Origin of the sequence: Bythopirellula goksoeyrii (assembly GCF_008065115.1) — a bacterium.
Lineage (GTDB): Bacteria > Planctomycetota > Planctomycetia > Pirellulales > Lacipirellulaceae > Bythopirellula > Bythopirellula goksoeyrii.
The window spans coordinates 1,342,964-1,400,634 of record NZ_CP042913.1 but is presented as its reverse complement, the minus strand read 5'-3'; the positions used below and the strand labels follow the sequence as shown (position 1 = coordinate 1,400,634).

Below are 57,671 nucleotides of genomic sequence, written 5' to 3'. Positions count from 1 at the left end.
TTTTTTGCTTCTCTTCATCGTTCGCCAGCTCAATTACTTTCTTCAGCGGCAAACTTTCGGGAGTGTCTTCATTCAAACACCCCTCTCTGCTCGGCTGGTCATCTTTCTTTTTAAGAGAAGCTATAAAGTCATTGAGCGCAGACCAATCCTCGTTGGACTTCACATCGCCATTGGTCTCGGTGGAAACGGGATCCGCAAGCTGAGTAGAAGATTCAAGTGTCTCCGCTGGAGGGGACTCGCTAGATTCCGCATTCTTCTCAGAATGTTCAGTGAAAACTCGCTGAACCACAATCTGAACTTGATCAACAAGTTTTATAACAGACTGCTTCGAAAGCTCAGCACTTGCCTGCTTCATCTTTTCCACAAGAAGCTCTAACTTGTCGATGTCATCTAAAGCTTGATAGCAAAGTGCCATTCGCAACATGAAACGATTGTCATTCGGAGATTCCGAGTGCAAAACTTCTAGTATCTCGATTGCGTCTTGGTGTAGATCTGCGTCCATGTAGGACTGAGCTAGATTATATTTCAGTTCGCGAAGAACTTGTTGGATTGCGTCCTGCACGTCTTCGGCAGGTTTTTCGATGTAGCCTAACTCGACTAATTGTTCGATGGCCTGCTGAGATTCTTGTGGGTTCAGTGTTGCTTCGCTAGGGTGCTGGCCAGTATCCCCTGGGATATCCTCCCAGCTAGGAATTCGCTCGATATCTATTTGCGATTTGAAGGCCTGGAACAATGGAATTCCATCCATATCGTCCGCGATTGGTAGTCCAGCAACAGCAAGCAAAGTGGGACAAATGTCGAGTAAAGTAGCTCCGTAGATGCGTTCATCCCTTTTGATGTCGGGACCAGCCATGACCAGGATTCCTAGATCACGGTGTTCCGCCGCCGGAGCTGCCGGTTCGGAGGGTATCTGCTGCAAACGCAAGTGGTCAGGATGAAATCCGTGGTCCGAAAGCAATACAATCGTGGTTTCTGGACCTACGAGACTCAGCCAGGTTGCAAGCATCATGTCGTGGTATCGATAGGCCGCCTCTACAACATTCGAATAAAGCCGAAAGTCGGTATCACTCACATGTTCCTGCTGGGGTGGATGATACTTCATGAACCCATGGCAGAAGTGATCAATGGCATCGTAATAGACAGCCATGTAATCCCACAGCTCGGTCTGTGCCAAATGAGTAGCTACTGCGTGCACTGTCGTGCATTCGCTTAGCATCTTCGCACAAACTCCCATGCGACTATCCACCTCTTGGTCAACTTCATCCGCATGTGGAATAAACGGTCGGATCTGATTCTCGTGAAGTTCAGTAGGATGAAAACGCAGTTCGGCAAGCGTATTCATCAGGTGACGCGGGTGAACCGAACCAGGGCGTAATGGCCAAGGCTCACTCGGATCATGAGAAGCAACCATTTGAAAAAGATTAGACACCATGGTGCCCCGGATTGGCTCGGCAGGGTTACTCGGCCACCAGCCTACTACGTTGCCTGTCATGCCGCTCTGATTGAAAATATTCCAAAAAGCTTTCGCCTTACGTGAAAGATTGGAAATGGGTTGAATTCCCCCTCCGTCGGCCGTCGGCTCGGCAAAGCCGTGAATGCCATGTTTAAAAGCCCGCTTGCCGGTCGCAATAGAAGTCCACAGCATTGGTGAAAGCATTGGACGAATTGTCGCTAAGTTGCCCATCACGCCGCGATTAATCAACGACTCGAGTGCCGGCATTTTCCCAGCTTCGAGCAGTGGATTAATCACTCGCCAGTCGGCAGCATCCCAACCGATGAGGAGGATACGCCTATGCTTTTGTCCATTGGACATATATCACCTATCACCAATAGGAATAGGATTGTTCAAAAAAGAGAAAATAATGCGAATAGTACTAAAGACTAGGATTGAAAACCGTAACGTCTATGAAATCCCTGCTGTTTGGAATTTATCTGGCCAAACAGCCTTTCACTGGCAGCCAATTCCCTTGCTCTGAAAAGTATGCAAACGATCGGAAACCAATAGACGGACTTTTTGCCCCTTCTTTTCAAGGACAGTGGGAGTTTCCCACTGTGCGAAAATCGAGGCTTACTCAACTCTCTAGGTCTCAATATAGCCAAAAGTTACGCGATTGCAAATACTTGCACAAAGTTTTTTGGTTTTTCTTGACGTCTCTGGCATTTATGTATTTTTCCCGTGCAAAGCCCGTTCTCCTCTTTATCAGGGTTGTAGATTCTGACTCCCGGAGGGCACTGACATGGTGTGTTTAGGCCCTTTTTTTGATTTCGAGATGAAATCCGCGCCCATTCTGATAGTTAGTTTGGCCTTGTTGTTGATTTCGTTGACAAGGAATATCGTTCTCGCGTCTGCTTAGGAAAACTAGCGAGTCACAGCGCGCCCCCCAAAAGTAGAAAAGAACTTCAGTAGTTCCCAATACTACATGCTTCAGTAGTTTTCTGTAAGTCTTTGATAGGCTTCATATTCGATGCCTTGCTTGCGGTCGGCTCCGAGGTGCTTTCCAACGACTTGGCTGATCCAGAGTAGCATTTCTCGGAAGCGGAGTAACTTTAGGAATAGTTGCGGTTGGTCGCTCCATTTTCCTTTGGCCATCTTGAAATGCAGCCAGACCCAAACGTTTCGCAGCACCAAGGCGATGCCAACAAAAAGCAGCCGCAAGGCGGGGTCCCGGGTACAGGTCTTGATCCGCGCTTCGTTCATCTGGCGATAGCTGGTCTCGATGCCAAAGCGAGTGCGGTAGGTTTCGCGAATCTCTTTGGGGGTCAGGCGAACTTTCCAAACCGCGTACATCAGCTTCTTGGTGCGACGCTTGCCGGACTTCTTGTGCGTATACCTCTTGCTGGCAACGCAGGGAAATTCAAAAGAAATTCAAAAGGGTCGGGAGTGGCTCTGTAGAAAACCTCAACAAGCACAAGAATCATGATGTTGTGGGTGAGTGCGATCAATCTTAGGTCTCGACATTGGCTCCAATATTTGTGCCCACGTACGTGGGATCCCTGCCTTCTCTTGATCATCGACATCACGGTCTCGACTTGCACCCGATTTCGATAGATTTCTCGATCAAAGCGGGTTTGCATTAAGCGACGGTAGTGACCTCTGGCTGGCTTTTTAGTCGGCCTGCCATGCTTGGGAGGGATGACCGTACGGATGCCGTGTCCATCGCGGGCGAATTGGTGATTGGGCTCCGAATCGTAACCGGCGTCGGCAGTCATCAGAGAGAGCCGCACTCGTTTCAAGGCATCAGCAACTAGCGGACGGAACTCGTCTATGTCAGGTCGTGGTCCGCGACCAGCTTGGAATGCCAGGATGAAGTGATTGCTGGTGTCACAAACAATGCCCAACTTGGGATAGTTGTGATAAACCACGGTTTTCCAGGGACTTTCGACTTTTTTGCGACGGCGAACGAAGTAGGCGCTTGCTGTTCCGCATTGCAATCCAGTGGAATCAATCGCCGCCGAACTTACCCGCTTCCGTCGCCCCATTTGTTGTCGGACGGTGGCGTCCATCAGACGTTTGGCTTTGTCAGCCGCCAAGAGTCGACGCGACGCCTTTTGAAGTGTCGTAAAGTGAGGAATCCTGGTTAATTCTAGTAACTCCACCAGATTCGAATGATCGACTAAATGGTCAACCACGCCTCGATAGTCGGTCTTAAGGAAGTTCTTCAGAACAAGGCAGGCAAACAGCTGATGCTGGGTGAATGTCTTGGGGCTACAAATGTGAGAATAGGCAGGCAGCCCACGACGCGCAGTAGCAAGCGCGGCCAACACGACTTGAATCGGAGACTTACTGGTAACTGACATGCACTCTATACGAGTGCCGCCTGCGTCAATGTTTAGCTAGCACGGGATGTTTTCTACAGAGCCGTCGGGAGTCTTTTTGCGAAAGGACGGTCGACCTTTACAGATCCATGCCACGAAGGGCTTGTTTGGCGAGTTGTTTTTCCTCGGCTTGTTCCATTTCAAGGAGGCTCTCGAACACATCCTGTAGCCAAGCTGGTTCAGCTCGTTGGGCCAGATCTTGGTAGACTGCGATGACCTGATCATCAAGCTTCAGAGCGAGTTCTACGAGATCGTCAAACGATGCCTTCGACTGAGACGTTGCCTGCAGTTCCTGACATTGAATCAAATGCGTACTACTTTCGCTCGACTGCACCCAAGTGTTGAGCACCTTCGCCGACACATCCGCCTCGGTTTGCGTGATCGCATCCTCAAGACGTGCTTCGTGCTCGCTCAGATAATCAAGCAGCATGGAAGCTCGTTGTTCTTCGCAATCCTTGGCAAGCCGGGAATACATTTCTTTCGCACAACGGTGGAAGCTCCGCGTATTGTCCAGCACTGATTTCACTTGTTCGGATGCCATGAGAATTCTCCTGTACAGAATGAGCAGCGAGCCTGGTGGCACTCGATAAGCCGTTGCCCGATGCCTCCATCTGCAACCAGCCTGTAGGCACCAACCGCTACCTTTCAGTCAATTCGTGACATGCGGCGGTAGAATTCGTCTTCGAGGGCGTCGAAGTCTCTGCCGAAATGCTTGGTAAAGTCCGCTAGCCGAGTCCGTTTGTCGTCAACGGAAAGCACCGGTTTTGCGGCGAGATGTTTCATGTAGGCCACATATTCGTCGGTGTGCCAGGTGATCAAGAAGTAGGTCCAGGCCCAAGCCTCGGCGTAGGCGTCGACTGCCATGCGAGGATTGCGGAATCGCTCGTCACTCACAATCAAGGCCCGCAGGGGGGCTACCCGATCATTGTTGGCATTGTTGCGGTAGCGGTCCCAGCGATCGTAGTTTACTTTGCCGATGCCGCTCCAACTACGATTGCTGCCGAGGTCGGGAGTCTCATGAAACATGGCCAATCCCTCGCCGAGCCAGACGGGATTGGCTCCAAACCTGGTTTGCATTCCACAATTGAAGGCGATTTGGTGCGTTGCTTCATGGACAATGGTGGCGACCAAGGGGGCGGCCTCAGGCTCGGAGAGCATCGCCGTGATGTCGTGCGACGATCCACGCCTCGTGTCCTCACGTCGCAGGGCCTGCATGCCGGTCAGATCGTACATGGCGATGCGATTCGTCTTGAGACTATAATATCCAATCGCCGAACCTGCGGCGGGCCCGAGTTCTTTCTTGGCATACTGAATGTAGGATGCCTTATTGCCGAAGATGACGACGGCCAATGGATGCTCCGGCTGCTCAACCTCGCAGCCTTGTTTTTTCCAGTAGGCCAGGAACCCTCGCTGAAGCCGTTCCAATAGCGAACTACACCAAGTGGCATACTTGATTGTCGTGTTGTAAACCACGACGTAGTGTTTCGACTGGTACACTTGGAAGCCGGGACCCATTTCAGCAAGCAGCCGTTCGGCCATGCCATCCTTGTCGAGCCGCTCAAGAGGTCTCGCGTCACTTTCACGGCTGCGAATCATGTTCGCCATGATCGTATGGAAGGCACCTTCATCGGTTTCGAGCAAGAGGCTCCCCGCAGAATCTTCCAGCACCACTTCGCCGATAAGCTGCTGGGGCTCACCCTTTTGATCGAGGAGGACCGTTTCGACGGCCGTCGCGGGAAGCTGCGGCAGAGCGAGGCAAACTGCCAACAAAGTGTAAATTGCCGAGAGGCCTTTGTCCTGCATAACTAACATACCTGTTGAACGATCAGAAACAGTTTGCCGAGCGATCTCAATCCTGTCGGACCGCAACGCGGTCCGGGAATCCCGGAGGGCGTGGCCCTCCGGCTGGGCTATCTCTATTGTAACCCCGAAATGCGCTGAAGGTTGCGTTTTCTCGGATTCCGTGTGAGGTGTTGCCTCACGGTTATTACCAGCGGAGACCGAATTTCTCACCGCCACTAGGTCCGCCGATGCCTCCCTTGAGATTTTTGTCCGACTCTTTTTCTCGGCGTTTTACCGATTCTGGGGCAGGGTGTTCGCTTTCGCGGGATTCCTGCGGTGCCTTTTCAGGGGGCGGGAGCAACGCCTTGAGCGACAGTCCGATTCGCTGGGCATCACGGTCAAATGAAACCACTTTCACTTCGACCTCCTGGCCTTCGCTCACCACGTCGCTAGAGCGATTAACCCGGCCGTGACCCATCTCAGAAATGTGAATCAGGCCTTCCACGCCGGGATCAAGTCGCACAAACGCACCAAACTGCATGAGCTTGGTCACAGATCCTTTGACACGCGCGCCAACGGGAAATTTCTGTTCAGCGCTGTCCCAGGGATTGTCACCCAGTTCACGGTAGCCAAGCGAAATCTTGCCACTTTCGGCGTTGATTTTCTCAACGCGGACTTTGACATTTTGCCCCACGGCAAGCACATCCTTGGGATGACTCACGCGGTCCCAACTGAGCTGGCTCACGTGAATGAGACCATCGACACCACCTAAGTCAACAAAAGCGCCAAAATCTTGCAGACTGCGGACGACTCCCTCACGGAGATCGCCGGCAGAGATCTCGGCAAGCAATTTTTCTTTTTGTTCCTTGCGTTCGCGTTCCATCAGCGCCCGATGGCTGAGCACTAGATTGCCGCGACCGCGGTTCGCTTCAGTGATAACACAAGTAAGCTTCTGGCCGACGTACTCCTCGGCATTCTCAATGCGATAGATCGAGATTTGGCCCATGGGTATGAATCCGCGAATGCCGGCAAGCATGCACTCAAGCCCTCCCTTGTTCGCACCGGTAATCGTGACGTCGACGACCTGGCCTTCGGCCACATCTTCCCAATTGCCGACTTGGACCGCGGCGGTGGGAAGTGAAACGTCATACAAACCCTGCTCGGCATCGAATCGGGTGACCACAACTTCTACCTGCGTTCCAATTTCGGGAGGCGCCGTCTTCTCGAACTGCTTCAAAGGAAGCAGACCTTGATTGCGACCTCCCAGATCGACGAAGATATCGTCGCGATGGATGCTGGTTACTTTGCCAGTGATTTTTGTGTCGACAGGCAACTCGGCACCAGTCACCGCGGTGGCACTTCCCTCGATCAAATTGTCGAGTGATTCCCCCCCTAACGCAGCAGCTAATTCAGCTTCCAATTCTGGAGTTAAGGCATCGCGGATATTCGGAGGCGGGTAGTTGCTTTTCTTCGGTGCTGCTTCGGTTGCCGTACCGGGATTCATCGGCTTCGCCTTGGGAGCTTCCTCGCCAGAGGTCGCGCGCTGAGTACCAATTTGAATTCGTTCGCTGGGTCGGGCCTGCTCAGGGTCGCTCGATTGCGCCTGCTCCGCTGGAGGTTCGACTGCGGGGCCAGTATCGATATCGGTTGGCTGCGGGGACTGCGAGACAGATGCAGTTGGCTCTTGAGTTGGCAATGGCTGAGCAACAGATTCACTCGCTGATTGTTCCTGAACGCTCTCGGCAGCTTCAATCGAGGATTCATTCCCCTGGGTTGCATCGACACCGTTGTCAGATGCGTGGTTCGACTCCGGCAACGCGCGCGTGGAATCAGTAGAATCGGTAGGCGTGGTCATGTTCTCAAAATCCTGGAATACAGAAGAGCCAAAATCAGTTGCTTGGCGCAAGGTGCAAGTTTAACAGCCAACTCCACGCCTATGCAACTATTTTTGGCGGATTGGTGAGTATCCTGTGGCATTCAGGTTCACATTGGGGAAAGAAATTGACAGCACAACTCATGGACTCGTTGCCTGGGCTTCAGTCACTTCTGCAGTATATTTCGCCAAACGCTCTCGAACCCCTGAAATCAGGCGTGCCGCATTCTCAGCATAAACCTTTCTCAGCACCTCGTCAGGTAGATCGAGGCCGTAAATATTCCACATTCCCTGGGGCGGATATTGGTCCTCAGCGTAGGGAAAATATTCGTCGTGGGTCTCCAGAAGTCGCCAATGGGGGTTGAGCCTCCTCGCGGATCGAGGTCCATCTGTGCCGAACAGAATTCGGTCGGCATATTTGATGAAAAATGCCCTCGCCGTAACGGGCTGACGTCCAATCTCTGCTAATCGAGCGGAGAGATCCGCATATAAGTTGGGGTACTTATCAAGCCAATTACCTAACTCCCCGAGGTTCTCAGGAATATTGACCATGTGGGCCCCGATGAAATCAGTCTGCGGATGCCGCTTGACGACGTTCAAGAATTGCTTGAGCAGTTCCGCATGGGTAGGAAACTCTTCGCCAGCAAAGCTCCAATTTGGATGTCGTTGGAGTTCTTCCCAGCGTTCATTGAATCGATCGGTCGGCTCAAAAAATGCCACAGGGTCGGCAGTGTGGATCAACACAGGAAAACCTAACTCACCACAAGCTTGCCAAATTGGATCCCAGCGCGGGTCGTCCACCGCAATCAGTGATCCATCGGGATTCTGGTATTTGAGACCTAGCATCTTAAAAACTTTCAGGCCTGAGGCACCCTGCTCTTTCGCTTCGGCGAGTGCGAGGGCCATCCGATGCCCAAAATCAGGTCGGTGGCAATCCCAGGTCGCAGGTTCTTCTTTTTTTCCTTTCCCTTGCCAATCAATGTTGGCAAAGATGACAAACCGGTCGCGATACTTGGTCCACAAGAATTTTTTGTGCTCGGCCAGTCGCTCTCCCAAACCCCCATCAAGACTCACACCGACGGCGATGTTTTGGTGATTCATCAGCCGCACGAATTCCGCAAGTGCCTCGGGGGTCTGATGCAGCTTGTAGCGGCAATGCACATGAATATCTACCGCAGGAAACTTGGCGCGTTGCGGATGATGCTCTGGAACGACCAGTTGGGATCTTGGCATGAACTGATCGAGTGCGAGCGGACGGCCGTCCTTGCCGTCGAGTGGTTCTTCAGCAATGACAACACTTGCTATTAGAGCTGAAAGAAATAATGGAAGAAGGGTTTCTCGCAGAGACGAGGAGGCGCAGAGGAAAGCGTTACATCCTCTTCTCTGCGTCTCAGCGCCTCTGCGAGAGATATCTTCCTTGGAACCCATACTATTGTGCCTTAAGAAGTTCGTGCAGATGAAAATGGAACTTACCGAGTTTGCCGCCGTAGTTTCCTGCCGAGATGGCTAGCACCCCTTCTCCGGCAGCGGCATGGAGTGCGGCGGTCATCGCCTTGGCAACTGCTGTCTCGTCGACGCCGTCGATAACGATCTCGTAAGCGCAAGATGCATCCTCGAACAGGTCGGTTTCCACCCGACCTCGGAGCGTGGGACAAAAGGCATCGTTGGTCGAAGCGACCATCCCTTTGTATTTCGAACCGACTTTGCTGCCACTGCGGACCACACCACCGGGGAATGGAGTTATCACTCCTGGAAGTGGAGCAAGGGCCTTGACCACTCGCCTGGCAGCGGCAAGTGCCACCTCGCTTGTGGTAGCTTGGAGGATGATATTCCCACCGGCAACACCCTTGGCAACACCAACCTGCTCTTCGACAAGAAACTCACCGTCCATCACGGGGATTCGCCAATACCGCCGCTCGCCAAGCACCTTGCTCTTCTGGAATCCATCGCCAAAAAATCGCAAATATTTACCGAGCGCAATCTGCTCTTCGGCCGTAGGCAGTCCGTTATACACAGCGGTCGTGGGACAAGTCATCAAGCATTGTCCCACGCGATTGGGAATTGATTTGGCCAATGCGTCCACAGAGAATCCGAATGCCAAGATGGCCGCACCGAGACGGCCGTCTGGTGTCTCGCTCGAGTCTACGAAATGCTCGACAGCAATCTCCGCATCGCAACCGATCACCGATGAGCCATAGCCAGTAACCTCTCGCAGCGCTGCATCGAGCCAGTAGTCATCGGCGGCCGTTACTACAAGCCGCACATAGCGCATGCGAAACGCCTCGGCAAAAGTGTCGACGATCTCAGTGGTGCCCAAGTGCAACATGCGCACCATCATCGCACGTTTTTCCGCGTGAACAAGGGTGTCCTCCGTTTAGCCACAAGTCGGCAGTCGAGTCCCGCTAGACTAAGAGGAGCGCGATGGAACGCTACTCCTCCTCGATCTCAGCCCGAGTCTCTCGCAACTTCTCCAAGAGTTCTCCCACTTGCTCCTGAACATGCCTCGTCTGGGAAACAACCAACATCCCGGGTTGCATAAGCTTGATCTCACCCTCACCACGGCCGTTGGTCATCCAGGAATCATACTCCACGCAGCTACTGATCACTTGGCTGAGTGAACTGTAGGGGTTCTTCTGATTCCCCCCGGGCACTTGTGAATAGTTGTTCACCAAGTCTTCTACGCGATAAACTTGCACAACGAGCGTGGCGTTGGCTCTCTCATGGGTAGTAATGAGCAGCACTTCCTCTGAGACAACATAGGTGAGATCTTCAAGGCCCGGTTGTTTAAGAATCAGATTCAGCGCCGACCGCAACGAGATATTTCGGAGATTGATAGTGACTTCTGTGTCTGGGCTGATAGCAACTTCATCGAGTGCTACATTGTCAAAAATAATTGGAATATCGTATTCGTCTTGCAGAGTATTGATCACCTCATTGAGTGGTTGATCCTCATATTGCAATGGCGATTTAAGCAACTCGTTGAGCACCGCTTCGATTTTCTCTTCCGCTTTTGAATCGGAAATAGTTGTAGATACACTTCGCTCACGATCCCGTTGCTGACGTCCCCCATATTCACCACCAAATCCACCTCTCCCGTATCCTCCTTCTCCGCCATATCCCCCACCACCAAACTGTGCCACAGCACGCTCTGAAGGCAAGAGGGATAGAAAAGCCACCAGCACCAGACTTGTCACAAAAAAGACCCGCGACATAACCTGCTCCTCTCTGCGCATGAAAGCGCAAACACGAGAATAGAAGTTGGCGAGCGTGGTTCCGGGCACGCTGCCTGATGGCCCTGAATATACCGCCGTGGCACGGAGAATGTCAAACTATTGTTAGCCGCGATGCGCAGCGCCAGCGCAGCAGAGCGCGTTTTCGTGGAGAATTTGAAGACGCGCTCTACTCCGCCTCGTGAAACTCGGCAGGCGCATCGCGGCTAACAATCCAAACCCCACAAAACAAGATAGGGCGGCCGCCACCACAGCGACCACCCTATCCAAGGGAGGGAGAAACCCGTCCCCGCAAGTGCCACGCGCACCACGGGTCCGTCTGCCTACTATGCGGTTCTACCCAACGGCATGACAAAGCGGCCGCCGCTGGTGTAGCGTTGTCGCTGGTCAAAGCGACACCAAGTGAGTTCCAGTTCCACCGAGTAGGTGCTCATGCCCTGTTTCTCAAACGTCACGATTGCCAGTCGGGCGGGCAGCGGCACGAAGTGATTGAAGACCAATGTATGTTCGTCGATCGCGGTAACGACCACGGTGATGGGAGCCATAGGCCGATTCTGCGAATCGAGTGGCGTGAGCTTTGCGCGAAGCAAGATTCCAGGCAGGTTATCGAATTTCGATTCTCTGTCGTCCTGAAAATCCGATTGCAAACAATCCGACAGATAGGGAGCCATGTCTGTCCATTCTGACGAAGCGACTTCTGGGTCAGTCATCAATTAAATCCTGTATTGATTGAATAGGCTGAATGATAGAGAAGCTAGTAACGAAAAGTTGAGAAAACTGCCTGCCGACAAGACCCCCGTCCTGTCGGCAGGCTCGAATTCTTACACACTGTCTCTGAAAAACTGCCAAGGCAAGTTTCTCAAAAGCCTGGAATCACAGAGGAGCATTGACAGTGCGCCGAGCTAGCCGTGTTGCCAAACAAACGTTTAGAGGAGCCATTCTGAAGTTCGTTTGAAACAAGCTACTGTGTTCTGAGTAAATGTACCCGACCCCTGAGAACGGGGCGGGAGATTTCCAGAAAAGCAGCGCGGTTTTCTCTCAAGTTTTATGAGACAATCGACACGCCCCGCAGGCTTTAACAAGCGGCGGGGGGATCAGGGGTTGGTGCGCGGAGATGACGATTGTGCCACGGCGTCGCATCGCTCAGTAGTAACGCAAAGCCGCAAGCGGCTCAATCGATCTGCTTGATAGCTTCTAAGACCTTCTCATCGTGACCGTCGACTTGGACGCGTTTCCACACGCGGGCAATCTTGCCAGCAGGGTCGATTAGGAATGTGCTGCGTTGGATGCCCATGGATTTCTTGCCATACATGTTTTTTTCGCGCCAGGCACCATACTTCTCCGCAACCTTGTGATCGGGGTCGGCCAGCAAAGGAAAATTCAGTTTGTACTTGTCGCGAAACTTGGTGTGACTCGCCACATCATCTGGACTCACTCCGAGCACCACAGCACCCGCTTTCTTGAGCGCCGCCTTGGCGTCGCGAAATGCACAAGCCTCGCGAGTGCAGCCCGGAGTGTCGTCCTTAGGATAGAAATACAGCACAACGGGCTTTCCTGTGAAATCGGACAATTTGACTTTGCTGCCATCATCCGCAGAAAGGTTAAACGCGGGAGCCTTTTGACCAGGTTCTACGAAATCGCTCATGGAAATACCTTCGTTCTCTGATTTCATTCCGAGGGAGCCTAAGCGACCGAGGAATCTAAGTAGCCTAATTGGTGTTTTCTGAACTGTTTACTCGGTTCTACCCAGATCCCTCAGGTCGTACAACTCCCTTCGGGATGACATTCGTGGCCAAGGCTACATTGCCTCGGTGGGGCTAGCCCCACAGGACAAAATCGGTGTAGAATTCGTGGTTCCACCAACCCGCCAAATCCCCCAAATAGAGAGTCACACTATTACCGAATCTGCCCCCACTGCCGAACGCGCTGCTGAGCGCAGTCTGCAATTGGCCCTGGCCGCTGCGCGCACCGCCGACGACAACCGTGGGCAAGACATCGTAGTGCTCGACATGCGGCCCATCACGCCGGAGTTTGACTACTTTGTCATTGTCACAGGCAACAGTCGGCGGCAATTGCATGCAATCAGCGAAGAAATCGACCGCACGCTTGAGCAGGAAATGGGCGACAAGCGAATGGGATTGGAAGGCTACAGCGAGAGTCGCTGGATCTTGCTGGACTATGGCACGGTTGTGATGCACCTCTTCGACGAAGAAACTCGTGAGTTTTATGCCCTGGAACAATTCTGGGGGTCTGCCGAACACGTGCCGCTTCCCTTCATCAGTAATCAAAACCCGTCCGACGACTGATGAATATTCTGGCAGAACTTCGCTCTCGTTTTCGCACTGCCCTTGCAGATTTAGATCCGGCAGCGATTGAATACGCAGAAATGGTCCTGCCGAGCCAGGACGCCAAATTTGGCGACTATCAGGCGAACTGTGCCATGCCGTTAGGAAAGCGGTTGGGGAAGCCACCCCGCGAGATTGCAGGTCAGTTGGTGGAGTTGCTCGAAGTAAGCGACCTCTGCGATCCCCCAGAGATTGCCGGGCCAGGATTCATCAATCTGCGAATAAGCAAAGAGTTTCTGGTTACGCAACTGCAAGCAATGGTTCAGGACAAATCGCTGGGGGTGACCCCGGCCGACAAGCCGAAGACCATCGTGCTCGATTATTCGGCCCCTAACGTGGCCAAGCCAATGCACGTGGGGCACATCCGTTCGACCGTGATTGGTGCCGCCTTGTATCGGGTACTCCAGGCTCTGGGGCACCGCGTGATCAGCGACAATCACATTGGCGATTGGGGCACCCAGTTTGGGATGATCATCTATGGTTTCAAGAACCTTGTCGATGAACAAGCCTTTGCCAAGGAGCCAGTGGCTGAGCTGAGCCGACTATATCGATTGGTCAACCAATTGGTCGACTATCACGACACCAAAGACAACAAATTGCCTGCCGTCGAAAAGCAGATCATTGCCGCGGCCCATCAATTGGAACAGTTGCACGATTCGACCGAGCTTGAGGACCCCAAAGCACGCAAGGCGCACAATCGGCAACTGCAACAAGCAGAGAATCAGTTGGCTCAGTTGCGTGAGACGCTCGATGGACTCCGCAAGAAGCTGGCTGCTGTAGACGACGATTCAGCCCTGTCCGCATTGGCTGCCGAACATACGGGGATCGGCCAAGCCGTGCTGGCTGAGACAGCCAAGCTACACGCCGGTGATACTGAGAACCGGGGGTTGTGGGAGCAGTTTCTACCGGCATGCCTGGAAAGCATGGACGCCATTTACATGCGCTTGGGGGTCACCTTTGATCACACCCTCGGCGAGAGTTTTTATGAAGATCGCTTAGCCGGGGTTGTGGAGGAGCTGAACAATAAAAACCTTATAACTGAAAGTGAAGGGGCGAAGTGCATTTTCATTGACGGAATCGACGCTCCCTTCATCGTGCAAAAACAGGACGGGGCATTTCTCTATGCCACAACCGACCTGGCTACAATTGCATATCGAGTTCAAGAATGGTCGCCCGACGCTCTTGTCTACGTGGTCGATCATCGCCAGTCGCTGCATTTCAATCAATTGTTTGCCACTGCACGATTGTGGGGTCATGATCAAATTGAGCTGGAGCATGTGAGCTTTGGCACGGTGCTGGGCGAAGATGGCAAACCGTATAAGACTCGCTCAGGCACGGCGGTGGGCCTCGGTGGTCTGTTGGACGAAGCTGTCGAACGGGCGCTGGCGATCGTGAGCGCCAATGACGATGCCCGCGATGAACCGTTGCTCTCTGCTGAGGAACGCCAGCAAGTGGCTCAGCGGGTGGGGATTGGTGCGATCAAATATGCCGACCTCTCACACAATCGCACCAGCGACTACGTCTTTAGCTACGACAAGATGCTCGCCATGCAAGGCAACACGGCTGCCTACATGCAATACAGCTATGCGAGGGTTCGCAGCATCTTTGCCAAGGGGAACATCGACCTTGAGCAATTGAGAGCCAGCGGCGCTCAGATTCAAATCAACGAACCCGCTGAGCGGGCATTAGGCTTGGCCCTTCTGCAACTGACCGAAGCCTTAGAGCGCGTCGCCACCGATTATCGCCCCAACCACCTGACGGCGTATCTCTTCGATGTGGCGAGCAAGTACTCGGCTTTCTTTGAGAATTGCCCTGTGCTCAAAGCGGAGAATGATCATGTCCGCACAAGCCGTTTGCTGTTGTGCGATCTTACGGCACGGACAATTGCCTATGGATTGGAGCTACTGGGGATTGAAGTCGTCGAGCGGATGTAGCCAAAGCTAGATTTGGCGGCACGGGTCTATTGCTCCGTCATTCCAAGTGCAACTTGATTACGCTGTGGCCTTCGAGTTCTAATTCAAAATAAATGTTTCCGGAATCTTCCACGAGAAGTTCCGGGAGAGTCTCGAGCAGGCTGAGTTTGCTCATGCTCAAGTATTTTTCTCGATTGGATATCATGACTCCAGCCGCGACCGCAAAGATGTCTGAATCTTCAGGCTCCTTCTCGAATGCTTTTTTGATGTCGCTTTGTTGTTGACGAATGAAACCGGAATGTTGGCTGTTGATGATACTGCCCTGTGTTATGCGCCAGTTTCTACCCGCGATCAGTTCTCCCTGGAGAGTAAGTTGCACTTTCTGTGGCTTGCCATCATCTCGCGTGGCCAAGTGACGGTAGATGATAAGGTCGATAGACTCGCCGTTTTTAGTGGCGATGCACCCTATGTCGTCAATTTCACTCTCTTGAGACGACTGCACTGACAGCCTCGTGTCACCGACCCTATTGTCGAGCATCTCCGTTACGTTGGTTAGTGGTATGGGGATGCCACCTCCTTTGGTGGTATTCCATTCCCACTGGAAGGCCCTGGGGACGCGATTCTTGTATATCTTGTTGGCAATGTGTGCCATCCACGAGCCTCCCCACTCTGTTCCTTCGCCCACGATCCACTTTCCATTCTCACTCAGAATGGCGAACTCCTGGATCTCGACAGGAAGTTTCTCGAATTGGGGGTACTGAGAGAGCTTCTCACGAACCATGCTGACCAACCTATCGAACCGTTCGTCGGAAGTGCCCACATCTGTGTAGTAGGAAGTAGCGAAGAACTTCATCGGAGTGCCTATTTCGCCTGTTGCATAATTGCGCCCGGTGGCACAATGGTCAATAATCTCCATACCCCAGGCATGCCATTTCCTCTTCTTCGCTGGATCGACGATGTTGCCCGGGCCAATGTCGGCCTCAGGGATCACCTCGAGGACGGCCGCTACGGTGTGATCGTAATGTGCAAGGTACTGTTCCTTTGTGCCGGACCAATGCCCCGGCTTGAGGTCGGGCTCCGTTCCCACGCGGAACCGCCATTGACTCACTTCGTCGAGTCCAAACTCTTCGACAAGAGCCCGAACAAGCTGTCGCACGTAGCTCGACCATACCCTGAAGTCTGCCGGAGGTTCCGTGTTGCCGTACATGTTCATGGTAGGATTTTCGCACATCGCGGCAGGGACGTTGTCGAGCACGATCCAGGGTGTGAAGCCGCATCTTCTGATGCCCGAGAGGAGCTCGATGGCTTCGCTAAAGTCGCAGATCGCGTTGCCGTCTGCGTCAACACCCCTGAAGTAGTCATCCTTTTCTTGCTTGATACCTCCCAGGAAACGCACACAGTTGATGTACTTGGCGAACCGACAAGTCTGCCGAAGCTGACTATGCTTCTCGTCATCCTTGAATGGGGCCTGCACGGTCACCGGGTAGACATTCCAGAAATTGTAAAGTGGTCCTGCCTCCGCATCGGTATCGATGACGATCGTGACTTCCGAGTTGGTGGCCTGCGAAGCTTCGCCAGCGACCACCGTAGAATGATGAAGACAAACGGCGGCAACCAAACAATGCACAGATTTAAGTATTCGATTCATACTTACACACTTTTGCGATTTGCACCCTACAACTTTGTTATACGATAGCCCACTACTTTCAGACACCGGTGGGGGACAGATGATTCGTCAATACTCAGGATTCTCATCTGAGCGGGACTGACGGTATTAACTTACCCAGAGTGATTCTCATACTTACCAAAAATCATCCGGCCGGCGCTTGTTTGCAGAACGCTGGTGACATTCACGCCTACATTCTGGCCGACGTATTCGCGGCCACCTTCGATAACAACCATCGTGCCGTCTTCCAGATAGCCAACCCCTTGGCCGGCCTCTTCTCCCACTTTGATGACACGCACTTCGAGTTGTTCTCCTGGTAGGAATATCGGCTTGAGGGCGTTGGAGAGGTCGTTGAGATTAATCACGCCGACGGAGTGGAGCTTGGCTACCTTGTTGAGATTGTAATCGTTGGTGACCACCTTTCCTTCAAGATGCTTCGCCAGAAGCACTAATTTCTGGTCAACCGTTTGGCCGGCAAACTGGGGGAGTTCACGGTCGAAAATTTGCAGGTCGACTTTGGGATCGGAGCGCAGGCGATTGAGGATATCCAATCCGCGGCGGCCACGTGCGCGTCGGAGCCGGTCGCTCGAATCGGCGATCGCTTGCAATTCCGCCACCACGAACTGGGGCATGATCAACTGATTGTCGATCACGTGGGTCTCGACCACATCGGCGATGCGGCCATCAATCACGACACTAGTATCGAGCACATAGGGTTTGAGACCCTTGATCTCCTTGGCAAACTCGACATAGGGAATAATAAAGCGAAAGTCATCCTTGGTTTGCAGCAGCACACTAATGCATGAATAGCAGACGATAGTGGCAAGCGCCAACCTGATCCAGTCGGGCAACCATTCTGGTTCTGTAGGCAGGAGGGGTTGCAGTGCGATTTGCAAGACGTAGGTCAGGAACAAGCCAATAATCATCCCGAAATAAACCGCCGTGATCGTGTCAAGCTGCTTGCGCCGAATACGTGCGTCAGCAACGAGAACTCCAATCGCGACAAAGAGGACTCCCAGGAATGCCAACCAGGGAAGCCAAGCATTCTCACTTCTGAGCGAATCGGTCTGCAGCAGTTGAAACCCCAATGTGATAGCCAACATCAGGAACAAACAGCGCAAGATCAGTAGAGCCATAGAATTCATACAATGGGAGATGAATGGTTGGGTCGGCACCGTATCAGTTAACGACTAGGCACCAGATAGGATCTCTCCATTCTATCAAGCAGAAGTTGGCGAGTCAGCCCTCTCAGGAACAAGGTAAATAGGTACCGAGCGACATCCCACCTAATCCCCTAATCCTTAAATCCACCCATTCAAGCCTATTGCATCTCTCGAAAACTGCTTAGTGCAAACCGGTCGGTCATGCTGGCCAGATAGTCGCAAGTGGAGCGACTGGCTCCATCTGAGGAGACCCTTGCCTTGAATCGGTCTGGGAGTGAATCTGGGTCGTGACTATAGCGGTTGAACAAAGCGCGGACCGACTCGGCGGCGACTGCCCGTTCGGCCAGGACATTGGGATGACGATATACGTGCTCAAACAGAAAGGACTCGAGTTCGCTTTTCTTGGCGGCAACTTCTGCCGAAGGAGCAACCAGACACGGTCCATAGTTCACGGCATCTTTCAGGGACGTGACCTGGGAAAGTCGCACACGAGTTGTTTCGACCAGATCGCTCACCAGCGTCTCGATCAGATGGTGAATGACCGTGCGGCGGAAGGCCTCAGGCTCTAGGTTTGAATAGCGAACGCGAACTCCCTCAGCAGCCTCTTGCCACAAAGGAACTGAGAGCAGATCCTCGAAATCCAAGAGCCCCAACTCTAGGGCGTCATCTGCATCGTGCGTGTCGTAAGCAATACTATCGGCGGCATCGACGACCTGCACTTCCAACAACGGTCCAGGCGAGCGGGGGGCGTCAGCCCCCTGTACGGCATGCTTCTCAGCGCGAACTTGCTGACCAGAAAGTACTTCCTCGGTGAGATTCAGTCCTGCAAACTCGGGATAGCGATTCTCCAGCAGCGTGACGATCCGCACCGCATGTTGATTGTGGTTAAAACCACCACAGTCGTGACAACACTCGTCAAGGATCTTTTCACCTGCATGGCCGAAAGGGGGATGACCGATGTCGTGCATCAAAGCAAGTGCCTCGATCAAGTCTTCGTTGAGCCGCAACACGCGACCGATGGTGCGTGCAATCGACGCGACTTCCAGCGTGTGGGTAAGTCGCGAGCGGTGGTAGTCGCCCAATTCGCCGGTGAAGACTTGTGTCTTATGGGCTAACCGACGGAATGCGCTCGAATGCACGATGCGATCTCGGTCCCGCTGGAAGGGACTGCGATACGGGTGCGCCTGCTCCGGGTGCGCCCGCCCTGCGGAGTTTTCGCTGTGCATTGCGTAGGGTGCCAACAGAGCAGCTTCACGATTCATCGTTGGCCTCACTTGCCCCGCTCAAGACTTCCCATACCGCTTCGAGGGACTGCGGTATCACACGCGTGCCTGCTACTGTGGACATGAAATTGTTGTCGCCCGACCAGCGAGGTACGAGATGCCAATGCAAATGGCCAGGAACCCCCGCCCCCGCCACCCGGCCCAGATTGAGCCCCACATTGAATCCTTCAGCAGAGAGTTGTGTGCTAAGTATCTTGGTGAACGTAGAGAGGGCATCCATTGCAGCCAGATGTTCTTCGGACGTGAGGGAGTGCAACTGACCTACATGCCGCAAGGGAGCAACCAGCAAGTGGCCATTGGTGTACGGGTAGCGATTCAGCATCGTCAGAATACCCGTACCTCGCGTAACGACCAGATTCTTCCGATCAGCCGCTACTTGGTCGGCGTACGTTGCCGCCGCCCGACAGAGAAAGCAAGTCTCCTCCGAACTTGGCTGCCACTGTTGAGGAGCCAGCTGCGGCTCTTGGGTAGCATCGCTGCCGGCCACATAGCCTATTCTCCAAGGTGCCCAGATTCGCTGCTCGTCCATTTTGTTGTCGCTTAGTACTTCATTCAGCCGCATCGCGCTAGCGACCGGTTTGTTTAAAACACGTTTCTTTCGAGGAATTTAGGCCCTCACACTGCTGGCAGCAAGACCGGCTCAACAAACCTAGCCAACGTGGACTGGTGCCCCATGGCAGGAATCGCCATAATCCCGGCCCTCTCCACCTCTGACCATTATAGGCATTTCATGCGATTTCGCGTTCAGCTCGACTTGTTTGCTGGTCCGATGGACCTCTTGTGGTATCTCGTGCGCAAGCAAGAACTGGACATCATGGACATTCCAATTGCCCGGGTCACCGAGCAGTATCTGGAAATGATAACCGTGCTGGAGCAGATCGACGTCAATGCGGTTGGCGATTTCCTGGAGTTGGCGACCCGGCTCATGGAAATCAAATCGCGGATGATCTTGCCCCGGCACGAGGAGGAAGAAAAGGAGGAAAGCGAAGTCGAAGATCCCCGGCAAGACATCGTGCAACGTCTGCTGGAGTACAAGAAGTACAAGGATGCCGCCAGTATGCTGGCCGAGCGCGGCCAACTCTGGCAGCGGCGGTTTGCCCGACGCGCGAACGACTTGTCCACAGGTGGAGTCGATCCAGCAGAGCAGCCAATTCACGAAGTCGAGATGTGGGACCTCGTCAGTGCTTTCGCCCGAGTGGTACGAGACAACGCGGTCACAAAGCCTTCAGCGATTCGGTATGACGACACCCCGATCGAAGTCTACATGGACCGCATTCGAGAACGATTGACGATCGAGCCGAACATCGCCTTCACAAGTCTCTTCCACGCCGACATGATCCGCTCGCAATTGATCGGCATCTTTCTGGCTGTGTTGGAGCTTATTCGTCATCACAACATCCAGGTCGCACAACAAGATCTGTTCAGCGAAATCTGGATATCTGCTAAAGCGGGCGATACGGAAGTGACTCAGGCGGCAGCGTAGGGCACTGCCATGCCCGATTTGCTGCCACCTTTCCCGAATCAACTTGCCCGTTTAACATGGGGGATTCTGAACCGTATCCTGCAACGAATCCCTCCATGATCGAAAACGCCCCCGTACAAACACTTGTCCACGACGGACTCACGATCGAGGGCTATTCTCGTGCCGCCGTGCAGACCTATTGGCGAGTTCCGGAACTGAAGATCGGCTTCGACCTGGGTGCCCAGCCGTGGTCGTTTATGGGGACTGAGACTTGGTTTGTATCGCATGGGCATCTGGACCACATCGCGGCGTTGCCAGTGTATGTGGCTCGGCGACGCATGATGAAGATGGAGCCGCCACGCATTTACATGCCGCCCGAAACCATTGATCCGATGCAACGGATCATGCGGCAGTACACTCGGCTTGATCGGGGGCGGATGCCTTGCGAATTGCTTCCTGCTCAGCCCGGAGATGAAATCGAGCTCAGTCGCGAGTTGGTTGTGACCGTCTCGGCCACAAAGCACACGGTCCCTTCGCTAGGCTATCTCGTGTGGGACCGGCGGCACAAACTCAAAGCTGAATACCAGGGAATGGCCGGTGAACAAATCCGCGATATTCGACTTAGCGGTCAAGAAGTCACCGAAGAACAGCGTCGGCCGCTGGTTGGATATCTGGGTGACACGACCCCACAAGGCCTCGACAATTGCCCGGCGATGTACGACGCCAAAATCCTGATCTGCGAGATGACCTTCGTTTCGCCTGAGCATCGCAAAGAACGGATTCACAAGTTCGGCCACATGCATTTGGACGATTTTGTCGAGCGGCGAGAGCGTTTCCAGAACGAACTGATTATTGCTTCCCACTTGAGTACACGATATCACAGCAACGCAGTTCATCGTCACGTGGAACGTGCCCTGCCCGACATGCTCGATGGTCGGTTGAAGCTGTGGCTGTGAGCCTTTGTTGCTGATTGAGCAGCTATCTTGGATCATCTACAATAGTTGTAGGCTCGCGAGGACCTTGTGAGATACCTTTTTCAGTGTTTGTCAGTCTAGCTATCAAATGTTTGCTCCTCAGTTTCTGGGGGATTTCTTGCGCCATGAATCGAGCTCATGGCGCAGGCGAAGTCCGGTCAATGGAGATCATCGTTCTCGATAAAGTTGGCAAGTCATTGCCAGATGCCAAGGTTCTGGTAGCCATGACGGGCGCAGAAGTTCCCTTGAAACTCGACTCTCAGGGGAAAGGCATATTGGAGCTTCCGGAAGGAGCAGATATATCCCTGCACCTAACAGTCCATGCTGCACATTCTGTCCCGGTAGAAGTTCATTGGTATGGCGAGCAGCTGCCTACTGATCTTACCATTCGCATGCAAAAGGGCTTGCCTATTGGGGGGTTGGTACATACCGAGCGAGGTGAGCCCATTGCAGGAGTTGGAGTGGCTGCACTGCAAGTATCGAGTCGAGTTGGCAAAGCGGGTGAAGTCGTCCCGGCAATCAGTGGTCAGATCGCGACAACGGATGAAGACGGGAAATGGCAGGCAGATATTGCTACGCAAGAGCCATTCGATCTACGCCTTCAACTCACGCATCCCGATTTCTTTAGCGACCCTGGCTTTGGAAAACGGCGGGTTGCCAGCACGGAGTTGAGCAGCCTGGACCATGTGGAAGTCCTTGAAGACCTGCTGCCACCCCAGGGGATCGTCACCGATGCCCACGGCAAAGCGGTTAGTCAGGCACAGTTATATCTCGTGTTTGGTGACGAGAAGTTCGTGATAGAGAATGGTCGAGCCGTACAAGATTCCGACCATGTTTCGGTAACAACCGACGAGAAAGGTCGCTACGAATTTCCCATTCAGAAGCAAGAGTTTTCCGTGGTTTGCCTGGCTGATGAAGGCTGGGCGACGGCAACACCGATACGCTTTGCTAAGAATGAGCCCGTCGACATTCGACTGAAGGAATGGGCGAAACTCGAAGGCAGCATTTCCCAAGGCAACCAGCCCCTTTCTGACGAAAAGGTATTGCTGCAAATGTTCCCCGACAGCAACAGCAGTTACCAATTTGTCGACTGGAACTACTCGACCAGGACCGACCACGAGGGGCGCTATGCTTGGGACCGGGTGATTGCCGCTCCGGCAATACTCGGTCGTACCATTGCGTGGTGCTCTGGCCAAGAAACTCCCATGAGTGAACTATCAGTCGAAGAGCAGGTAACTCTCGCTGCTGGCCAAACTACGCGTTTACAGATTGATCGCCGGGGATCGAAGATCTCAGGCCAGCTTTCCGCAGTAGGAAGCGACGGTGACAAATTTACGATTTCATGCGGCATGGTAACGCTAGAGAAGGAATCTTCGCTTGGCAACCTTCTCAAGAATGTCTTAGGAGGTTGGGGGCAGTCGTTGGATTTAGGAACTTCTGCCCAATTGACAGGAACCCAGCTCCCCCCGCTGAGCTACGTGGAGGCTCTCGACGAGAAGGGGCACTTTCAGCTGAGCAACATTCCGCCGGGAAGCTACCGATTGCTGGCCACAATCAAGTCGGTACCGATCGATGGCAATGAGACCCAATGGCTTTACGGAGCGAAAGTGGAAGCCATCACCGTGCCTGCGGACAAACCGGTAGACTTAGGAGCGATCGAGATTGTCGTTTCGGAAGTCGAAGAGGAATAAACTCGCCCTAATGCACCCGCTGCCCCGGCACTGCGCCCTCGTCTGGCGAAAGTACAAACACGTCTGACCCGCCTGGACCGCTGGCGATAACCATGCCTTCGCTCAACCCAAAGGACATTTGGCGCGGTGCCAGATTGGCGACCATCACGACCAGGCGCCCAACCAATTTTTCTGGTTCGTAGGCAGATTTAATGCCAGCAAAGACCTGGCGATACTCGCCGCCGCCGAGGCTAAGCTTGAGCTTTAAGAGCTTACGAGCCTCGGGAACGGCCTCGGCTTCGACGACGCGAGCCACGCGGAGGTCGACTTTGGTGAATTCATCAAAAGAGCATTCTGGTGCGAGGGGTTCAGCAGTGAGGGGTTCGGCGGAGTCGTTCCAGCGATCCCCATTTTCCGTACTCGTGTCGCCGGCCGCAGCAGCGACCTCGTCGGCGGCAATTTTGGATTCTTCGATCATGGCTTGTACATCCTTTTCTTCAATTCGTTTGAGCATGTGTTGGAACTTGGCAACTGGAGTACCTACCAATGGGGTTTGCGCCTGGTCCCACGAAGTAATTTCATTGTTAAGCAGTTCGCCCGTTTGCTCGGCTAAGCGTGGCAACACGGGGGCGAGGTAGATTGCGATTTGACGAAACAGATTCAGGGCGATCGTGCAGACATCTTGAAGGCGTGCAGCTGACTCGGGGTCTTTGCGAAGCTCCCACGGCTTGTTTTCTTCGACGAATGGGTTGGCTCGGTCGGCTAAACTCATCACCAACCGCATTGCACGGCTGTAATCGCAATTCTCGTAGGCCTCGGCAATTTCTTCGCCAAGATTTGCTGCAAAGGCAAAGAGTCCACCGTCACCTGGATACTCCTTCGAAAGACCCGTCTTTTCGACAAATTTGGCGGTGCGGCTGGCAAGGTTCACCACTTTTCCTACTAGGTCGGTATTTACTTTGGCAATGAACTCGTCAAGTGCCAGATCGAGATCATCAACGTGGTCGTTGAGTTTCGCCGCATAGAAGTACCGCAGATAACTCGGGTCCAGGTGATTGAGGTAAGTCCGGGCGTTGACGAACGTCCCCTTACTCTTGGACATCTTCTCGCCATCGACAGTGAGAAATCCATGGATATGCACCTTGGTCGGCAGGTTGTAGCCTGCCGTCTTAAGCATCCCGGGCCAGAACAAGGTGTGAAAGTAAGTGATGTCCTTGCCGATGAAGTGGTGGATCTCGGTGTCAGGTGACTTCCACCAGTCGTCGAAGTTACCGCCGTTCTGGTCGCACCATTGCTGCGTGGAAGCCATGTAGCCAATGGGGGCGTCGAACCACACATACCAATAGTTGCCTGGATAGTCGGGGATCTCAAAACCGAAGTAGGGAGCAGGGCGTGAAATATCCCAATCTCGCAGAGGTTCACCCAGAAAATGACCCTGCAAGTAGTTGGCGATTTCCGGCTGAAGATGCTTGCCACTCTGGGACCACGTCTCCAGGAAGTCGTGCAATTGCTCTAGCTCAATGAACAAATGTTTGGCCGAGCGGGTTTCAGGAGTCGCACCGCTGAGCGTGCTTTGGGGATTGATCAAATCCGCAGGACTGTAGGTCGTGCCGCACTTGGAGCAGTTGTCCCCTGGCTGATCAGTCGCGCCGCATTTGGGACAAGTTCCCCGGACAAACCGGTCGGCCAGAAAGGTCCCTGCCACGGGATCAAACAATTGCTCGACATCTTTTTCCTTGACTAGTCCGGCATCGCGAATCGATTGCCACATCGACTGGCAGTAACGCTCATTCTCGGGGTCGTTGGTGCTACCGAAATTGTCGAAGGAAATGCCGAAATCTTTCAGATCAGCTACGTGGGCTGCCTGCATATCGGCGATGAGTTCCGCTTCGCTGCGGCCTTCCTCCCGAGCGCGGATCATCGTAGCCGTGCCGTGGGTGTCGTCGGCACAAACGTAGAGGCACTCATTGCCGCGGAGTTTCTGAAAACGAACCCAGATGTCTGTCTGCACCGCTTCGAGCATGTAACCCAGGTGAATGTGGCCATTCACGTACGGCAGAGCAGAGGTAACTAAAAGTCGGCGTTTGGACATCGTGGATTGTGCTAGCAGTGCAGGGTGATTGATTGTCGGCTCATTGTAACGGGAGATTTTCTATGGTGGGAGGGCGCAAGTTAGTATTTGGCACGCTGTGTGCACCAAGTGAGAGATGTTCGAGTGGTTATGACAGCGTGGCAGCACTGCTGTCTGGAGTGTTTCTCGCGGAAACAACGGCTTAGTACCGCCACGGTAGATGCCAGCCTGCGAGTTGCCCTTGTAAGATTTACTTCTCATCAGGTAATTATCCCCCTCGTTCAAACGGAACTAGATCGTTCGATCGGTATGCAAGCCAGATTCGAACTAAATTGATGATCCTCCAGCGCGGATCGTCGCCAGTGGAGAAGGATCTCCCGGCGAGGAACGTATGGCAAGAACCCTTGTCTGATGTGCTAGTGGGATGTTACGAATCCGATAGACCGGGTATCCATGGAGGGAACCGATGGTCACGATGAGAATTTGCTTTTCCTTTGCCGGCAGTTTCGTGCTAGGCACTCTTCTCTCACTTGGTGTATGTCAAGCTGAGACACACCTGCTGGATTTTAGTTCAGCAACTTGCGGGCCCTGTCAACAAATGCGCCCGACCATTGAGCGACTCTCTGCCGCTGGCTATCCAGTGCGCCACGTCGACATCGGCCGCGAGCCGGAGATGGCTAACAAATATGGCGTCGATGTCGTGCCGACTTTCGTTGTCGTCACCGACGACCGCGAAGTGGCCCGCATGACAGGACCGGGCTCTTACGAACAATTGGTAGAAATGCTCGCGACGGCCAAGCAAAGTGAGGCCGCACCGTCCGGCATCGTGCCAGCATCTGCACAGGTTTCTGCGGCACCACAATCGTCGCCAGGTAACCTTCCAACTAGTCAGAATGCTGCGCCACGTGGTTCTTCGGCCAATGCCGCACAGCTATTGGAAGCATCCGTGAAACTCTCCGTCGAAGATGCCGATGGCAAGTCGGCAGGAACGGGCACAATTGTCGATGCCCAAGGAGGCGCAGCTTTGGTGCTAACTTGCGGACATATCTTCCGCGATTCCGAAGGCAAAGGCCCGATCAATGTCACACTCTTTTCTGCAACATCCGCAGGGGCACAAGTGCGAGAATCGGTACCTGGCCAATTGATGGACTACGACCTGGAGCGCGATCTGGCCTTGGTGATCATTCGGCCGACGACCCCGGTCCAAGCACAACGGATTGCACCGACCAATACGGCGTTAGCACCAGGAATGCCCGTGAACACGGTGGGTTGCAACCAAGGGGCGAACCCCACGGTCGTCTCCTCTCAGATCACAGCAGTGGACCGCTATCAGGGAGCTCCCAATGTAGAAGTAGCAGGAGCACCGATTGAGGGTCGCAGCGGCGGAGGATTATTCAATTCTGCTGGACAGCTCATCGGTGTCTGCTTTGCCGCTGATCCAAAAGGCAAGGAGGGCCTCTACGCCTCGCTTCCTTCGATCCACGCAAAGCTCGATAGCATGAATTTGGCCATGGTCTACGAAACACCACCAGTCACACCTACTGCCAGCGGACCACAGGCCTCGCTAGCCAGTGCAGCAATCCCTGAGCCACTCTCGGTGCGTGGTCAGGATGCGGCCGAGCAAGTATCTGCGGAGGATGTGGCCGCAGCGTTTCCCGGCTTTGAGAGCCGCGTCGCGCCAGCGACCTCGACTCTCAATCCGTCGGAGCAGGCAGCTCTCGCAGAAATCAAGCGGCGAGGTTGTGATTCCGAAGTGATCTGCATCATTCGTCCCAAGGACCCCACTGGCAAAAGCGAGGTCATCACGCTCGGCAATGTATCGCCGCAGTTTGTAGAGTCACTCGCCAGAGAACAAGCCGCCGAATCGAGGCCATCACCAGCTACGGCTGCGGCGGGGCAATTGCTACGCTAATCACCGACAGACCCCGCACCATCGGTATAGCCGTTGCAAGTAGGGGGACTTTGGGAATCAACCATTCTCTCTCGGACCACAATGCGTCCACTGGGCAACGTACGCTTACAATATCGTGCTGACTACTCAAGTTCGGCACTTATTCCTTGTACTACGTGCTGCCGAAGGGGAATGGTCTTATGGGACTGCTTGTTGCATTCATTTCGCTGATTAATATCGCATTGGGTTACGGCTTGGCTGTGTATTTGCGTCGAGCAATGGAACCGACGATCGGCAATAGAACAGTAGAACCACTGCCAGTGTCTGTGCCGGTGGCCAAGCCAAAAATTGTATCAGAAGATGCTCCAACCCCGGCTGTAAAGGTTGAAACTGCATCTTCTGAAACTCCAGTGAATCCAGCTGATTCGGTCGCCCCCATATCGGCACCCACTCCACAAACAGAATCGGCTGAGACCGCCACGGACTCGAAACCGCCGGTCGACGAAGAAAACGTGCTAGCCGGCATTGAGGCGTTTCGCGCTCAGTTGGCTCAAGTAAAGGACGAGGGCAATGCCGAGGTCGAAGAACCCGCCCTCACTTGATTGAAGAAACTCGCGACTTCAGCACTCAATTTCCGGATGCGCTCTGGATGATCCGATTCGCCAACTTTCGCCCCGTGGTGCTGAGTGGCAATTCAGCAAGTTCCGCAGGGCGAATCCACCGCATCGCCCCTTTCAGGCGACCTGACTTGTATTGAGCGGTGTAGCAGTCGAGCGTGATACGGTAGCGTGTCACTCCGTGCTTGATCGTTGTCAAAAGGCTTCCCGGTTTGGCAGTGATCCCGGTCTGGTCGCGGACCTTTGCTACCAATTCCTCTTCAACGAACAGTGGCCCCTCGCTCTCGATCCCAAACCGAGGAAAATCCCATAGTCCCGCCCAGCGCTCGTCTGGTCCGCATTGTCGCATAATTACCTTGCCATTCTTGCGAACAACCACCACTGCCTCTCGAACATCGGTAAATTTCATTTTGACTGAGGCGCGAGGTATCTCGTTTTGCAAACCCTCTTGGAATGCTGCGCAATTCCGCGCAACGGGACACGCATCGCACTTTGGCTGGGTCGGCGTGCAAACCAATGAGCCCAGTTCCATCAGCGCCTGATTAAAACGAGCAACATCGCGACGCGGCAGGATTTCCTCGGCCATGGCCCAGAGCAAGCGTTGCCCCACCGACTTCGTGGGGTCGTCCGGATAAGCCAAGAGTCTCGCAAGCAACCGAATCGTGTTCGCTTCGAGAATCGGTGCCCGTTGGTTGAAGGCAATCGAAGCAATGGCCCCCGCCGTGTACCGCCCAATCCCCGGCAAAGTCTGCAAGGTGGCGACGTCTCGAGGAAACTGTCCTCCGTGTTCGGCAACGATTTTCTTTGCGGCCGCATGCAGCCCCCGAGCACGTCGATAATAACCCAGCCCTTCCCACAACCGCAGCACCTGCGATTCCTCCGCCGCCGCAAGGTTTTTGACTGTTGGAAAGGCTTTGAGAAAACGCAGAAAATAGGGTTTGACGGTCTCCACCTGCGTCTGCTGAAGCATCACCTCACTGATCCAAACTCGATAGGGATCTTGAGACTTGCGCCAGGGGAGATCACGCTCATGCTTGGCATACCACGCCAGCAGCCGACGGCGAAATGCCTGTTTGCATTTCGAGTCGAGTATCGGTGAGATGCAGTCCGTTGCCATGAAAATCGTCCACTTGTTTCTCAGGTTCCTCTAGCATAGCGGAAACACCAGCATTTGACACCATTTTGTTTACTTTGATGCCTTCCCCATTTAGGATTAGATGTGGAAAAGACGCCGCAACGGAATGGAGGGTGTCATTCTCAATTCAGACGACGAGGACCCACAAATGAATTCTCTTCGCTCTATTAAAGTCTTGTATTGCAATCTCTGCGTTCTTTCCCTCGCATTCACGCTGCTCCCTGGCAAGGCGAGTGGAGAAATCTTTTTTGACGGAAACTTTCTCGATAGCAATTGGCAGTACACCGACATTGTATTTGACGACCCTCAAATCCCAGGTACCGGACCGGGAACTTCAACCGCGTCGACATTCCGAGCTGACAACGCCGGAAATCCCGGAGCCTACCGGGCGTCAACACACAACATCGCCTATGGAGATACGATCTATTCTCGCGGTCTGATGAACTCCGCTATTTATGTGCCTGTTGCCAGCGGGCCGATCCAAAGCATCGACTTCACCATCGATTTGCAACACCCTGGCGCAGGGAGTACCGCCTGGCAACTCATCGTTGAGCAAGCCGGTACCGTCTACTATTCCTACCCTCTCGGCGCTTTTTCTCAGAACCCCTTCTGGAATGATTTCAGTTGGACAAACCTCACCCAAGCCAACTTTGATACCAATCCCTTGGCCGGCGCATTGGGACAATCTCCCGATGGAAATAATCCGAACTTTTCCGCCACCGGCAACCCGCTGAAATTTGGCTATGCCCTGGGAAACACCAATGCCTCGGGAGTTCCCGGCATAGTGACAACGACGCACGGCGTTGACAACTGGCGCGTCGAAATCAACCCAGGTATTCCTGGAGATTTCGATTCCGACGGAGACGTCGACGGCAACGATTTCCTCGTCTGGCAGCGCAACCCAGGGATTGGAAACCTCACAGATTGGCAAGCCAACTATGGCCAGCCACTCGTGAGCGTGACGACAACTGTTCCTGAGCCTCAAGGACTCACTCTAGTCGGCATGTTCCTGGCCAGTTTTCTCGGTTGGCGCGGTGGGCACTTATCAGCTAGGGGATCATTTATTCCTCTCGGTTGAACCATCACGATATTAGTGTGGCAAGCCCAGCAAGTGTAAGGACATACCCTTTAGCGATCGGCAAATGAATTCGTACCTGCCATAGCGGAAGTCATTAAGACTTTCGTCGCAGTGTATAGAGGCTCACAATTCTTGACGAGTTCCGCTACGAGTACACCCACAATTCCACCTAGTTTTGGTGCAATGTTCGCAGAGGCATTGCTTCAAGAAAAGAAGTCCGGTAGTCTCTCGACGAACTAATCCACCGCCACACAGAGCCTGAGCCACTTGCCTCGCATTGCCCCAAACGCCAACTCCTCCAGCATGTCGATGCTTGTGAGGATGTCGGCCATGATGTTTTTTCAGCACCTTACCCTGGGATTGTGGGGGGTAACTGTTGGAACGTACTTGGCCGCGAATACCGGAAGTCAAGGCACAGGTATCTTCTCGTCTGGCTTCGTCGGCTTTAGTACCGCGGCGGGAGCCCTTGGCAGCATAGTGGCCCCGGTATTGATTGGCTTTGTCAGCGATCGTTATGTCTCGGCCCAGTATCTTTTGACTGCAGCCAACCTGACCTGTGCTATTTCTGTTTGGGGTATGTACCAGACACAGAGTGAACTGGTCTTCTTCTGCTTGCTGCTGGCGTACTACCACGGCTTTATTCCTGCCGTCACCTTGACGAATAAGATTGGACTACGGCATTTGAAGCGGCGCGATGCTGAGTATCCCATTGTGCGTAGCTGTGGGACTCTGGGTTGGATCATGGCTGGACTGTTCGTGGGTCTCGCGTGGCCGATGATCACGGGAGAATCAATCGAGTCCTCCCGCACGCCGCTACTACTCGGCGCGTGCGCTCACGTCTTGATGGCCTTATTGGCATTAACGCTTCCAGCTACGCCTCCCGAACGTTGGGGAACCAAGGTGGTCGGAATTCGGGAAGCGATGTTCGCCAAAGGGAGCATTTTGGGGAATCGCCCTCTGGTGGTGTTTCTCTTTTTCTCGATTCTGGCAAGTCTCCCCAGCATGGCTTACAACAACTTTACCAACCTGTTTCTCAACCGCAGTGGTTTCCCCAGCCCGGCTGCTCTGATGACCGTGGGACAAACATCGGAAATGTTGTTTCTGCTTGCAACACCTTTGCTGCTCGCGCGGATGCGATTCAAAACGCTATTCGCTCTAGGGATCGTCGCATGGACCCTTCGCTATAGTCTGCTGGCGATAGGTAGCATGTTTGAGATCTCATGGCCCACCTATGTAGCGATCTTACTCCACGGTCCTTGCTATACCTTGATTTACATCGTCGGAGTGATGTATGTCGACAAGCTGGGAGATCCCGCGCACCGGGGTGCTGCCCAGGGATTTCATGCCTTCGCCACCACGGGAATGGGCCATCTACTGGGAGCCTTAACCGTGGGCATGACCCAACAAGTCTTTCTCACTCCCCACGGGGTAGAACCGCCTCCCTACCAGTGGGTACCGTTCTGGCTCATCCCCGCGGCGATGAGCCTGGTGACAGCAATCCTCTTCATGCTGACGTTCTCCCCTATCCCGGCGACGCCCCAAGATGAACAATGAAAAAGGGGGAATTCTACTTAATTTGAAAACACAGAATGTCCTCTTATCTTCCTCACATCGGTAAAAGGTGTAAACAAGTGTCATGAAGTATATTCCAGCATTTGTCACTCTATTCCATTCAATCTTAGTGATTGGGATTGCGGCGATCATAAGTGTCGAGGGTGCTGAGTCAGTTATGCTATGGAATCTTCTTATGATTATTGACTTTCCGTCGTCATTGATCTTTGGGGCAGTAGGTGATGAAGTAGTCTCGACGCTATTTCATGATATCGAACTGCGATTCACCGTGGGATACGCAACCTTATTCATGATTCTAGGAGGAATTCAGTACTACTTTCTTGCGCGTCTTCTTTGCTATTTGGCGAAGAACACGGGACAGGTTTAATAATGGGGAAGGACAATGGGGACATTCTAGATTATTCGAAAAGCAGAATGCCCCCCTTTACCGACTTGTCCGGTCACCGACGATCGCGGCTGGCCAAAAAAAGTTGTGGAACTTCTCCCCAGTATCTTGATAATGGAGCATGCAATACGTCCTGGGAACTCACCAACGCTCGCAAGGACTTACGGGTTTGTTCGAGCTAGTTCTGCGCGCTAAATGAGTTCAATGCTTTGAACGAACAAGTAGCGGCCAGTTTCGTGGAGTTTTGGTTTCAAAACCCCGCCGCGCCCGAAGCAACGTGATTTGCGTAAGTCTTAACCGGCTAACGAGTTGAAGCCCAACGGGCCGGCGAAATGAAGGGGGGTTTTGTTTTGTAGAAAAAGTTTTCGACAAAATGTGCGGCGACATAACCCCTCCCGCGGTGCGCAGGATCGAGAAAAAATCGTGAGCTTTACATAGCCCGCGTAGCTTGCAAACGACCGCCGCCGTTTCGCCGCACCCCACTGCCGAGCTTCACGAGGCAACAGGGAAGCGCTTCCTTGGCCCAATAATCCTTGTAGAGAATCGCTTCCCAATCGCGATAATGGAACTCGCCATCAAGAATGACCAATGACCAACGATAAGAAGTCGGCAGTTTTCGGCAGTTTTCGTCAGAGTTCTCTGCGCCTCAGCGGCCTCTGCGTTAAGAAAATCAGTGTTCCCTTTTCGTAGAACGAAGCCCCTCGATCTGAACGACGGGCTTCGTACTCGAAGAGCAACTACCACAAGTCCCACAACCCGACGAGGTCCCTTTGACAAACCGCAACCAAGCTAAGCGCACCAAGTAGGTGGCGGCAACAAGAGAGATCAGTATGGCTATGACATCTTGCATGGTTACAACCAAATACGGCTGGTGATTTGGTAAGTGGCCAGCGCCCCTACGTAGGCAAGCACCGTCATGTAGGTGAACGTAAAGATGGGCCAGCGCCAGCTGTTGGTTTCTCGGCGGATCACTGCCAAGGTCGCTGCACATTGAGCACACAATGCGAAGAACACCATTAGTGAAAGTGCCACAGGTAAATTATACACGCGCTCCCCCGTGTCGTCCCAGCGGGCTGCTTGCAAGCGCTGCTGCAAGCGAGATTGGTCTCCCTCGCTCCCGACGTCCAGGTCGCTTCCCAGATTGTAGATCACGCCCAGCACACCCATGACCACCTCGCGGGCTGGGAACGAAGCAATTGCCGCGCAGCCGATCCGCCAGTCCCAACCCAAGGGTCGCACAAGCGGTTCGATGAATTGTCCTGCACGCCCCAGAAAGCTCTGCTGCTGATGCAGACTTGCTGTGAGGTGGTCGAGGTTCTCGGGCTGGTCAAACTCGGCGAGTGCATCAAGGGTTTCCGCATACTCGGGTGTGTCGGGCTGAGTCGTGGCCAACTGAGTTTCCAGCAACTCACGTTCGGCAGCGACTGCTTCGGCCACCTGGGATTCGTTGCGAGGATAGTAAGCCAAGGCCCAAACAACAATCGTCACGGCAAAGATAATGGTACCAGCCCTTTTGAGAAAATCCCAGCCTCGCTCCGCCATGCGGAAAAACACGGTTCGCAATGAAGGGAGTTTATAGCTCGGCAATTCCAACACAAACGGAGGCGTCTCACCGCGAAGCAGAGTCTTTTTCAAGAGCCATGCTACCATCACTGCCACAATGATCCCCACCAGATACATCGACAACAAAGTCAGTCCCCTCAAACCGACAATGCCGCCGAGGTAAGTATGAGCAGGTACAAATGCTCCAATCAGAATCACGTAAACAGGTAGCCTGGCCGAGCAGCTCATCAGCGGAGCGATGAGAATCGTTGCCAACCGATCGCGACGATTTTCGATCACTCGCGTGGCCATGATGCCAGGCACTGCACAGGCGAATGAGGACAACAGAGGAATGAACGACCTGCCACTGAGCCCCACGCCGGCCATTAGGCGATCCATCAGGTATGCTGCACGAGCCATGTAACCGCAGTCCTCGAGGATGGCGATGAAGGCAAACAAGATAAGAATCTGAGGCAAAAAGATGACGACAGCCCCTACTCCACCGATGATCCCATCGACGACGAGTGATCGCAAAGCACCTTCCGGAAGAAGCGAACCAACATGATCGCTAAGCCAACTCACACCGTTGTCGACCCAATTCATAGCCGGTTCGGCGAACATGAATATCGAGGAAAACAAGAGAGCCATCACCGCCAGCAGGACCAGCGTGCCCCATAGCTTGTTCGTGAGTACCTGGTCGATGCGGTCGCTGATAGTAAGTTGTCGCTCGTCGGGGACATGCACAATGCCGTCGAGTATCTTGCCAACCCAATCATAACGAGACATGGCTTCGACCGCCGGCACGGGAAGACCCTCGGCGGCCAGCGACTGGCGGATCGCGGCCAACTCTTCCTGCTGAGCGGAGGTTTCATGGGGAAGCAGGTGATGTTCGAGATAGCCATTGCCATCCAAGATAAGCCGGCTGACCAGATATCGCGGCAAGGGCTCCGCTCGATCTTGATTGAGGTGGTCTGCCAGTCGATCGGCGTGCTGCCGAAATACGGCCGGAAAGGGATCGTGTTCTGGCGGATCACTCTGCTCGGCAGCCACGATGAGTGCCATCTTGAGTTCGTCGAGGCCTTGACCGCGGTTCGCTTGAATGGGGATCACTGGCACACCAAGCCGCTCGGACAGCGCCGCGACGTCCATTTCGATGCCGCGTTCCGCAGCGACGTCGACCATGTTGAGAGCCACCACCGTGGGAAGCTCGCACGAGAGGACCTGACTCACAAGGTAGAGATTGCGCTGCAAGTTGGCGGCGTCAATGATGGACAGCACGATGTCAGGTGGCGCCTGGTCACTGCCACGTCCCAGCAGGACATCGACGGCTACCATTTCGTCGGGGGAACGTGGGGCAAGACTATAGGTACCGGGGAGATCGATGACCTCAAACGTCTGAGCACCGTTCTTGAATCGCCCGATTTTCTTCTCGACCGTCACACCAGGATAATTACCCACCCGCTGATTTATACCAGCAAGGGCGTTGAAGAGCGTAGACTTGCCTGTATTGGGGTTTCCCACCAAGGCAATGCGGAGCGTCGATCGTGTGACAGTTGTAGACATGCAGGGATCATACTATGGCAAGCGGATTTCGATCTGCTCCGCTTCAGTGCGACGCATGCAGAGTCGGTAACCGCGAAGCTCAAACTCCAGGGGATCACCAAGCGGAGCCGCCCCAACAAATCGGATCGCGACGCCCGGCGTCACACCCATTTCCAGAAGACGCTGCGCGAGTTCACCCCCTTGGGCGATCTGAACCACCTGGGCGGACTGACCGCGGCCAAGCTGCGCCAGTGTCGTCATCCCGCCTGCCTTGTCGTAGAAAACGGAGTTACTATCACACGCAACAATTCATCGCCACGAACGCACAATTTAGTGCCATTGATCCGGAGAATGCAGGTGCTACCAGGACGCACCATCTCCAATAATGAACCTTCATGGACGCCTAGCTCGTTGAGGTGTCGCACTAGTTCCATGGAGCCGACTACTGAACAAACTGTCGCCTGTTGTCCGGGGCGCAGCATTGCGAGCGAAATCATTGCTTCTGGGAATTCGGCGGAAGACATAGTAGCAAATCTGCTAGTGAGACTGTGTATCAATATCTGATAGTTGATTCTAGCCGACATGCTCTGGACTAGCAACGGGTGCCACAGGACCGATTTCAGCGAACCGTTGATCAACTATCCTTCATGGCCGCCACGAGGTCCATCATCGCCTGCTTGGCATCGCCGAAGAGCATTAAGCAGTTGTCGGCTGCAAAGAGAGGATTGGGAATGCCAGCAAAACCGGGACTCAAACTTCGTTTGACGACCACTACCGTGCGTGCATCACTTACATTGAGAATCGGCATTCCAGCGATCGGGCTTGAAGGATCCGTATTTGCCACCGGATTCACGACGTCGTTCGCCCCGATCACAATCGCTACGTCGCATTGAGAGAACGTGGGGTTGATCTCGTCCATTTCCTTGAGTTGGTCGTAGGGGACGTCGGCTTCGGCCAATAGCACATTCATGTGACCAGGCATACGACCGGCAACTGGGTGGATAGCATATTCGACCGTAACCCCCTCGGCTTCGAGCAATGTGGCCAACTCACGAACAATGTGTTGCGCCTGGGCGACGGCCAAGCCGTAGCCCGGTACTACCACTACACGTTGGACACCGTCGAGCAGCATGGCCACCTCTTCAGGAGAGGTGCTCTTGATCTTGCCGGCGTAGACTTCGTCATCGCTGGGTCCATCGGCGCTGGGTTCAAACTTGGCAAACAGCACATTGAGCAGCGATCGGTTCATCGCCTTGCACATGATGTTGGTAAGAATAATTCCCGAGGCACCCACAAGTGCCCCCGCCACGATCAGCACGTTATTGTTAATCACAAAGCCAGCTGCCGAGGCAGCCAAACCTGAATAGCTATTCAACAGTGCAATCACCACAGGCATATCGGCTCCGCCGATGGGTGTCACGAGAAACACACCCAAAATCAAGGCAATGATTGTAAGCAGGATGTATTCAACACCAGAGCCGTCCATCATGTTGAGACACAACAGCAAACTGACAGCTACCAACACTGCGTTGATAATCTGTTGACCGGGAAAACTGAAAGGCTTTCTGAATTGGGGCAACTCTTGCAGCTTACCTGCGGCGACAAGTGAACCGGTGAAAGTTACCGAGCCAATCAACCCGGCAAGTCCCGCTGCGAGACCGGCCACAGCTACGTTTCCCGTAGAGGGCGCTTCGCGCAGCACTTCTGCGCCGGCCACAAGGACCGAGGCGATGCCACCAAAACCGTTGAACAAGGCCACCAACTGTGGCATCTGAGTCATCTGCACCGTATTGGCAAACCAAGTGCCCGCTGCCGTCCCCACGGCGATGCCAGCGATAGCAACGGGCCAACTCACATGGCCTCCTACTAGGGTGACTAAGACAGCAATCAGCATGCCAGTAGCACCAAGCAGATTGCCTCGCACAGCAGTGCGAGGGTGGGTCAAGCCTTTGATGCCCAGGATGAACAACACCGAGGCGACCAAGTAGCCGAAGTTGGAGAACTGGGGCCACGAGACTACCTGGGCCACCTTCTCCGCAGCCTCGACGACTGGCTTCTCAAGCCCTTCGAGAGATTGCTGAGCAATCACGATCGGTTTCAGTACGATGTTAAACACTACGGTGCGCCCTTAACTTGGGAATGGATTATTTCTTCTTCTTGAACATCGAGAGCATGCGATGGGTAACTAGAAAGCCACCGATGACGTTGGTCGTGGCAAATACGATGGCTAGAAATCCGAGTATACCGCCTAAGACCCCTTCTCCGGCTAAGAGGGCACCGACAAGCGTGATGCCACTAATCGCATTCGATCCACTCATGAGTGGCGTGTGTAGTGTCGGGGGCACCTTGGTGATAACTTCGACGCCAACAAAGACGGCGAGAACAAAGATAGTGAGTCCAGTGATGATATCCATGGGAAGTTGTCAGTAGTTAGAGAACAGTGGTTGGTTGCAAGTAACTGGCGAGCCGTAAGCGTTTGCGACCGGAGAATCTTTACTACCCACTCGCTATGATTCGCCTGCTAAATGATCGACAGGAGGTTCGGCTGGGGGTAACACAAGCGGCTCTTGTCCGAGCATCTCGCGGAGGCGACTGTTCTGGACCTGGCCATCTTTGGCAACGAGTGTGTCGCGGATAATCTCATCTTTGAGGTCAATCTCCAGTTCTCCCTCTTTCGTCATGAGCAGAAGGAAAGTAACCATGTTCTTGGCATACATCTGGCTGGCATGTTGGGGAACACCTGCCGGGAGATTCGTGGGGCCCAGAATGGTCACGCCATGCTCCACAACCGTTTGGTCTGCTTGCGAAAGACAGCAGTTGCCACCTCTTTCCGCTGCCAGGTCCACGATCACCGATCCTGGTCGCATCCGCTGGACTGCGTTCTCGGTAATCAGCAGGGGGGAGGGTCGACCGGGAATCGCAGCCGTGCTGATGCACACATCGCAATCAGCGATCACATCGGCGAGTTGCTCCTGTTGGCGACGGACCTGATCTTCGCTGAGTTCTTTGGCATAGCCCCCTTTGTCTTCAGAGCCAGCCGTATCAAGATTCAGCTCGACAAACTTCGCACCCAAACTCTCGATTTGTTCCTTCACCACGGGCCGCACGTCGTAGGCTTGCACAATGGCACCCAAGCGACGGGCCGAGGCGATTGCTTGCAGTCCCGCCACACCGGCACCAATGACCAGCACCTTAGATGCAACCAATGTACCTGCAGCAGTCATGAGCATGGGGAACATTTTTGGCAAGTGGTCGGCTGCCTGGATCACCGCTTTGTATCCCGCGATGGTAGCCATCGACGAGAGCACATCCATACTCTGCGCCCGCGTAATGCGGGGGATCAACTCCATGGCAAATAGAACGGCACCGCGCTCGGCAAGTTCTTGAATCGCTTGGGGATTGCCAAGCGGATCGCAAGTGCCGATGAGCACCTGCCCCCGACGAATTAAATCCAAGTCAGCTCGACCAGCCTCAGGATTCGCCCCCAAGCAGCGAACCTGCAAAACCACATCAGTCTGGGCAAAGGCTGCCTGACGGTCGGCTACGATCTCTGCACCCTTTGCTTGGTAGGCGGAGTCGGTGAAACCAGCAGCTACGCCTGCCCCCGCTTCCACGAGTACCTGCCATCCCGCCTTTGTGAGTGGAGGAAGCAGGTCAGGAACTAGCGCTACACGATTTTCACCAGGACAGGTTTCTCGGAGAACAGCAACTTTCATGGCGACTCAAGGTGCGGGCTTCTAGGTGAAATGGTTTCTTTACCAGCCACAGTGGTCTTGCGATTTACACTGCGGTTTGGCCGATTGTGGCATAAATCCCCGGAACTCAATAGTAGCATACTGTGTAGCTTTCCCATTTTAGCCAACGGGAAAACGTCTACCAATCTGGTTGGAGTGGTTCTACCCGGCTAATTTGCCTCGGTTGGAAACGCATCGCTGGCGAAAGTTCCAGCGAGGGGAACTGAGAAATGAGCCACCACGATAGGTTCTGAAAGCTCTGAGAGGGCGGGAATACTGGAGGAAGGATCATTCACGATGCTGCCGACGACGCCAATTTGGCCGCCAAGGTGCGGTGCCTGCCCGCCCACGAGAACGGGGACGACCGCTCCCGTTTCTCCCAATTGGACCTCAGCGAGCGCTCCGATCGGCGTATTTTCGACATGCTCAACACGTCCCGTAAATACTATTCCTGACGAAGGGCGCGCCTTGAATTTCCACCAAGTTCCCGCTATATGCGATAAGTCCACCAGAACTTCGGAATCGGAAAGGACCGATTCTAGCAACTCCTGCGCCTCTGTAGCATGATCGGCGTCCATATCGGAGAGCCCGGGTTGATTCATGAACGAACACTTGTCGGCCAACCGGCAGAGTGCCATATAGGCATTCCCTTTTCGTCTGTTGTTCGCATCCTCGGCGAGAGTTCCAGTAGTTAACTCGGGCGCGGCTTGAGCGGCGGCAGTCATCAATTGGCTGAAGTCTTCGCTTTCAACCAATTCAAATCGAGGTCCATTGTAAACTGGTGCTTCTGCCGCAGCGGGCTGGACTTCAGGGTCGGCTACTATTGGTGGCAATGCATGGTTATCCCCAGATGGCAAGGGAACCGATTCCTCAAGAGCCAACGCGGTTGCGTTCTGTTCCGAGTGAGGCACCGTTGATTGCATTGAAGCTGGCAACATGAAACTAGGCAGATAGTCGGCCAAGTGGGCTACATCGGCCGCTGGGCCCTTGATCCACAGCAGTGCATAGAGTCCCAATGGTATGCCAATGACTCCTAAACTTGCGCTAAGCAGAGTACGTACAAAGCTGCGGGAATTCTTCTTGCGAGGCTCCGTCGAGTTCGATATGGCGATTTCTACCTCCGGCTCAGAGGGAACAGCATAGTTGGCAATCGTCGAATCCGCCATCGTCTTGACCGTCGGCTCGGCCGAATCGAACTCGAACTCATCGGCTTCCACTTCTGCCCAAGAAGCGGAAGATGGTTCCGGGGCATCGCGCGCTCCACTTTGCTGAGCAGGACTCAGCGGCGCGTCGCGGCTAACAGGCTCAAGATCTTCGTGGGGAAATGAGAAATCCTTGAGGGTGTCACTCAGCTTCGTCTCTGTTTGAAGAGGCTCCACAGATGACGCCTGGTCATCACTTTCGCTCGCAGGATCATCTGCTTCTGCCGACTCTGTATCGGAGATGGCACGCTTGAGCCGGGCTTCCCAATCGGAAAGAGTCGTTGTTAGGTTGGCATCGGGAACCTCGGACGCGGGAGGTTCAATTTCGCCATCTCCGGATCCAGCTGCGTCAATCGTTTCTTCCACCGACTGGTTATCCTGATCCAGACCTAGCTCCATGGTTTTCGCTGCCCATTCGGCAATCTCACTCGAAGGGCTTCGCTCACTGGCTGGAATCAGTTCGGCGGTTGGAATGGAAAACTGTACTACTTCCATCAAGGGAAACTCATCCCCGCATCGCGGACAGCGGGCTTCGTCGCTGAGCGTTGCTTCTTCTGGCAATGCAAGTTGAGTCGTGCAGCCAGGGCAAGTAGCCAGTTTCGCCATGATCAGGATTCCTTAGGGCGCACGGCATTTCGCCGAGCAGATAACAACCGCGATTGTGGTATACCGTTTATTTTACGGCAATGTCGATCACATTGCAGTAGGAATCATACTGAATGTGAAAGCATTGACTCACAGTGCAAGCGGGGAAGATAAGCCGGGGGGATTGTAGCGGTTGGTCGGTTTTGGAGAAGAATCGGATCCGCTCAATACTCCACGTTGACCCATTGCTTTTCGCGGCCACTCTTGAGAACCGCGTCACAGATAGCAATCTCGTTGTGACCATCGATAAACGTGGCGAAGTCGCCACCAGGTCTCGTGCCGGCGATGAAACCGTATACATTGCGGAAGAGGTTCTTCGGTCCATCGGGATAGGCTTCATTGTGCCCACCGGGGTAGTGGGCATATTGGCGTGCTTCAGGATAGAGCAAACTAGGGTCCTTCATGATCGTCTGGTTGGGTCCATCGCGTCGACCAACCCACAACTCGTTTGGCCGTTCTTGATTCCACGACAACGCACTGTTGCTACCATCGATTTCAAAGTAGAGACGATTCTTTCTACCGGCGGCGCACTGATTGACAGTCAACACACCATGCATCCCCGAGTCGAACTCTAGAAGTATCGAAGCATAGTCTTCAGTGTTGACCGGAACATCTTCCATATCCTCGGGCTGCAAAACCTTCCCGGCATAGGTCTCGACCTCTACTTTGGGACGCTTGCGTGAAGGGTGAATCGTGACCAGGTCGGCCATGACCCGCACAATTTTTTGTCCAGTGATGAATTGAATCAGATCACACCAGTGCGAGCCGATGTCAGCTACCGCTCGCGAGTCACCGCTCATCTCAGGAACGAGCCGCCAGTTCCAGTCCGTTTCTTTCAGCAGCCAATCCTGTAAGTACGAACCATGGACTGCGAGAATCCGTCCGACTTCGTCGGAGGCCTGACACATAAGCCGGGCCTGCTGCACCAGGGGCATATAGCGGTAATTGAAATCGATCGCATTCACGACTCCGGCGGCTTCGGCTAGCTTCACCAATTCACGGGACTCGGTGGAATTCATCGCGAGCGGTTTTTCGGAGACGACGTGCTTGCCGGCGGCAAGGATATCGCGATTCACCTCGAAATGGAGATGATTCGGTGTGCAGTTATGAACGACTTGAATCTCGGGATCGGCAAGCAACTCGTGATAGTCACCATAGGCTTTGGGAATTGAGAGTTCTTCCGCCTTCGTTTGAGCGAGATCGGCGTCTCGCTCAGCAACTGCCGCGACTTCCACGTAGCCTAAGCGCCGAAGTGCTTCAACATGTGCGGGGCCAATGAAACCAGTGCCGATGATACCTGCTTTGATTTGATTCATGTTTTCACTTGTGTTGAATTAGTAAAAGACTACTTGTTTCTTACACAGTTCAATCGATCATTTCTACTTTTGCCCAGCTGCTTGACTCGATCGAGGCATCGACCGCTTCCAAAACGGCAACGCATTGGGCTCCATCTCGAAAGTCTGGCACACAAGGCTTGTCCTTGGCAATCGACTGAGTAAGGTTGTATGCCGCGTGGGTGAACCCATGGTCGTAGCCGAGCATGTGCCCGGGTGGCCACCAGTTGCCAGCGTAGGGATGATCACCTTCGGTGGCAATGATTCGGCGGAAGCCTTGCTGAGTACTTGGATCGGCAGTGGAATAGAAATCGAGACAGTTCAACTCTTCAAAACACCACACGAGTGAACCTGCACTGCCATTGATTTCGAAACGATTAAAGTTCTTTCGACCTGGAGCCAAGCGAGTTGCCTCGAACGAACCCAAAGCGCCATTGGTGAATTTTGCCAGGAACAACGATGCATCGTCGACCGTTACCTTTTCGGTCCCCTCGCCGGCTTGTGCCGTTAGCCCCGAGGAGGTCCCTTCTGCCGGACGCTCCTTGATAAAGGTCTTCTTCGTGCCGACTACTTCACCAATTTCGCCTACCAGGAAGCGTGCAAGATCTATAGAGTGAGCCCCTAAATCGCCGTGGGCTCCCGATCCGGCGGCCTCTTGGCGGAGACGCCAGTTCATGGGGAACTCAGGATCCACAAGCCAATCTTGTAAATAGGTGCACCGAATGTGGCGAACCTCGCCAATAGACCCACTGTCGATCATCTGTTTGGCAAGCGAAACTGCTGGGCAAAGCCGATAGTTGAAATTAACCATGTGCTTCACGCCCGCCTCACGGACAGCAGCCAGCATCTTCTTTCCCTCGGCCACAGTGAATGTCAAAGGTTTTTCGCAAAAGACATGCTTGCCTGCTTGTGCAGCAGCGATACTGATTTCTGCGTGAGTGCTACCTGGTGTCGAGATATCAACTACATCGACATCGTCGCGTTTCACGACTTCTTCCCAATCTGCTGACGAGTCTTCCCAACCCCAGCGGTCAGCAAACTCAGCCACCGCCTTCGCATCTCGGCCGCAGACCACCTTCATCACAGGATCGAGATCGAGATCAAAAAAACGGCCGACCGTGCGCCAGGCCTGGCTATGGGCTTTGCCCATGAATTTATAGCCGATAAGGGCCACGTTGAGAGGCTTTTGGGACATGAGAAATACCAGTTAGATCCTTAAGGAGAGACGAACAGAAATTGTGCCAGCCATTTTAGCAAATCAACTCACAGCGACTAGGCTCGAATGACGCGTCTCGAGCGCAGAATAAGAAATCGCATTTAGACAACCCAGGTATATGCTTAGGCCCTACAGGAATATCAACTACTGAGGCATAAGCCCATACCGAGTCATAAATAACCCAGATGTATGAGGCCCTTCTTTGCTTGTAAAGATTCGCTGCTGAGCAAGATGCGAAATCTCCGGGCCGATGTACCAAGGCTCTTCGGAAATGTTATCGTCGAGCAATTGGCGATCGTGAATTTCCCACCTCGGCCCTTCGGGTTTCCCGCTGGGATTGCGTGTGACGGTGAGCACATAGTGGCAGACATCAACGGTTGCCACTCGGCTGGGAAATTCCTCTTGCATTGGGCAGCGCAACAGAGGAGGGCGGGGAAACACGGCGTTCGGATCGTAATTGTCCTTCATTAGATCTGCCAAGGGGCGCTGTTCCATCCACTTCAAAGTGTCTACCGGCCAACGATGGGGATCGGGAAACATTCTTTTGGCGTCAATGTAACGAGACAATGCAACATGTAGTTGATAGATATTATTCTGGCAAACCTTATCTTGAGCGCTATTACGAGCGTTCTGCAACGCCGGCAGCAAGAGACTCATCATGATGCCAATTATGAACAACACAACTAACAACTCGATCAATGATGCCCCGATGCGCATAAGTTGAGAGCCATGTTTTAGAGAAGCGATTCCCATCTCCCGATTATCCGAGTGAAACAACAGGAAATCAAGCAACTGAATGCGAAAGCAGGCCAGTGGGCTGTACAACTGTTGCCACAAGAAGGCCCTTTAGAGATCACTACTCAACAAACACTTTGATATATCCAAGGTTTGGCGAGCACCCAAAGTAGACTCGGGGTACGATCTTGTCGGAAGTGTCGCCCATGCTGCGTTGTGATTGAGCTGAGAGCCGTCGTGAAAACTATCACCAGGTTCAGGTGCTAGCTATTAATTGACTCTAAGTTTACTCACTCACCACGGGTTTGGCGACCTCGATGGATTGGCCCTCTTGTGGATCTTCTGCACTTGCCTGAGGCTCTCCGAGCAACTTGCGAAGTTCGCGTTCCAGATTGGCCCCACGTGCGAGCATACTAACCACATTCCCTTGTTGGTCAACCAGAATCGCACGGGGAATGCCGGTGATTCCGTAGTAGACTGCCAAAGGCTGCTCCCAGCCACGCTCAGATTCATCTTCGCTGAAGATGGTGACCCAAGGGATGTTGTTCTGTTGGATGTAACTTTCGGCTTGCTCACGCTTTTCATCGAGGCTAATTCCGACTACGTCGAATCCCTGGTCGTGGTAGGCTTCATAGAGTTTGAGCACATTGGGAACTTCAGCCCGACAGGGGCCGCACCAGGTTGCCCAGAAATCTACGAGTACAACTTTTCCCCGATAGCTGGCCCAGTCGATCTCCGAGCCATCGAGTAAAGTGCCTTCGACTTTGATGGGGTTGCCCGGAAGTCCCATTCGCCGCGCGATTCCTTCTAACATCGTTACGACCTGCTGCATCTCGGGATCGGTGTCGTTCTTGTAGAGTGGGATGGTTGCATCCAACAGTTTCTTGGCTTGAGCCGCCCCACCGGAGTCGCCTAGGTAATCGACGACCGACATCACCATCTGTAGCTTATTGCCATCAGGCGTTCCCCGGCTGACGAATTGAATGAGAGTGTCAACGACTCCGTTTCGCTGTGCTTCATCGAGTTGGCCCCACCTGCTTAGACCCTGTTCGATATTGAACTTCATCCCGATCTCATTGACCTCTGAACGTTGGTCGGCAAGTGCGGCTTGAATGGCTTGGCCGAACTGTTCAGCGGCATCTGGTTCACCTAGATCGCGCAGATATTGCAAAGCTTGCAACTTGTAGAAGCTGGCTTCCATCGCCTGATCGTTGGCGATCTCCATAGACAGAATCTTATTCGCGGCATTCAGCACGGTGCGAAAGATTGTCTTCTGATGAACTATCACTTCTTCATCGCTCTTGCCTTCGGGCTCCATTTCCCCCAGTCCGTCCATGAATTCGAACAGAGCTTCGGCAGTTTGAGCCTCAGCCGGCAAAGGGATCGATTCGGCGTTCTCATCGCCAACGACTGCGACAGTCGAATCTTGGGCAGATACAAATGGTGAGATCGATGCAACCATCGCTACAGCGCAAAAATGCAACAGGGATTTGGAGAACGTACGCAAAGAAAGCTTGACTGGGGAACTCATGAAATTCATCGCTGGGGTGGGGTGGGAGATTGCCTCGACTCTAACCTATCACTTCTAGGGAGTCTGGGTAATTATCCCAGCGAGTAGCCAGGGTGCAAGGCTCGAAAATGGCCAGCGGCTTAAGATAGGCTGTAAATACAGCAAAAATCAATTCACATGGTGAAAATCGGCGATGATCTTCCACGCCTCTGCCGGGGTATCTGCGTAGTAGCAGAGCTCCAGGTCGTCATCCGCTACCACCCCCTGGTTGGCCAAGTATTGAAAATCGATCACGTTCTCCCAATACTCTTTCCCGTAAAGAATGATCGGGATCTCCTGCATGCGGCCAGTCTGCCGCAGGGTGAGGGTATTGAAGAGTTCATCAAGAGTTCCAAACCCACCTGGAAAAACCACCAGTGCTGCTGCACGCAGGACGAAGTGAAACTTTCGCAGTGCAAAATAGCTAAACTGAAAACACAATTCCGGTGTAATGTACGGATTGGGTTCTTGCTCGTGAGGCAATTCGATATTGAAACCAATGCTCTTGGCACCAATTTCGAAGGCACCGCGATTGGCGGCTTCCATTACGCCAGGACCACCGCCGGTGGCGATCACGAAGTTGCATTTGCCATCGCTCTGGCATGAGGACGAAACGATGCGACTGAATTCTCTCGCATCTTCGTAAAAGCGCGTCTTGGAGAAAGCACTCTCCGCACGGATAAACCCACGCTTGGCTTGCTCATCAGAAGGATTCTCGTCGAGCAGCTTTCGTGCTGCGGCGAGTCGTTCTTCCGCAATGTGGCGTTCCACGACCCGAGTTCCGCCAAACACGACGACGGTCGAGTCAATCTTATTCTCACGCAGCAATGTCTCAACTTTGTGCAATTCAAGCTGCATCCGAATCGGTCTTTGTGCAGCGCGTCCCAAGAAATCGACATCGATCTCAGCCATGCGATAACTGGGGGAACGAAGAATTGCTTGGCGGTTTTTTTCAACTTCGGGAGGGAGATCCATTGTTCTGTTTCTTGAGTGTTCTTGGTCGGGCCCGAGGACGGGCCGGCTCGCTGGGCTCGCTCTGCAACTTTAGCTTATCGGTATAATTGGTACGCGAATGCAGCAACCTACTCGAAAGGGGGATCTTACGGGTTAGTCGAGTTCTTGCGACTCCCCCAGGGCGGGGATATGAACGTTCCAGCCGCGCGAGGTGCGTAATTCCTCCGCCAGCGACTCGCTGCTCTCTATCTCGCCATGAGTGAGAAAGACTCGTTTTGGGTCCGGCAATGGAGCGAGCCACCGCAACAAGCCGCTCCGGTCGGCATGGCCGCTCAGCCCGGGGATTTTTTCGATAGCTGCCCGCACAGGAATTTCCTGGCCGTGCATCCGCAGGGTTTCGGCGCCATCCTCAAGGTAGCGGCCGCGCGTCCCTTCGGCCATATACCCCGACAGCACAACCGTAGTCTTCTTATCGGGAAGCCGCTGTTTGAGGTGATGCACGATCCGACCGCCGGTCATCATGCCGCTGCTGGCGATTACGATGCCGGGGCCCGAGAGTCGATTGAGGGCTTTGGACTCCTCCGCCTTGCGACAGAGCACAACACCTGGCCCCGCTAAGAGCGGATGGTCGCGATCGAGTTCACCTTCGCTCAGGTCATGGTCCTCATTGAACTCGCGATAGACGCCGGTGGCGTTACAGGACATAGGACTATCCAGATAGATCTTCAAGTCAGGAATGCGGCCCTCCTTCTTCAAGAGCTGTAACAGGTAAATCAATTGTTGCGAGCGACCGATGGCGAACGCCGCGACCAGCATCAAGCCGCCTCGCTTGGCGGAGCGGTTCACCACGTCGGCCAGGCTCTGCATCAAGTCGACTTCCGGATGATCGCGGTTTCCATAGGTGCTCTCGCAGATCATGTAGTCGCAAGCGGGGGGAGGCGTGGGGTCGTGATAGAGTGGCCCATCGTAGCGTCCCACATCGCCCGAGAAAACGATTCGCAGAGGATCCTTGCGATCACGAACTTCGACTTCGATCAAGTTCGACCCTAGCAGATGCCCCGCGTCGTGGAACCGCATGTGGATCGGCTCGGCGGGCGAAAACCAATGCTCCCGTGTTTGAGTGCGGAAGAGTTTGAGTGTTTCCTTGACGTCGCTCCCCTCGTAGAGCGGAAATGCGGGGATGTGCTTCGAGAAACCCTTCTTGTTGGCATAGTCGGCATCTTGTTCCTGAATTTTTGCCGAATCCAACATAATGATCTCTGCCAGCTGAGCGGTTGCTGGTGTGCAGTACACCTTCCCGCGGAAACCCTGTTTGACGATTCGAGGAAGATAGCCGACATGATCGAGATGGGCGTGTGTCAACACGACAGAATCAATCTGTCGGACATTGAAATCCGGATCGGTCCAATTCAATTCTCGCAACTTCTTGAGGCCCTGGAACAAGCCGCAGTCGACCAGCACCCGGGCATCCCCTGCCTCAAGCAGGTATTTGGAACCGGTGACCGTCTGGGCAGCACCGTGAAATGTAAGTCTAACCATCTAGGAGCGTCCTCTCGTGGAAAATAGGCAGAACAAGTCTCTCAAGGATAGCGGTTCGAACTATGAATCTAAACAGGAGTTTTGTTGTGGAAAAGGACTTGGCTACGACTTCCCCAGCCCAGTGAATGTTTTTCACAGAAGGAAATAGAGGAGGTTGAAGATTGCCACGAAAAGCACAAAAAGACACGAAAAGAAATCTATGTGCGTGGTAATCCAAGCTTTTCTTGTGCATTTTTGTGTTCTTTGTGGCCATAGATTCTTAGATAATGAACAAATCAGTACTTCCTACTCCCTGCTTTCTCCAGTTAAAGAATCTGGTTGCCCATTAATCACTAGAGGATCCCGTGCAGCGGCCCTCCGGAAGCGGCCAGGGAATCTATTCGGCTTGTGATCTCAGGAGGTTCCTCCAGCACGGGGGCATGGTGTGGTTTGATGCGGGCGTCGAATACTAGCGGGCCGCGGCAGCCCCAATGTTTGTCTGCTACAAAATCCTCAACGCCATACAGGTCGGTGGCCGGATTGGTTCGTGTGAACGTGACCCATAGGAAGTTTCGCAGCGACTCGGCGGCGAACTGGCTGTCGTCGACGATTACGATCCAGCGAACTCGATCGAGACTCGCTCGCGATAGTTCGGCGCAGAACTGCTCCATAGGTGCGGCAACTGCCTGGCGCGATTCCCGATGGGCGGCGCGTGAGACGTCGTAGTCGAACGACGGAGCAGGGCAGGGGGGGCCGGTTATTGCCAACACTCCAGGCATGACTAGCCGCGGATCGCGGAATCCGTCGGAAAGGCTCAAGTCGCTCGGCAACTGAGTCGCTAGCTCAAAACGCGGCGGTCCGGCGGCAGCCATTACCACCTTCGAGCCCGCATTGAGCTCCGAGCCACTGTAGTCGAGGGTGTCGACCGTAGTCTGAGTGTGAAAATGCAAATCTCGCGACCAGTCGGCCCGCTGCAACAGGTGTCGCAGGAAGCTCTCAATATTGTGAATGTCGAGTTGCGGGTCGTCCTGCTCGGCCACGATTAAGAGAAACTTGGCCAACGACAATTGCCCCTGTCCCAAAATCGCGCTCGCCTGGGTGAGAATCTCTTGCGGGCGACCCGCTTTGAGAAATGGCATGTAACGCTCGCTCCCGATGGCCAGCAGCAACGGATGCACCCCCGCGGCATCGACGGCATGAACTCCGCGCACTCCTGGCAAGACCTCTGGGATGAGCGGACCGGTGATTTCGTGAATCAGTTCCCCCAGGAAAGAATCTTCCTGGGGCGGGCGGCCCACGACGGTAAATGGCCAAATAGCCCCGTTACGATGGTACACTTCTTTGACGCGCATCACTGGAAACGGATGGGCGAGGCTGTAGTAGCCTAAGTGATCGCCGAACGGACCTTCTGGTTCAAGTCGATCTGGAATTATTTCTCCCACGATACAGAAATCGGTATCCGCGTGGATCGGCAATTCGCCTGGTCGACAAATCATCCGTACCCGCCTCCCCCCCAAGGCTCCGGCGAAACCGAGTTCACTCATCCCCTCGGGCAGTGGCATCACGGCCGCCACGGTCATCGCCGGCGGGCCACCGACGAATACATTCACGCGGAAGGGTTTTCCTGCTGCAAGTGCCGCCGCATGGTGCACGCCAATCGAACGATGAATCTGGTAATGCAGGCCGATCTCTGTATCTCGCTGATAATGCGTCCCCGAGAGTTGCACGCGATACATGCCCAGGTTGCTGTGTTTGAGCCCGGGGGAATTCGCATGTTCCGTGTAAACCTGAGGCAAGGTGATGAACGCGCCCCCATCGTGGGGCCAACTCCGCAGCTGCGGCAACTGGCTAATCGTGGTGCTTCCGGCAAGGATTGGGCCCGTAGAAACCTTCTTGGGCAGCATCGATAGTCCGACGCCGGGCACACCCCGAAATTGCCAGGGGTGGCGGAGTAACTCCAATGGATCGCTGCGCAACTGTACCAATTGCTTGATCGCATCGAGCCCATCGCGGAACATCAGCCACGTGCGCTCGCGGGTGCCAAACAGATTCGCCACCATGGGAAAGCGGCAATCGACGACCTTGGTGAACAACAGCGCCGGCCCTCCTGCAGCCACGACCCGCCGCTGAATGGCCGCTGCTTCGAGATCGGCACGGATCGGCGCTTCAATGCGCACCAATTGCCCCTGCTGCTCAAGATGTTCGACGCATTGCTGGAGGCTGTGGTATCCCATAGGTACTTTGAGTTCATTTCAAATTGGCAAAATCTAGCTTTGTCGAACAGGAGGAAACGGAGACAACAGAGAATTCGACTTTGGTTATAAGCCCTCGATGAGCTCACTGCCATGCGAAACCCTTTGAGCCACATAACTCAGTCAAGAATGGCGGTTAGGCGTGAACAAGGTCTTCCAGCCAGCCCCGTAAACTTTCAAGAATTGAATGAGGGTGTCCAGGAACTCGTTTATTGTCATTTCGAGGTACTCCGAGAAATCTGGCTAGATCTCGCCAGAGTGAGTCACCCTTGGAGACCCTCGGAGTTCCTCGGGATGACCATTCGTTTTGCCCTTGAAATTCCCGAACACCTTCAATTGAGTATACACAAGAAGCCCAGCGCGACCGGTGGCCGCAACCGAATATCGATTAAACGCAGAGATCGCCGAGGCGCAGAGGAGGATTTATAAGCATTCTCTGCGTATCTCCGCGACTCCGCGTCCTCCGCGTTTTGATAATTTTTGTAAGCTACGAAAACCTGAACTGTTAGAAGCACAAAAAGTCACGAAAAAGTCAGATCGTTTCGGAATTGCGAAGTTCCTAGTTTTTTGTGGCTTCTTGTGCTTTTCGTGGCTGTTATTTCCCCGTCAGGCTCGGCACCCTCAACCCTTATCTCTCAACTCGCCCCTACTGTATGGACCAGTAGATGAATCCACTTTTTGGATCCTGTTCGCCGCGTAGCATGAGCGGCCAGTAGCGATCGAAGGCGGTGGGCGCGGGTTGAAGGCCTTCGAAGGGTTTGCTCACCGCTTGCCTGGATGCGGACGGAGAATAGCCCGTCGCTGGCAAGCCGGTCCCTCGGGGGCTACTTGGGTAGTAGGCCGGCTGGGAAGTCGCTGTGGTGCTTGGTTGAAAACGCGGGTGCCGACTGTTCGACGCAGGCGACGCACCTCCCAAGCGATAGAACGCTAAGGCAGCGTTGGTGCTCATGCCTGGCGAGGTTGCACGCCAGCGGGCAAGCGGATCGTTGCCACCGGCAGGGGATTGGCCATACAGTTGCTGCGACAACAAGCAGGCAGCTACGGTGCCGGCCAATAGAATACCAATCAGACCACTGGGAAGTTTTCTCATGGCAATCACGGGGGGCTGGGATTCGGGGGCTGGGGGCAAGGGAAGACCTCGCCCAGATCCTAGTGCTTTGACAATGCTGGATTTGACAAAGCACTCGACTGCAAAGGTGCAACCGCAGTGCCAGTCAGCCAGCAAAGCGGACATGCGAAATCGAGCAGAGCCCGGCCAGGTACGCAAAGTGTTTTATCGACTCGACTTAGGACGCGTGTTGAGCTCTTCGGCGAGAAATCCCCTTGGTCTGCAGCTTCGGTGAGCAGCCCGAGCAGGTGTTGCGCTACGGATAATGACTGTTGTCAGTTCCACAACCGCCGGAGCCCCTCCTTTCTGTAGAACCGAAAACAAATTACAAAACTCTGCCGACAAACTCTATTTTTCTCGATGTTTTTCGCGTTTTTCACCCTGGTTTTGTAGACAAAACTCGCCTCCCTCGGCGACGATAAGGAGAGATCCCACGACGCTTAGGCTGACTGTCTACCCATTTTACTGCCGATGCTTCCAGCAACCACTCGGAGGGTCTTATCCGTGTTTATCCGTGCTATCCGTGGTCACCAACCGGTAGATCGACTCGCTCAGTTCATGGTGGATCAGATCTGTCTGCATAGAGAAGTTCGCCTCTTGATTTACCACGGATGACACGGATGGGCACGGATAGGATAGTGCGGATCGAGACTCTTGCGGAGCGATTCCATGGCGCTTGCGCTGACAATCTACCCATGCTACTGACAATTCAAGTATTCGCAGCTTACGAACATTATCTAAACGCAGAGGACGCGGAGTCGCGGAGATACGCAGAGAACCCCCATAAATCCTCCTCTGCGCCTCGGCGATCTCTGCGTTTAATTGACATTCGGATGCAGCCACCAGCCGCGTTGGGTTATCCGTGGTCACCAAACTGGAAGGATATTTTCCGGCCAACACTAAGCCTATCCCAATACCTATTAAACAAGACACAAGCGATGAGGCGATGTTTCAGTTTTAGAATCGGATTCTACACCTCCAGTCGCAACCCGTCTCGCATGGTTCGCCCGACGGATCTCTAGCCTGCGCCCGCACTGGGTCGATCGGAAGTCAGTTCGATTGTCAAAGAGCTGCGGAGCACCAACATTATCGCGAATCGGAGGGACCGATTCCACAAGTATTTTTGTGCCAGTTGGAAAAGTCGAGTGTCTAGGGCTGAGAGTCGAGAGCCAGAAGAGTGGCGCTCCGCTTTGTTGAGCTCCACTCAGCGGCGCATCGTGGCTAACCAGGGTGCGAAACATGCCTACTCTGGGAGATGAGTACTGCTAGCCGATCTCCGGCAATCCTTCGCTCGACAATTCCCGTCGGAGTTGCACGCGGTCCGCCGCGTTTATATTCAACACTGCTACCGTCACGCGACCGACGGAGAAACTCCCAAGATACTATGCTCTGAGAGTAAGAAGTGTTCCGCCCACCGATCAATTCTCGGGTTAAAGAGCGGTGTCAGTTCGTTCGTGACCGGGTCAATTGACGCCAGGTTCGGCCCCTTGTACCGATTGCAATGACCACACGCCAAACACAAGTTGTCGAGATCGCCGGTCCCTTGGTGTTGCCGAGGACGGACGTGCTCGATATGGAATCGTGCCCATGCCTGGCCCGCTTGGATGAGTCGGCAATACTCGCAAACGTTGCCCGCTCGCTGGCGGACCAGATTGCGAATGGTTTCATCCATGCTACGAAGCGCCACGCTGGAGCACCTGCCGTGCCTTCGATTGCATAATGCTTATGAAATCGATCGCTCGGATGTAGGTGTCGTACTCGTGACGCTCCTCATCGGTAAGCTGACCTTCAGTGCACTTGTTGGCAAGCTCGTCAAGGCGGCGTTGTACATCGTCATCAGCGCGCATCTCAACCAGGCGAGTAGCCGTTTCTGGCGTCATTACTTCGCCAAAGGGTTCAAAAATTTTATCAAGGAGTGATGCGGTTGCCATATTATGAGTATACCACCATCCATGCGGGTATCCAAGCAGGGCCAGGGGAAGGGGGATGACCAGCGCCTAGCAACCAGCACCTCTCTCTCAACTCGCAACTCTTCCCATCCCCTGACCAAAATGGCCTCGTAGGCCGCGACCGCCCCAACTCCTCCGCAGCTACGCTGCTAAGGAGTTGGGGGCGGACCTACCGGCAGGGTTAACCCTAAAAACAAATGTGCGCATCTTAACGGACACTGCCCACTACCCCCCGCTTGCTGAGCCAGGAACCGGCAAAGAAGATTCTTCTCCGGCAGAGAGGATCTACTGGGCGCACAAAAAAACCCCTGTACCCGCGGGGGGCACAGGGGTTTGAGTAACAAACTAGCTAGTTCAGCTTAGCCGTTGCGACGACGCAGGACCAAACCGATCATGCTCAAGCCAGCGAGCGCCATGGTGCTTGGCTCGGGGATGCAATCATGGGGGGTCAATGGTGAAACACCTTCCGCACGAAATACTTCATCACCCGTATTGTTAAGGGTAATGAGATACTCTATCCCTCCACAATCTGGCAGGGAAACATTAGCAAGAAAGAGTGAAGCTGATGTGTCAATGAAGGCCCCCAGAGGTCCCATCCTAGCAGTAAGGATACTGCCGGTGGATTCCGCACCAACAGGGCTCCAACCCAAACCACCTTGGAAAGGTGGCGTAACAAGAGTGGAGTTAATATAGGTTCTGTCTTCGCCGCCAACACCAGAATCAAAAGTGAACTGAGCAGGATTTCGGAGTTCCGTTGAACCTATCGCAGTCACTTCAATAAAAATATTGTTGAATTGCTCAGGTGCACCAGCATCAAGTGTTAGGGAATATGCGATTCCTGTTGATGTCTTAGTTGAATCGACTGAAATTGAAGCAGCGCAACAAGATCCCGCAACCGACAGCATAAGAACAGCTCTGAGAACGATGAATCTTATCGCTGAAGGTAGTGTCCGTCAAGATGCGCACATTTGTTTTTAGGGTTAGCCCTGCCGGTAGGTCCGCCCCCAACTCCGTAGCAGCGTAGCTGCGGAGGAGTTGGGGGCGGTCGCGGCCTACGAGGCCGTTTCGCTCTCTTGCTGTAATCGCTCCATATCGAGGTACTTGCGCGTGCCCCATTTGGTACCAGCGACGTGTCGCAGTCTTGCGGATACCAGCATCAATGCGCTGTTGCCGTCCGGGAAGGCACCCACGACGCGCGTCCGCCGGCGGACTTCGCGCATCAATCGCTCCAAAGCGTTGTTCGTGCGAATCCGCGTCCAATGCTCGCGAGGATAGGACATGTACCGCAACGTCTCGCCCACGCCCTCCTCGACCACCTTGGCTGCCTTGGTGAGCTTCATCGCTCGCAGCTTCTCCACAACGTCGCCCGCCTTCTTCTTGGCCGCCTCGCGGTCTTCCTGCGCGTGAATTGCCTTGAGCATCGCCATCACCTCCTTCATTCGATGACGAGGAACTTCCGAGCCAACGTTGCGATACCAGTGGACCACACACCGTTGCCAGTCTGCCTCCGGATAAAACTCGCCCAAGGCTTCTACCAACCCTAAACACTTGTCGCTGGTCACCAGGCGAACTCCCTTCAGGCCACGCTCCTTGAGATGCCGGAGGAACTTCCGCCAACTCTCGGTATCTTCCTTCGTCCCTTCGCAAACACCCAGAACCTGCCGATAGCCGTCCTGGTCGACGCCCACGGCAACCAATACCGCCACGTTCTTCACCTCGCCGCCCCACGACCGTTTCAGCCAAATACCATCCAGGGCCACGTAGGCAAAATCGCCCTCGATCGGCTGGTTTCGCCAGGCTTCGATCCGCTCGTAGAGCTGCTGATTCAGCTCGCTCACCGTGCTCGGAGAAACTCGTGTTCCCCACAACGCCTCGGTGATGTCCTCCACCCGGCGAACGCTCACCCCGGCGAGGTACATCTCCATTAGCGCCTCTTCGACCGACGACTCCCGTCGTCGGTACCGCTCAATAATCTGCGTCTCAAATGGCAAACTGCGGAGTCTAGGAACCTTGAGCGTCACTTGGCCTGCCTTTGTCTGCAGTCCGCGATCGTATGACCCGGCCCGCGTATCCACGCGGTCGGGGCTCCGCTCGTAACGCTTCGCTCCACAGAGTTGATCAGCTTCGGCCTCCAACAGTCCATTGAGCGTCTCCTCGACGCTCTTGCGAACCACCTCGTCGACGTGCCCTCGAATCTGAGCCTCGTCGATCTGAACCATGCTTCCGTTTTCAGTACTTCCTGTTAAACTCGCCATCGTGGCAGTCTCCTTCGCTTGGGGGAATGAATCGTAACAATCCAATTCCTACCAAGCAGGGGCTGCCCAAACAATCTGCGCAATAATTAGGACGTTATCTCGCTGAATACCTAAAGAGCATGGTAAATCATCAGGTTCACACCCGATGCCTCAAGGTTGATAATATTGATTACCAATTCTGAGTTATCGTCTCGATTGTATCGAATACCAAAGCACCAAGCACAAAAAAAACCCCTGCATCTAAGGTGATGCAGGGGTTTGGTTACGTAACTAATAGTCTTCTCGACTTAGCCGTTGCGACGACGCAGGACCAAACCAATCATGCTCAGGCCAGCGAGAACCATGGTGCTTGGCTCGGGGATACCAATCGGACCAGTAAGTTCAGCTATATTCTGGCCAGTGTTCTGAAGAACAACTCTGTAAGTACCCATTCCAGAAGCTGGCATAACAACGTTACCAAGCCAGATACCGGCAGAGGCATCGATAAACGAACCTAGCTTACCGGCATCAAACGACTGCCCATTTTCCGTATTGACAGCGGGGGCTGGGAGAGTGAGGCCATCGCCAATTGGGGCTGGAAACGCCAAAATCGGGCTGACGAATGTATTGGGCTTGGCTGAAGTATCCCCAAAAGCGCCAGGTATAACTTCTACAAAGACCCCTGGTGCGTTTGGAGTAGCACTATAGCCAAAACCATTGAACTCCTCAGAAACATCGGCCAATAAGGTGAGAGTATAAACCTTGTTAGCACCAGCATCAGCAGTGTCAATTTGAATGCTCGCTGCTGAAGCGACTTGTGCAAAAGCCAGTAAAACAACGGCTGACAAAATAATTTTCTTCATATTCATATCTCCAAAAATATTGTTATGTGTGTGTAACATCAGGTACTAAAAAACATCTAACGATTAAAACTCACAGCTTTTAGTTCACTAGGACGTCCTCAATATTTTCAAATGTACCATCTAACAGCTACGCACTTCAATTAAGCTCTAGCGACGACGCACGCCGACCAGGCTAGCCAAGGAAAACATGACCAACGCAATCGAGCTTGGCTCAGGGACCGCACCGATTGCAGGTGATGCCGCCGAAGTATTGTAGTTAGCAGGGCTGCCAAGAATCGTGAAGTCGGAAAGGCCAACCTGTCCATCTGAGTTAAAGTCGCCCTGGTCCCATCCGCCAGGCTGGTTGTAGTTAGCTGGGCTACCAAGGATGGTGAAATCGGAAAGGTTGACCGTACCATCACGGTTGGCATCACCAGGACGCAAACCATCGGTCGCAACGCTATCGCCACGAACGCCGTCACCACCACCAAGAACGATGGTCTCAGGACCAGCAGCGGCCACGGTACGACCGGCATCTGCCCACACGGCGGCGTCAGTCACACCACCTGTGCCAGCGCCAGGATAAGTTGCGAAAGAAGGTCGGGTTGCGCCAAAGCTGCCAGTGGCAATCAAGGACATGTTGTCGTAGGCATTGGCCGCACCTGAGAAAAGTACGTCCTTGGCGACATTACTGAGACCAGAACCAACTCCAACGGCGACAGTTGTGCCAGCAGGATCTTGACCGTAGACGAATTCGGTAATCGTACCGGAAGTCTTGGTCTCAATAGGGATAGCACCGATGTTTGCAGCCAAGGTGGGAGCGCTGATGCCATCGAGCACGGCGACGATTGCGGAGATACCATTTGCATCGTCCGTTTTGGCTTTCAGCTGCCAAGTACCACCGGCTGATTCATTGTTTGGATCCGTGTAACGCAGATTCAAAATAAGGTTGACGTTGGCGGCCGTAGCTTGGCCGACGGACATTGCTACAACGGCTGTAGCACACAGAGACAGTAGTAGGCTTCGCTTCATGTTCATTTCTCCAGTTTTCCCCATCTCAAAAATAGGTTGTAAAAAAACTTGTTGTTGAATTCCTTGTTTGCTGGGGTTTACGTCCATTGTAACGACAACGACGCAAATTGCACGCGAAAACTTGTCATAAAAAGTTTTAGATTCTGCCCCACGCGTGACATGACCCTGGCGCGTATTGTTTTGGACCAGAGTCGGTAGTGCCTTAAGCCAAATTAGTTATTCAGCAGCGAGCCACGCGCGACTTTTTACCCAACGATACGGTTGCTACCTCACAATGCTGTAAAATCAAGCGATGTAACGTCAAAGGTCATTGACAAGACAAGAAACCCTTTCGATGGCCGGACCAATTCCGCCATT

47 protein-coding genes and 1 pseudogene (1 of these 48 cut by a window edge) are annotated in these 57,671 nt (G+C 53.8%); 10 read left to right on the top strand and 38 right to left on the bottom strand.

The window, feature by feature from the left end; translation table 11 throughout:
• From Pr1d_RS05620 to bcp, 11 genes and pseudogenes are all read right to left on the bottom strand, one after another.
• Nucleotides 1-1,813, bottom strand: partial view of an alkaline phosphatase family protein gene (locus tag Pr1d_RS05620; protein ID WP_148072615.1) — the 5' portion only. 1,268 nt of this gene lie to the left of the window's left edge; only the first 1,813 of its 3,081 coding nucleotides appear in the window; its start codon is at nucleotides 1,811-1,813; its stop codon lies off the left edge, out of view.
• A 612-nt stretch (nucleotides 1,814-2,425) separates the two neighbouring features.
• Nucleotides 2,426-2,848 (bottom strand): annotated as a pseudogene (locus Pr1d_RS05615) (ISH3 family transposase); the annotation flags it as partial.
• Nucleotides 2,788-3,480 (bottom strand): transposase, encoded by a 693-nt coding sequence (locus Pr1d_RS05610; RefSeq protein WP_449241582.1) that lies wholly within the window; start codon nucleotides 3,478-3,480, stop codon nucleotides 2,788-2,790. The pseudogene Pr1d_RS05615 and the gene Pr1d_RS05610, both read right to left, overlap by 61 nt.
• Before the next feature lie 415 nt (nucleotides 3,481-3,895).
• The gene (locus tag Pr1d_RS05605) at nucleotides 3,896-4,357 is read right to left on the bottom strand and encodes a hypothetical protein (RefSeq protein ID WP_148072612.1); all 462 of its coding nucleotides are present in this window, start codon (nucleotides 4,355-4,357) and stop codon (nucleotides 3,896-3,898) included.
• 104 nt (nucleotides 4,358-4,461) lie between these two features.
• On the bottom strand, nucleotides 4,462-5,619 hold the full coding sequence (locus tag Pr1d_RS05600) for a DUF1570 domain-containing protein (protein ID WP_168205069.1): 1,158 nt from the start codon (nucleotides 5,617-5,619) through the stop codon (nucleotides 4,462-4,464).
• 184 nt (nucleotides 5,620-5,803) lie between these two features.
• On the bottom strand, nucleotides 5,804-7,453 hold the full coding sequence (locus Pr1d_RS05595; RefSeq protein ID WP_148072610.1) for a 30S ribosomal protein S1: 1,650 nt from the start codon (nucleotides 7,451-7,453) through the stop codon (nucleotides 5,804-5,806).
• Nucleotides 7,454-7,612: 159 nt separating this feature from the next.
• Nucleotides 7,613-8,704 (bottom strand): amidohydrolase family protein, encoded by a 1,092-nt coding sequence (locus tag Pr1d_RS05590; RefSeq protein WP_238476644.1) that lies wholly within the window; start codon nucleotides 8,702-8,704, stop codon nucleotides 7,613-7,615.
• A gap of 196 nt (nucleotides 8,705-8,900) precedes the next feature.
• Entirely contained in the window at nucleotides 8,901-9,809 is a 909-nt protein-coding gene (fhcD, locus tag Pr1d_RS05585; RefSeq protein ID WP_210417894.1) for a formylmethanofuran--tetrahydromethanopterin N-formyltransferase, read from the bottom strand.
• A 91-nt stretch (nucleotides 9,810-9,900) separates the two neighbouring features.
• Nucleotides 9,901-10,683, bottom strand: a complete 783-nt coding sequence (locus Pr1d_RS05580) for an STN domain-containing protein (protein ID WP_148072608.1) — start codon at nucleotides 10,681-10,683, stop codon at nucleotides 9,901-9,903.
• Nucleotides 10,684-11,027: 344 nt separating this feature from the next.
• Complete coding sequence (locus tag Pr1d_RS05575) at nucleotides 11,028-11,411, bottom strand: hypothetical protein (protein WP_148072607.1); 384 nt, start codon at nucleotides 11,409-11,411, stop codon at nucleotides 11,028-11,030.
• A gap of 461 nt (nucleotides 11,412-11,872) precedes the next feature.
• Complete coding sequence (bcp, locus tag Pr1d_RS05570) at nucleotides 11,873-12,346, bottom strand: thioredoxin-dependent thiol peroxidase (RefSeq protein WP_148072606.1); 474 nt, start codon at nucleotides 12,344-12,346, stop codon at nucleotides 11,873-11,875.
• A gap of 205 nt (nucleotides 12,347-12,551) precedes the next feature.
• Between bcp and rsfS the strand changes: the two genes are divergently transcribed.
• A complete protein-coding gene (rsfS, locus tag Pr1d_RS05565) occupies nucleotides 12,552-13,007 on the top strand; it encodes a ribosome silencing factor (protein WP_315853116.1) in 456 nt (151 codons plus the stop codon).
• On the top strand, nucleotides 13,007-14,980 hold the full coding sequence (gene argS / locus Pr1d_RS05560; protein ID WP_148072605.1) for an arginine--tRNA ligase: 1,974 nt from the start codon (nucleotides 13,007-13,009) through the stop codon (nucleotides 14,978-14,980). Before rsfS ends, argS begins: the two co-directional genes overlap by 1 nt.
• 37 nt (nucleotides 14,981-15,017) lie before the next feature.
• On the opposite strand, the gene Pr1d_RS05555 is transcribed toward argS, so the two are convergent.
• The 4 genes from Pr1d_RS05555 to Pr1d_RS05540 form a co-directional block, all read right to left on the bottom strand.
• Nucleotides 15,018-16,607: a GH39 family glycosyl hydrolase gene (locus tag Pr1d_RS05555; protein WP_148072604.1), complete on the bottom strand. Its 1,590-nt coding sequence runs from the start codon at nucleotides 16,605-16,607 to the stop codon at nucleotides 15,018-15,020.
• 131 nt (nucleotides 16,608-16,738) lie between these two features.
• On the bottom strand, nucleotides 16,739-17,761 hold the full coding sequence (locus tag Pr1d_RS05550; protein WP_148072603.1) for a PIN/TRAM domain-containing protein: 1,023 nt from the start codon (nucleotides 17,759-17,761) through the stop codon (nucleotides 16,739-16,741).
• 185 nt (nucleotides 17,762-17,946) lie between these two features.
• Complete coding sequence (gene dgt, locus Pr1d_RS05545; protein ID WP_148072602.1) at nucleotides 17,947-19,050, bottom strand: dGTP triphosphohydrolase; 1,104 nt, start codon at nucleotides 19,048-19,050, stop codon at nucleotides 17,947-17,949.
• On the bottom strand, nucleotides 19,040-19,600 hold the full coding sequence (locus tag Pr1d_RS05540) for an HIT family protein (RefSeq protein WP_148072601.1): 561 nt from the start codon (nucleotides 19,598-19,600) through the stop codon (nucleotides 19,040-19,042). The genes dgt and Pr1d_RS05540 overlap by 11 nt, the downstream gene beginning before the upstream one ends.
• Before the next feature lie 201 nt (nucleotides 19,601-19,801).
• Here Pr1d_RS05540 and Pr1d_RS05535 point away from each other — a divergent pair, with 201 nt between their 5' ends.
• From Pr1d_RS05535 to Pr1d_RS05525, 3 genes are all read left to right on the top strand, one after another.
• The gene (locus Pr1d_RS05535) at nucleotides 19,802-20,554 is read left to right on the top strand and encodes a segregation and condensation protein A (RefSeq protein WP_168205068.1); all 753 of its coding nucleotides are present in this window, start codon (nucleotides 19,802-19,804) and stop codon (nucleotides 20,552-20,554) included.
• 95 nt (nucleotides 20,555-20,649) lie between these two features.
• A complete protein-coding gene (locus Pr1d_RS05530; RefSeq protein WP_148072599.1) occupies nucleotides 20,650-21,489 on the top strand; it encodes an MBL fold metallo-hydrolase in 840 nt (279 codons plus the stop codon).
• Between the two features lie 143 nt (nucleotides 21,490-21,632).
• Nucleotides 21,633-23,198 carry a carboxypeptidase-like regulatory domain-containing protein gene (locus tag Pr1d_RS05525; protein ID WP_148072598.1) on the top strand — a complete coding sequence of 522 codons (1,566 nt, stop codon included), beginning with the start codon at nucleotides 21,633-21,635 and terminating at the stop codon, nucleotides 23,196-23,198.
• Nucleotides 23,199-23,205: 7 nt separating this feature from the next.
• Here Pr1d_RS05525 and metG read toward each other — a convergent pair whose 3' ends face one another.
• Nucleotides 23,206-25,269 (bottom strand): methionine--tRNA ligase, encoded by a 2,064-nt coding sequence (gene metG, locus Pr1d_RS05520; RefSeq protein WP_148072597.1) that lies wholly within the window; start codon nucleotides 25,267-25,269, stop codon nucleotides 23,206-23,208.
• Nucleotides 25,270-25,714: 445 nt separating this feature from the next.
• Here metG and Pr1d_RS05515 point away from each other — a divergent pair, with 445 nt between their 5' ends.
• A complete protein-coding gene (locus tag Pr1d_RS05515) occupies nucleotides 25,715-27,160 on the top strand; it encodes a trypsin-like peptidase domain-containing protein (protein ID WP_148072596.1) in 1,446 nt (481 codons plus the stop codon).
• A 179-nt stretch (nucleotides 27,161-27,339) separates the two neighbouring features.
• Complete coding sequence (locus Pr1d_RS05510) at nucleotides 27,340-27,741, top strand: hypothetical protein (protein ID WP_148072595.1); 402 nt, start codon at nucleotides 27,340-27,342, stop codon at nucleotides 27,739-27,741.
• A 25-nt stretch (nucleotides 27,742-27,766) separates the two neighbouring features.
• On the opposite strand, the gene mutY is transcribed toward Pr1d_RS05510, so the two are convergent.
• Nucleotides 27,767-28,873, bottom strand: a complete 1,107-nt coding sequence (gene mutY, locus Pr1d_RS05505; RefSeq protein WP_148072594.1) for an A/G-specific adenine glycosylase — start codon at nucleotides 28,871-28,873, stop codon at nucleotides 27,767-27,769.
• Nucleotides 28,874-29,039: 166 nt separating this feature from the next.
• Between mutY and Pr1d_RS05500 the strand changes: the two genes are divergently transcribed.
• The 3 genes from Pr1d_RS05500 (at nucleotide 29,040) to Pr1d_RS05490 (ending at nucleotide 31,908) form a co-directional block, all read left to right on the top strand.
• The gene (locus Pr1d_RS05500) at nucleotides 29,040-29,969 is read left to right on the top strand and encodes a hypothetical protein (RefSeq protein WP_148072593.1); all 930 of its coding nucleotides are present in this window, start codon (nucleotides 29,040-29,042) and stop codon (nucleotides 29,967-29,969) included.
• A 330-nt stretch (nucleotides 29,970-30,299) separates the two neighbouring features.
• Nucleotides 30,300-31,523, top strand: a complete 1,224-nt coding sequence (locus Pr1d_RS05495; RefSeq protein ID WP_168205067.1) for an MFS transporter — start codon at nucleotides 30,300-30,302, stop codon at nucleotides 31,521-31,523.
• A gap of 193 nt (nucleotides 31,524-31,716) precedes the next feature.
• Nucleotides 31,717-31,908, top strand: coding sequence for a hypothetical protein (locus Pr1d_RS05490; protein ID WP_148072591.1), 192 nt, complete (start codon nucleotides 31,717-31,719; stop codon nucleotides 31,906-31,908).
• Nucleotides 31,909-32,778: 870 nt separating this feature from the next.
• On the opposite strand, the gene feoB is transcribed toward Pr1d_RS05490, so the two are convergent.
• The 21 genes from feoB to Pr1d_RS05385 form a co-directional block, all read right to left on the bottom strand.
• Nucleotides 32,779-35,031 (bottom strand): ferrous iron transport protein B, encoded by a 2,253-nt coding sequence (feoB, locus tag Pr1d_RS05485; protein WP_148072590.1) that lies wholly within the window; start codon nucleotides 35,029-35,031, stop codon nucleotides 32,779-32,781.
• Between the two features lie 12 nt (nucleotides 35,032-35,043).
• Nucleotides 35,044-35,271: a FeoA family protein gene (locus Pr1d_RS05480; RefSeq protein WP_148072589.1), complete on the bottom strand. Its 228-nt coding sequence runs from the start codon at nucleotides 35,269-35,271 to the stop codon at nucleotides 35,044-35,046.
• The gene (locus Pr1d_RS05475; RefSeq protein WP_168205066.1) at nucleotides 35,268-35,534 is read right to left on the bottom strand and encodes a FeoA family protein; all 267 of its coding nucleotides are present in this window, start codon (nucleotides 35,532-35,534) and stop codon (nucleotides 35,268-35,270) included. The genes Pr1d_RS05480 and Pr1d_RS05475 overlap by 4 nt, the downstream gene beginning before the upstream one ends.
• Before the next feature lie 110 nt (nucleotides 35,535-35,644).
• Entirely contained in the window at nucleotides 35,645-37,126 is a 1,482-nt protein-coding gene (locus Pr1d_RS05470) for an NAD(P)(+) transhydrogenase (Re/Si-specific) subunit beta (protein ID WP_238476642.1), read from the bottom strand.
• Nucleotides 37,127-37,154: 28 nt separating this feature from the next.
• Nucleotides 37,155-37,424 (bottom strand): NAD(P) transhydrogenase subunit alpha, encoded by a 270-nt coding sequence (locus Pr1d_RS05465; RefSeq protein WP_148072587.1) that lies wholly within the window; start codon nucleotides 37,422-37,424, stop codon nucleotides 37,155-37,157.
• 93 nt (nucleotides 37,425-37,517) lie between these two features.
• Nucleotides 37,518-38,726 (bottom strand): Re/Si-specific NAD(P)(+) transhydrogenase subunit alpha, encoded by a 1,209-nt coding sequence (locus Pr1d_RS05460; RefSeq protein ID WP_148072586.1) that lies wholly within the window; start codon nucleotides 38,724-38,726, stop codon nucleotides 37,518-37,520.
• A 188-nt stretch (nucleotides 38,727-38,914) separates the two neighbouring features.
• Nucleotides 38,915-40,552 (bottom strand): hypothetical protein, encoded by a 1,638-nt coding sequence (locus Pr1d_RS05455; protein ID WP_148072585.1) that lies wholly within the window; start codon nucleotides 40,550-40,552, stop codon nucleotides 38,915-38,917.
• Nucleotides 40,553-40,755: 203 nt separating this feature from the next.
• A complete protein-coding gene (locus Pr1d_RS05450) occupies nucleotides 40,756-41,907 on the bottom strand; it encodes a Gfo/Idh/MocA family protein (protein WP_148072584.1) in 1,152 nt (383 codons plus the stop codon).
• Between the two features lie 49 nt (nucleotides 41,908-41,956).
• A complete protein-coding gene (locus Pr1d_RS05445; protein ID WP_148072583.1) occupies nucleotides 41,957-43,120 on the bottom strand; it encodes a Gfo/Idh/MocA family protein in 1,164 nt (387 codons plus the stop codon).
• 165 nt (nucleotides 43,121-43,285) lie between these two features.
• The gene (locus tag Pr1d_RS05440) at nucleotides 43,286-43,894 is read right to left on the bottom strand and encodes a type II secretion system protein (RefSeq protein ID WP_148072582.1); all 609 of its coding nucleotides are present in this window, start codon (nucleotides 43,892-43,894) and stop codon (nucleotides 43,286-43,288) included.
• Nucleotides 43,895-44,162: 268 nt separating this feature from the next.
• Nucleotides 44,163-45,407 carry a TlpA family protein disulfide reductase gene (locus Pr1d_RS05435; RefSeq protein ID WP_168205065.1) on the bottom strand — a complete coding sequence of 415 codons (1,245 nt, stop codon included), beginning with the start codon at nucleotides 45,405-45,407 and terminating at the stop codon, nucleotides 44,163-44,165.
• A gap of 147 nt (nucleotides 45,408-45,554) precedes the next feature.
• Nucleotides 45,555-46,400 carry an LOG family protein gene (locus Pr1d_RS05430; protein ID WP_148072580.1) on the bottom strand — a complete coding sequence of 282 codons (846 nt, stop codon included), beginning with the start codon at nucleotides 46,398-46,400 and terminating at the stop codon, nucleotides 45,555-45,557.
• A gap of 132 nt (nucleotides 46,401-46,532) precedes the next feature.
• The gene (locus Pr1d_RS05425) at nucleotides 46,533-47,918 is read right to left on the bottom strand and encodes an MBL fold metallo-hydrolase RNA specificity domain-containing protein (RefSeq protein ID WP_148072579.1); all 1,386 of its coding nucleotides are present in this window, start codon (nucleotides 47,916-47,918) and stop codon (nucleotides 46,533-46,535) included.
• A 332-nt stretch (nucleotides 47,919-48,250) separates the two neighbouring features.
• The gene (locus tag Pr1d_RS05420; RefSeq protein ID WP_148072578.1) at nucleotides 48,251-50,131 is read right to left on the bottom strand and encodes a UbiD family decarboxylase; all 1,881 of its coding nucleotides are present in this window, start codon (nucleotides 50,129-50,131) and stop codon (nucleotides 48,251-48,253) included.
• Nucleotides 50,132-50,795: 664 nt separating this feature from the next.
• Nucleotides 50,796-51,278 carry a hypothetical protein gene (locus tag Pr1d_RS05415; RefSeq protein ID WP_168205064.1) on the bottom strand — a complete coding sequence of 161 codons (483 nt, stop codon included), beginning with the start codon at nucleotides 51,276-51,278 and terminating at the stop codon, nucleotides 50,796-50,798.
• A 1,330-nt stretch (nucleotides 51,279-52,608) separates the two neighbouring features.
• Nucleotides 52,609-52,929, bottom strand: coding sequence for an HNH endonuclease (locus tag Pr1d_RS05410; protein ID WP_168205063.1), 321 nt, complete (start codon nucleotides 52,927-52,929; stop codon nucleotides 52,609-52,611).
• Nucleotide 52,930: 1 nt separating this feature from the next.
• Complete coding sequence (locus tag Pr1d_RS05405) at nucleotides 52,931-53,188, bottom strand: hypothetical protein (protein ID WP_148072575.1); 258 nt, start codon at nucleotides 53,186-53,188, stop codon at nucleotides 52,931-52,933.
• A gap of 377 nt (nucleotides 53,189-53,565) precedes the next feature.
• Nucleotides 53,566-54,111 (bottom strand): PEP-CTERM sorting domain-containing protein, encoded by a 546-nt coding sequence (locus tag Pr1d_RS05400; protein WP_148072574.1) that lies wholly within the window; start codon nucleotides 54,109-54,111, stop codon nucleotides 53,566-53,568.
• Between the two features lie 147 nt (nucleotides 54,112-54,258).
• Nucleotides 54,259-55,461 (bottom strand): IS256 family transposase, encoded by a 1,203-nt coding sequence (locus Pr1d_RS05395; protein WP_168205062.1) that lies wholly within the window; start codon nucleotides 55,459-55,461, stop codon nucleotides 54,259-54,261.
• Nucleotides 55,462-55,748: 287 nt separating this feature from the next.
• On the bottom strand, nucleotides 55,749-56,303 hold the full coding sequence (locus tag Pr1d_RS05390; protein WP_168205061.1) for a PEP-CTERM sorting domain-containing protein: 555 nt from the start codon (nucleotides 56,301-56,303) through the stop codon (nucleotides 55,749-55,751).
• Between the two features lie 147 nt (nucleotides 56,304-56,450).
• The gene (locus tag Pr1d_RS05385) at nucleotides 56,451-57,314 is read right to left on the bottom strand and encodes a PEP-CTERM sorting domain-containing protein (RefSeq protein WP_168205060.1); all 864 of its coding nucleotides are present in this window, start codon (nucleotides 57,312-57,314) and stop codon (nucleotides 56,451-56,453) included.
• Nucleotides 57,315-57,671: the final 357 nt, after the last annotated feature.

What these genes read in the sequence shown, in the direction of transcription:
- Pr1d_RS05430 (WP_148072580.1), bottom strand. Translation starts at nt 46,400, where the DNA reads ATGGATCTCCCTCCCGAAGTTGAAAAAAACCGCCAAGCAATTCTTCGT.
- Pr1d_RS05480 (WP_148072589.1), bottom strand. Translation starts at nt 35,271, where the DNA reads ATGACGACACTGGCGCAGCTTGGCCGCGGTCAGTCCGCCCAGGTGGTT.
- Pr1d_RS05465 (WP_148072587.1), bottom strand. Translation starts at nt 37,424, where the DNA reads ATGGATATCATCACTGGACTCACTATCTTTGTTCTCGCCGTCTTTGTT.
- Pr1d_RS05400 (WP_148072574.1), bottom strand. Translation starts at nt 54,111, where the DNA reads ATGCTGTCGGTTGCGGGATCTTGTTGCGCTGCTTCAATTTCAGTCGAT.
- mutY (WP_148072594.1), bottom strand. Translation starts at nt 28,873, where the DNA reads ATGGCAACGGACTGCATCTCACCGATACTCGACTCGAAATGCAAACAG.
- argS (WP_148072605.1), top strand. Translation starts at nt 13,007, where the DNA reads ATGAATATTCTGGCAGAACTTCGCTCTCGTTTTCGCACTGCCCTTGCA.
- metG (WP_148072597.1), bottom strand. Translation starts at nt 25,269, where the DNA reads ATGTCCAAACGCCGACTTTTAGTTACCTCTGCTCTGCCGTACGTGAAT.
- Pr1d_RS05410 (WP_168205063.1), bottom strand. Translation starts at nt 52,929, where the DNA reads ATGGATGAAACCATTCGCAATCTGGTCCGCCAGCGAGCGGGCAACGTT.
- Pr1d_RS05575 (WP_148072607.1), bottom strand. Translation starts at nt 11,411, where the DNA reads ATGACTGACCCAGAAGTCGCTTCGTCAGAATGGACAGACATGGCTCCC.
- Pr1d_RS05525 (WP_148072598.1), top strand. Translation starts at nt 21,633, where the DNA reads ATGAATCGAGCTCATGGCGCAGGCGAAGTCCGGTCAATGGAGATCATC.
- Pr1d_RS05435 (WP_168205065.1), bottom strand. Translation starts at nt 45,407, where the DNA reads ATGAGTTCCCCAGTCAAGCTTTCTTTGCGTACGTTCTCCAAATCCCTG.
- Pr1d_RS05605 (WP_148072612.1), bottom strand. Translation starts at nt 4,357, where the DNA reads ATGGCATCCGAACAAGTGAAATCAGTGCTGGACAATACGCGGAGCTTC.
- Pr1d_RS05535 (WP_168205068.1), top strand. Translation starts at nt 19,802, where the DNA reads ATGCGATTTCGCGTTCAGCTCGACTTGTTTGCTGGTCCGATGGACCTC.
- Pr1d_RS05445 (WP_148072583.1), bottom strand. Translation starts at nt 43,120, where the DNA reads ATGTCCCAAAAGCCTCTCAACGTGGCCCTTATCGGCTATAAATTCATG.
- Pr1d_RS05590 (WP_238476644.1), bottom strand. Translation starts at nt 8,704, where the DNA reads ATGCCAAGATCCCAACTGGTCGTTCCAGAGCATCATCCGCAACGCGCC.
- Pr1d_RS05475 (WP_168205066.1), bottom strand. Translation starts at nt 35,534, where the DNA reads ATGTCTTCCGCCGAATTCCCAGAAGCAATGATTTCGCTCGCAATGCTG.
- Pr1d_RS05390 (WP_168205061.1), bottom strand. Translation starts at nt 56,303, where the DNA reads ATGAAGAAAATTATTTTGTCAGCCGTTGTTTTACTGGCTTTTGCACAA.
- Pr1d_RS05425 (WP_148072579.1), bottom strand. Translation starts at nt 47,918, where the DNA reads ATGGTTAGACTTACATTTCACGGTGCTGCCCAGACGGTCACCGGTTCC.
- Pr1d_RS05580 (WP_148072608.1), bottom strand. Translation starts at nt 10,683, where the DNA reads ATGTCGCGGGTCTTTTTTGTGACAAGTCTGGTGCTGGTGGCTTTTCTA.
- Pr1d_RS05610 (WP_449241582.1), bottom strand. Translation starts at nt 3,480, where the DNA reads ATGGGGCGACGGAAGCGGGTAAGTTCGGCGGCGATTGATTCCACTGGA.
- bcp (WP_148072606.1), bottom strand. Translation starts at nt 12,346, where the DNA reads ATGAGCGATTTCGTAGAACCTGGTCAAAAGGCTCCCGCGTTTAACCTT.
- fhcD (WP_210417894.1), bottom strand. Translation starts at nt 9,809, where the DNA reads ATGATGGTGCGCATGTTGCACTTGGGCACCACTGAGATCGTCGACACT.
- feoB (WP_148072590.1), bottom strand. Translation starts at nt 35,031, where the DNA reads ATGTCTACAACTGTCACACGATCGACGCTCCGCATTGCCTTGGTGGGA.
- Pr1d_RS05455 (WP_148072585.1), bottom strand. Translation starts at nt 40,552, where the DNA reads ATGGCGAAACTGGCTACTTGCCCTGGCTGCACGACTCAACTTGCATTG.
- Pr1d_RS05555 (WP_148072604.1), bottom strand. Translation starts at nt 16,607, where the DNA reads ATGAATCGAATACTTAAATCTGTGCATTGTTTGGTTGCCGCCGTTTGT.
- Pr1d_RS05540 (WP_148072601.1), bottom strand. Translation starts at nt 19,600, where the DNA reads ATGGACGAGCAGCGAATCTGGGCACCTTGGAGAATAGGCTATGTGGCC.
- Pr1d_RS05530 (WP_148072599.1), top strand. Translation starts at nt 20,650, where the DNA reads ATGATCGAAAACGCCCCCGTACAAACACTTGTCCACGACGGACTCACG.
- Pr1d_RS05405 (WP_148072575.1), bottom strand. Translation starts at nt 53,188, where the DNA reads ATGGCAACCGCATCACTCCTTGATAAAATTTTTGAACCCTTTGGCGAA.
- dgt (WP_148072602.1), bottom strand. Translation starts at nt 19,050, where the DNA reads ATGAATCGTGAAGCTGCTCTGTTGGCACCCTACGCAATGCACAGCGAA.
- Pr1d_RS05460 (WP_148072586.1), bottom strand. Translation starts at nt 38,726, where the DNA reads ATGAAAGTTGCTGTTCTCCGAGAAACCTGTCCTGGTGAAAATCGTGTA.
- Pr1d_RS05515 (WP_148072596.1), top strand. Translation starts at nt 25,715, where the DNA reads ATGGTCACGATGAGAATTTGCTTTTCCTTTGCCGGCAGTTTCGTGCTA.
- Pr1d_RS05420 (WP_148072578.1), bottom strand. Translation starts at nt 50,131, where the DNA reads ATGGGATACCACAGCCTCCAGCAATGCGTCGAACATCTTGAGCAGCAG.
- Pr1d_RS05600 (WP_168205069.1), bottom strand. Translation starts at nt 5,619, where the DNA reads ATGCAGGACAAAGGCCTCTCGGCAATTTACACTTTGTTGGCAGTTTGC.
- Pr1d_RS05395 (WP_168205062.1), bottom strand. Translation starts at nt 55,461, where the DNA reads ATGGCGAGTTTAACAGGAAGTACTGAAAACGGAAGCATGGTTCAGATC.
- Pr1d_RS05440 (WP_148072582.1), bottom strand. Translation starts at nt 43,894, where the DNA reads ATGGGAATCGCTTCTCTAAAACATGGCTCTCAACTTATGCGCATCGGG.
- Pr1d_RS05490 (WP_148072591.1), top strand. Translation starts at nt 31,717, where the DNA reads ATGATTATTGACTTTCCGTCGTCATTGATCTTTGGGGCAGTAGGTGAT.
- Pr1d_RS05450 (WP_148072584.1), bottom strand. Translation starts at nt 41,907, where the DNA reads ATGAATCAAATCAAAGCAGGTATCATCGGCACTGGTTTCATTGGCCCC.
- Pr1d_RS05550 (WP_148072603.1), bottom strand. Translation starts at nt 17,761, where the DNA reads ATGGCTCTACTGATCTTGCGCTGTTTGTTCCTGATGTTGGCTATCACA.
- Pr1d_RS05595 (WP_148072610.1), bottom strand. Translation starts at nt 7,453, where the DNA reads ATGACCACGCCTACCGATTCTACTGATTCCACGCGCGCGTTGCCGGAG.
- Pr1d_RS05500 (WP_148072593.1), top strand. Translation starts at nt 29,040, where the DNA reads ATGAATTCTCTTCGCTCTATTAAAGTCTTGTATTGCAATCTCTGCGTT.
- Pr1d_RS05385 (WP_168205060.1), bottom strand. Translation starts at nt 57,314, where the DNA reads ATGAAGCGAAGCCTACTACTGTCTCTGTGTGCTACAGCCGTTGTAGCA.
- Pr1d_RS05510 (WP_148072595.1), top strand. Translation starts at nt 27,340, where the DNA reads ATGGGACTGCTTGTTGCATTCATTTCGCTGATTAATATCGCATTGGGT.
- Pr1d_RS05495 (WP_168205067.1), top strand. Translation starts at nt 30,300, where the DNA reads ATGATGTTTTTTCAGCACCTTACCCTGGGATTGTGGGGGGTAACTGTT.